The sequence below is a fragment of the Microbulbifer donghaiensis genome, from assembly GCF_900129095.1.
GTDB lineage: Bacteria > Pseudomonadota > Gammaproteobacteria > Pseudomonadales > Cellvibrionaceae > Microbulbifer > Microbulbifer donghaiensis.
Window position 1 is genome coordinate 1,036,857 of record NZ_FQVA01000001.1, and the last position, 57,671, is coordinate 1,094,527.

The window sequence follows — 57,671 nt, forward strand, 5'->3', positions numbered from 1 at the left end:
TCCGCGCTACTTGCGCGAATCAGTATGCCGCTGCGCCCACTGGCCAGCGTCAGCGGGAATAGATAGCCGATTCCCGGCGCCGCCTGCGCGGCGCCATCGCCAGATTCATCGCCAGAGCCATCGGTCGACCAGCGGCGTACGACGCGATCGCCGCGCACCAGATAGACATTCAGTTGGTCGATCCAGGGCTTCCCCACCGCCAGGTTTACCGACTTCTGTGTGGGCGAGGTATTGCTCAGCGGCAGGTAGATCCACACCGGCCGCGCGCCAATGCCAAAGCTCGGCACCGCGCGACTGTCAGCGTTAAACAGGTCTCTTTGCAGGGCGGAAATCGCCTCTTCCGGCGACAGTCGCGCGTCCTGCTCCTGCAGATAGCGGGCGCGGACAGTGAAATCATCGCCGCGCTGCTCGCCGGTTTTCTGGGGCTCCGCCAGAAGCGGGCCACTGACGAGCCAAAGTGCGCACAGCAGTATTTTCAGCCGAGCCGATGTTGGTATGACTGCCGCGACGACATCGGCGGACAGCCTGTGGAGATAGCCGGTGACAGTCGGTGCTCGCAAGCTAACCTCACCTGTTATTGGCCTGCCGGTATTTGTAGCTACCTGCCAACAATTGATGGTGCAGGCAGAAGCGGCAGAAGTTTTTATTCGGGAAAAGTCTAGATGCTGGCGGAGACGGCGACGTTGAAATGCGCGCGCAATTGCCGACGGGGACGCTTGGCCGGGCAGCGCAGGAGTGGAGTGCAGGAGTGGAGTGCACGCGGGCCTGCGGCAACAATCAACAAGCGGCGGGGTGATCACACGGCGTAATCGAAATCCCCGCAAGGCGCGACCCGGTTGCGCCCCTGCTGCTTTGCCTCATAGAGCTTTTGATCGGCATCGCACAACAGTGCGTCTAGCGATGCCTGGCTATTGCGCTGCGCCGCACCAAGGCTGATCGACAGCCTGATGGTCGCCGTGCCCGCCGCCAGCCGGCAATTAGCAACCGCCCTGCGCAGGCGCTCCGCGACCTGGCAGGCCTGCACCAGATTGGTCTCCGGCAACAGCAGAACGAATTCCTCGCCGCCCCAGCGCGCGACTCTGTCGCCCTTGCGGCAGAAACCGGCAAGCAGTTCGCTCACCGCCAGCAGCGCCTGATCGCCGAACTGGTGACCATGCAGGTCGTTGACCGACTTAAAGTGGTCAATATCCAGCACGATGACACTGAGGGGACGACCGTGGCGGACCGCCGTGCCCCAGATCCCGCTCGCATCCTCCCGGAATGCGCGCCTGTTCGGCAGCCCGGTCAGCGGGTCGATCCGCGACAGTCGCTGTGCGTGCAGCAGCGCATTTTTCTGCGCCCGCATCTGTCGGGCCAGCGCCAATGACAGCAGCGTAGCCTCAAGCATCATGCCGAATTCAACGCCGTGAAAAGTCAGCGTCGACATGGGAATCACCCCCCGCACAGACAGCGTCGTGGCAGCGACCCCGAGCATGCTGCAGAGCGCGGCGCCGAGGAAGTAGCGCCCCTCGCGCTGCCCGTGCCTGATCGACAGAACGCCGAGTAACACCATGGCAACGGAAAAGAATGTGACGAAGTTGAATGCCAGCAAAGCGGCATCCCACTGACTGCCCCGCCCGACAAAATAAGTCATCAGCATCAGTGCCGCCGCGCAGGTGGCGATCACCCACCGCCGGACTTGTGGCGCATGCTCTCCAAGCTTCAGGAAACAGCAGGCAAACAGGAAGCCACAACACCCGTACACCACCATCAGGACGAGAATGACAAATCGCTGAAATCCAACTTCGAGAGGCCACCACCAGGCGAAGCCATGGCCACTGTAGGCGATGCACATCGCGATAAAGCTCACCAGGTAGAGGGCATAGTAAAGGTAACTGCGGGAGCGAAAGCCGAGGTACAGCATCAGGTTGTAGCAGATCAGCGCTACCAGGAAACCGAAAAGCACGCTGTAGCCATACTGGACTCCGCGCGCTGCGGCCGCCGTATCCCGCGCCGAACGCAGGGACACGGACAGCACAAAGGGGTCCGCCGTCTGCGCGCGGATAAAGATCTGGCTGTGCCCCGGGGGCACCTGCAGAGGCAACCGGTAACCCATCCCGGGCACCAGATCCGCGGTGGCCGCGTGCGCGTCGCCGGATTTCCAGGCGTGAAGTACACGGCCGTCCTGCAACAGATATACATGCAGGTGATCCATCCAGGTTTTGCCGAGCGTGAGAATGCGCGGCGCACTTTCAGAAGTGTCATTGTGCAGCGCAAGCTGCATCCACACCGGCCGCGATCCTATGCCGAAGCTGGCAATCGGGTGACTTCCCGGCGCAAACCAGCCGTTTTGCCAGGCCTGATAAGCCTGGGAGAGGCGCAGCGGACCATCGCGCTCGACGAGAAAGCCGGCATGCTTACCCAGTGGGCCGCCGTATTGCTCAGTGATATGGAGGGGCTGCGCACAGGCGATACCGCCGACAAACAGACTCAAGCACAGGACTGGCAAAATGGCAGCGACGACACGGTGGCAGGCGGTACCCAGGCCGCTGCAAAGCTTCAACAACCCGAGCGGCGGCGCAGTGCCGTGATGTGAATTGTTATTTTCTAATGCCATCGGGAACATTCGCCATCGAAGTCTGGACGCTTACGCCGATACCGGTTCGAGCACCGGAGGCACTATCTGATTCCGGCCACCGCGCTTGGCTTCGTACAATCTGCCATCGGCGGCACAGACCAGATCGCTCAGGGAATTTTCAGCCTGAAGCTGTGCGGCACCGAGACTGACCGTCAGCGGCATGCCCAACCAGTCGGCCAGAATCCGCCGCCCTTCCACATCGCGGCGAATCCGTTCGCCAAGGGCAGTGGCCTGCCCGAGACCGGTTTCCGGAAGCAGCAACACGAATTCCTCCCCACCCCAGCGCGCCAGAATATCGCCCTCGCGACAATTTCCAAGCAACAACTTGGCCATATCCTGCAGGATGCGATCGCCACTGTCGTGCCCGAACTGGTCGTTGACCTGTTTGAAAAAATCGATATCCAGTAACAAAACACTCATCGGCCGACCGTGGCGCACCGCTGTGCTCCATAGTGGCGCGGCATCGGCCAGAAAGGCCCGTCGATTCAACAGGCCGGTCAGGCTATCGATTCGCGCCAAATGCTCCGCCTTCTGGCGCGCCCTGGACTGGTTGCGCATATGGTTACCCAGTGCAAGGGACAGCAGCACCGCTTCGAGAATCAGCCCGATCTCCACGGCGCTGGTGGTCCACACATTCGAGGCCAGGAGCCCGAAAGCGGTTAACAGCCCGATACCCAGGCCAAGCATGCTGCACAGGACTGCCGGCAGAAAATAGATACCCCTGGAACGAGCGCGCCGGTAGGCGAATACCCCGAGCACCACCATTGCCAATGTGAATACGGTGAACAGGCCATAAGCCAGATAGACGGCGGCATACAGCTGCCGCGCCGTGATGAACAGCGCCATGGCGGCCAGGGCCAGCAAAGACAGCCGCCTTATCGACATGCTGACTCGCGGTGTGAGTTGGTCGAGCTGCAGGAACCGCACTGCGAACAGCAGGCCCGCGCAGGCGTACAACACCATCGCGGCAAACAGCGCATACTGCTGAAAGCCGACCTGCCCCGACCACCACCAACGGAACCCGTGACCGGTATAGACCAAACTCAGCGCCATAAAACTCAGCACATACAGCGCGTAGTACAGATGGCTGCGCTCCCACAAACCGGCGAACAGTATCAGGTTGTAGAAAATAAAGGCGAGCAGAAAGCCGTAGAAAACTCCGTAGCGGTAGCGAAAGCCCCGGCTCGTGCGCTCAAAATCCTCCGCTGTCAGCAGTGACACCGGTAACAGAAATGATTCGGCAGTCTGCGCGCGCACAAAGAGCTCAGTGCGCCCCGGCATCAGTTCGACGGGAAACACATAGCCCATCGCCGGGAGCAGGAACTGCGCCCCGGGTACCATGTCTCCACTTCGCCAGTGCTGCTTGAGCTGTCCCGCGCGAACCAGGCGCACGTCCAGCTGGTCCAGCCAGGGCTGGCCCAGGAGCAGTTGATAGGTCAGGGGGCGGTCACTGGGATTGACCAGGGCCAGGTGCATCCACACCGGCGGTGACGCGATTCCAAAGCCGGCCGCGGTGCGCTCCTGCCGCTGAAATGCGCCCTGCTTCAGGGCTCGCTGCGCGGCAGCAAGGTCCTGTGGTGTGCCCTGCTCCAGCAGGTAACCGGCGCGCTCACCGAGTGGCCCGCTGCTGGCGCCCTGCAAAATCACCTCGGGCGCAGGAGCCTCCCCAGATCCGCGCCCCGGATTCCCGGCTGCGGAACTACAGAACAGCAGCGCCAGTAACGTCAAACTAAGGAATCCCAACCCCCTTCGCGACCACGGCTGGGAAGAGACGGAAAAAACGCTGCGACCTCCATTCGCTGCTGGCGCTGACAATTCTGTAAGCCTCTCGGTCCGGTCGTGTTCGGGAAGGGCTGTGCGGCCCCGCTATACGGTTGCGACAAAGCACTGTTCACTCAGGTAGTTTTGTGGTGGTGACACGGCGCCTGTCCATGGGTAATCGCCGTCACCCGCTAGCGAGCAAACCTCGAGTCTAATTCCCTATCACGGATCGGAATAGAAGCCTGGCGCCAGATTCCACGCTTTAGCCGTATAGCGCGAAAATTCGCGGAATTTCTCCGCAGGATTTAACCGGTCGGCTGAAGGCAGTTCGTTAAGCGGGTCCGGCAAGCTTCTGCCCGGCCGCAAAACCGCGCCCTATCCGCACTTCATTTCCCCGGGCCGGCTGGCCCGGGATATTCTGCGCCAGCAGCAGGGAGACAAGGGCCATGGCCGCACCACACCAGAAAACCGCCGCCGGCGATACCAGCCACAGCAGGCCAAAGAGCACCGGAATCGCCACCGCGGCGATATGGTTGATGGTAAAACTCACCGCGGCCGACGCGGCGATATCCCGCTCGTCGACGATTTTCTGGAAGTAGGATTTGATCGCAATCGCCATCGAGAAAAACAGGTGGTCGACAATATAGAGCAGCGCCGCGGCCGTGGCGCTCTCGGCCAGCGCATAGCCGCCGAATACCAGCGCCAGGCCGATATATTCGATGGTCAGCGCACTGCGCTCGCCAAAGCGCACGATAAATTTCCCCACGCGCGGGGCCACGTACAGATTGAGCAGGTGATTGAGAATAAACAGCAACGCAATATCGGCGACGCTGTAGCCGAATTTTTCCACCATCAGGAAGCCGGCAAACACCACAAAGATCTGCCGGCGCGCACCACTCATAAAAGTCAGCGCATAGTAGAGCCAGTAGCGCCGGCGCAGTATCAGTTTCTTGTGCTGACTGTGGGGCTGAGGGAAGCTCGGGAACAACAGCCAGATCAGCGCCACTATCACAATCGTCATACCGCCGCCGAGCATATAGATCCAGCGATAGTCCAGTTCCCACTGATCGGACGTGAGCCACACCAGTCCATAGGCCGCCAGCGAGGCCAGCGAACCGGCCGCGAGCATGCGCCCGAACCAGATCGCCGAGGTCTCTTTCGGCAGCCACTGCAGCGCCAGCGACGACTGCAGTGATTCATAGTAGTGAAAACCGGTGGACATGATCAGCGTGGTCAGCAGCAATCCCGCCGTGGTCGGAAACCACCCGGTGAGCGCGACACCGAGACCAGTGGCGATCAGGGCCAGAAAAGCCAGCCGCTGCTCGCGCACCAGCAGCAGTACAAAAATTACCGTAAAGGCGAGAAATCCCGGAATCTCCCGCACGCTCTGCAGCAGTCCGATATCCGCCCCGCTGAAGCCCGCCCGCTCAATCACAAAATTGTTCAGCAGTGCCTGCCAGACGCCAAATGACAGCGGCATGGCAGTGGCCAACAGCAGCAACATGATTTCAGCGCGGCGCCAGTTGTGAAATAAATGCATTAATCGTCCCCGATTCAATCGAACTGCCAAATGTATTGCCGCACAGTCACGGAGCATGTTCGGCGAAAAAGTGAATCACTCTTCGCCGTCGGTTATCGTCACCTCACGCAACGCGCCGCTGAACGCGACCAGAATAAATGCCAACAGGCTCAACATGCCCGCCCACATGAGTGTCGTCAGCGGCGCGGCATACTCGCTGAGCACACCTGCAGCCAGGGCACCCAGTGCGGCGGACCCAAACAACGCCAGCTGGTAAATGGAGATGATACGGCTGCGGTACTCCGCCGGCGCAAACAGCTGCACTATTGCCCGGCCCAGCGCCGCCGACGCTGCGGCCACGCCACCCCAACAGGCACACAGCAGAACCAGGCCGAGCGGAGTTGGGCCGTAACTGATCGCCACCAGCAGGGCAGCGCTATACAGCAAACACATAAGGATGCCGCGCCCCGGGCGCCTGCCCTGCCCGCGACGCAACATGGTGACCGTGGCGGCGACGGTCCCGGCAACGAAGGCCAGCTGCAGGGTGGCGTAGTAGCTGGCTCCGCGATCGTAATCTGCCGCCAGTAGCGGCAGCACCACGAGGAAAATGCCGATATGCACGAAGCCATTGAATGCCATCAGGGCGATAAGCTCTCGCAGAGCCGGCCGGCGCCACGCCTGCGACAATCCATCGAGAATCAAAGTGTGCGGTGACTTATCCTCCTTCGCGATGTGCTCGCCCCGCTCCCGCAACGTCAACATAAAGGCTGCAGCCAATAACAACACCACTATCTGAATACCCAGCAACAGTTGCGGCCCCCACTGATCGAAGCGACTCGCCAGCAGCATCCCGATTGCCTGGCCACCGTATTGCGCCAGCATCATCCAGGTAACGGTTTTCTGTACGCGGCTCTCCGTGGTGAGCCCCTGTCGGTCGCGGGCGCTGCGCTGCACCAGGTTGTCGCGCGCGGGTTGCAGAAACGCGGTACAGATACCGAGGCAGGCACCGTACAGCAGCAACAGCAACAAGTTGGGAATGCGATAGGAGAAATACAGCAGCAGCCCGCCGTGGCACAACGCCAGCCCGAGGCAGGCCAGCGCGGCCACCGCGGCGGAATCGCGCCTGTCCGCCAGCGCGCCACCGAACAGCAGGAAGACCAGGTTCGGCAGCAGTACCGAGGCCTGCACCCAGCCCAGGTGCAACGCCGGCAGTCCCACCACGGCTACCGCGATCCACGGCAGCAGCACCACCTGCAGGCCGGTAGCCAGCGATGTGCCGCTGTAGCCGAACAGGAATTTTTGCAGTCTTGCGGGCATGTTCACTGAGTGATTGATCTGAAACTACTCACCGGTGGCGATTCGGCCGGCGCCAACCGTTTTCAAAAACATAAAGTTCGCCCCCGGTGACCACTGTCGCAGCAACCGACGCAGCTGTTTTTGCGCCGCCGGATCCTCGCCGTAGGCGGCCTTTTCAAATGCGGCGGTAATCAGCTCGACCATCGGCGCCAGTGCGGGCTTTTCCACGCGTACGCGACGGGCAAAATCCCGGGGGGCTTCGCCTGGGCGGCGTGCGATACCGGCGCGGGCCATACGCCGGCAGAACTTCTGGTACAGCCGGCTCGCCGGCGGCAGGCGACGGCCGCGGCCGCTGAACCAGAGCCACAGCAGTATGCCGATCAGGGCGAGTGCCACCGGTACGGCAATGAACGCGGCCAGGCGCAGGGGGGATACTTCACCGAGTAGTTTCTTTAGCAGGTTCTGCTGTTTGTCGCTGTCGAAACTGACCACCGCCTGGTACCAGCGGTAATTGACCATGTCCCACTCGAGTCGCAGCCGGTTGAGAATACCGATGCGGTGTAACGGCAACAGCGAATCCGCCATGAACTCTTCGGCCGCGGCATTCTGCAAGCCATCGCGGATGCGTTCCGGCGACACCGCTGCGGTGGGATCCACCCGCTGCCAACCGCGTCCGGCAATCCAGATTTCCGCCCAGGCGTGGGCGTCGTACTCGCGCACCAGCAGGTACTCTTCCTGATCGACCCACTCACCGCCCTGATAGCCCGCCACCACCCGCGCCGGCACCCCGGCGGCGCGCATGGTAAATACATAGCTGCCGGCAAAGTGTTCGCAAAATCCCTGCTGGCTGCCAAACAGAAACTCGTCGATCGAATCCACCCCCAACGCCGGCGGTTTCAGCGTATACGTAAAGCTGCGATTGAAAAACTTCAACACGCGCGCGGAGATTTCCTCCGCGTCCAGGCCCGACGCGCGGAACTCGTCTGCCCAGGCACGCGTACGCGGATTGCCGCCCCGCGGTAACTGCAGGTTGCGACGGTGCTGGAAATCGTCCAATTCGCGAACATCGGTAAGGGTTTCGCGGGGCCAGGAGCGCACCTCGTAGGCAAAACGGCTGTAAACCGGCCCCCGCTTTATAATGCGGTCGTCGCTGGTTTCGCCGACACCGCGGGTGTCGGAGATGGGCCGCGCCATGGCAAACAGCCAGGGATTGTTGGTGCTCTCCTGGATCACCCGATAGCGATAGCGCGGCCCGACTTCGGGCAGGCTCTGCTCGCGGCCACTCCAGCGCACAACCCCACCTTCGCGCGGATCCACGCCGAAACCCTGGCTCCAGCGCCGGCCATCGAAATCGGAGTAGACCAGACCGCGCCAATAACGCTGTTCCGGCGCCGGTACCGGGCCGTCGAAGGCGATGCGCAACACCGGCTTGTCGGACTTGGAGAGACGGGTGAAGTCGCCGGGGGTCATGGAATCGCTGACACCGGTACTGGCACCGGATTTGTTCTGCGGTACGGCCCACAGGGGTCCCAGCCGCGGCATCACGATAAACAACAGCAGCATCAGCGGAACCGCCTGGGCCAGCAGGCGCAGGGACAATCCCAACGCCCGACGCGGGCGCGCACTGAAGTGGCCCAGTTGCGCGGCCAGTGCCGCGGTGATGACCACGACACAGATGGTGCCGTACAGTGCGTAGGGAATGGTCTGCTCGTAAACAAACAGGGTCGCCGCAACAAAATAGGCCAGTAGCAGGCTGAGGAAGGCATCGCGGCGGCTGACCAGCTCGAGATTCTTGAGCGTGAAGGAGACCGCCAGCAGCGCCACCATCGGTTCCAGCGCAAACCAGCGCCCATAGGACAGCGCCAGACCGCCCACCGTCAGGGCCACTACCAGTAGTTTGACCGCGCGTCCGGGCAGGTCGCGGCGGCCGCGAAAGACCTCGAGGCGCCAGTAGACGGCAAAGGCCCAGGCGCAGACGATCCACAGCGGCAGCAGCGCAAACTGCGGCAACAGCGCGGCAAACTGGGCGGCGAAAATCCACAGCAGGCTCTCGCGGGGCAACAGCTCACTTTGATTGGCCACTGACCCCTCCCCTCACCGGAAACAGCGCCAGCGCAGTCAACACGCGCTGCAGGTGTCCTGGACCACTCGACGGCGCCATCTCGATACCGGGGATCCGCAATCCGTAAGCGGTCTGTTCCCGCTCCGCCTGCAGCGCCCAGTGACACAGGTTACTGAGGCGGGTTTCCACATCGCGCCCGCCGAGCAGGTCCCAGTCCAACCACAGGCGCGCGTCGACATGGCTTTCGTACTCCTTGTTGTAGAGGTCGCGGCCACCGGCATACTGTTTCCAGGCCAGGTGGCGCAGCGAGTCTCCCGGTTGGTAGGGCTTGAGGCCGGCAAAGTCGTCGCCGCCGTGCAGCGCCCGCGGCTCCGCGGCAAGGTCGCTGCTTTCGCTGTCGCTCAGTGTCGCGCCGAGCGGCAGGGGCCCGGCCGCTATCGGCCGCGGATAGACCAGAAACTCGATATCCAGGTCGACCCAGCTCCAGCAGCGGAACAACCCCAGCGGGAAGCGGCTCTCTATGCGCAGCCGCGGCGCGCGGACTTTGCCGCGCTTAACCACCGGCAGCGCGACGCAGATCTCGGCGGTGCTGCGCTCAAACAGATCCAGCGAGGCCCCCTCTTCCGCGGACCAATACACCTGTATCCACTCCCGCGCGCGGCCGCCGCTGCGACTGACGGCGATCTCCGCCTCGGCATAGTCGCCGGCGAAGGCGGGGCGCGCCGCTAGCAGCTGCAGCTGCAGGCCGGACAGGTTGGCGAAGGTATGCACCGGCAATACGGCAAACAAACTGACCAACAGAAACGTCAGGGCGAAAACCAGGTTGTTTTCGTAATTGGTGCCCAGCAGCCACAACAGGACGACCACCAGCAGAAAACCCATCCCTGCGCGCGAAGGCACGATGAAGAGCTTGCCGTGGTCCAGGGTGACGCTGCGCGACGGCGGTGAGCGGCGACTCAGCCACCGCTGCACCAGTTCGCGCCAGCGGTCGGCGACGGGGCGGGCCATTTCGCTCAGCAAACTCATCGCATCAGGCCGCGATAATGTCGACCTGGCGCATCAGCCGCTCCACCAACTGGATGCCGTCACCGCTTTCACCTTGCAGGCGATGTCCGGCCACCGATGGCAGCACGGCCTGGAGATCTTCCGGCAGCAAGTGGCCGCGGCCGTGTATCAGCGCCCAGGCGCGGGCAGCGTGCAACAGTGCCAGGGCGCCGCGGGGAGAGAGCCCCACCGCGCACTCCGGGCTCTGGCGGGTGTGCAGGACCAGCCGCTCCAGATAGTCGAGCAGGCTTTCGGAGGCTTTTACCTGTCCCACCAGGCTCTGCATTTTCTTCAGCGCGGCGACATCGATACGCGGCTTCAGCTGTTGCAGCTGTGCGCGCGGATCCACACCGAGAAACAGTGCCCGCTCCGCCTCGCGGGTGGGATAACCGAGACTGATCCGCATCAGGAAGCGGTCCAGCTGGGATTCCGGCAGGGAAAAAGTGCCCGATTGATGCAGCGGGTTCTGCGTGGCGATAACGAAAAAAGGCTCCGGCAGTTGGCGCGTCTCGCCATCGACGCTGACCTGGCGCTCCTCCATCGCCTCGAGCAGCGCGCTCTGGGTTTTCGGTGAGGAACGATTGATCTCATCTGCCAGCAATAGCTGGCTGAACACCGGTCCCTCGTGAAAGCGAAACTGGCCGGAATCGCGCTCGAAGATGGAAACACCGAGGATATCGGCCGGCAACATGTCGCTGGTGAACTGCACCCGCTTGTAGGACAGACCCAGTACCTGCGCCAGCGCGTGGGCCAGTGTCGTCTTGCCCATGCCGGGCAGGTCTTCAATCAGCAGGTGACCGCGGGACAACAGGCAGGCCAGTGCCAGCTTGACCTGGTGTTCCTTGCCCAACAAGACCTTGCCGATATCGGCGACGATGGCGGAAATTAATTTTTGCACGGCAAATCCATTACTGCTCGGTTTTTCTTGTGGCCCGTTGTTGCGGGCTCAGGGCGGCGCTGATACCGGTAGCGATTTGCGGGACACGGGCTAGGCGCCCCCCCTAATACATCCCTGTAGGCTTGTCGGCGAGGTCCCTCGCCGACAGTCCCGCAAATCACTACCGGCACCAACGCCTTCGCATCGACGCCGATGCTCTACGACTATTAATCATAGGTGTTTGGCAAAAGGGCTCTGCCCGTGCCGTCACAAACTGCGCCAGTTACAGCTGCGCAAGTCCCCGCATCAGATCCCGCTGCAGGTCTTCAACATCTTCCAGCCCCACCGAGATACGAATCAGATTCTCGGTAATACCGGCGCGGGCCTTGTCCTCTTCGCTGAGGCGCCCGTGCGTGGTGGTGGCCGGGTGCACAATGGTGCTCTTGGCGTCGCCGAGGTTGGCGGTACAGGACAGGATTTTGCAACTGTCGATCACCTGCCACGCCGCCTCGCGGCCGCCGCGCACGGTGAAACTGAGCACGCCGCCGAACGCCGACTGCTGCTTGGCGGCGAGGAGGTGGCCGGCGTGTTTGGGCAGGCCGGTGTAGTTGACCTTCTCCACCGCTTCCTGCTCGTCCAGCCACCAGGCCAGCGCCAGCGCATTGCGCGAGTGCGCCTGCATACGCAGATTGAGAGTCTCCAGGCCCTTCAGAAAGACCCAGGCGTTGAACGGACTCATGCTCGGGCCGGCGGTGCGCAGGAACACCACCAGCTCGTCCATGATTTCCTGTTTGCCCACGGCGACACCGCCGACGCAGCGGCCCTGGCCATCCAGGTATTTGGTCGCGGAGTGCACGACAATATCCGCCCCCAGCGCCAGCGGGCGCTGCAGTGCGGGCGTGCAGAAACAGTTGTCCACCACCAGCAGCGCGCCGGCGCTGTGGGCCAGCTCGGCGAGCGCGGCGATATCGGCGACTTCGCACAGCGGGTTGGACGGCGTCTCCATAAACAGCAGTTTGGTGGATCCGTCCACGGCACCCTTCCAGGCGTCCATATCGGTGAGATCCACATAGCTCACACGCACGCCGAATTTTTCCATATAGCGGCCGAACAGTGCGGTGGTGGTGCCGAAGACACTGCGCGAGCAGATGACGCGATCGCCGCTTTTCAGCAGCGCCATACACAGGCTGAGAATGGCGGCCATGCCGCTGGAGGTGGCCACCGCCGCCTCACCGCCCTCGAGCGCCGCGATACGCTGCTCGAACATGCGCACGGTTGGATTGGTATAGCGGGAGTAGACGTTGCCCGGGCTCTCGCCGGTAAAACGCGCCGCGGCTTCGGCGGCGGAGGGGAAAACGTAACTGGAAGTGAGGAACATCGCCTCGGAGTGCTCGCCTTCCGGCGAGCGGATCTGGCCGGCGCGAACCGCCAGGGTATCCAGTGAATAACCGTCGTCTTCGAACATAAACCGTCCCGGGTTTCTGCGGTTGCGGAAGGCGGTCATGTTACCCGAAATGGCGGGGGATGGCGCCCTCTTCCGTTAGTGGACGAGGGCGCCGGAAGGTCTGCAGGTTACAGTGAGCCCTGGCTGCCCTTGCCCTGCTTGGCCTCATCGTTGCGCGCGGCGTGCAGCTGCTCGAGATACTGCTCGTCAACGTCGCCGGTGATGTACTTGCCGTCAAATACCGAACAGTCGAACTGCTCGATGGTTTCGTTGCCTTCGGCGGAACTGGCGACCAGGTCTTCCAGGTCCTGGTAGATCAGCCAATCGGCGCCGATCTCCTCGCACACCTCTTCGGTGGTGCGACCGTGGGCCACCAGCTCTTCCGCGGACGGCATATCGATTCCGTAGACGTTGGGGTATTTGACCGCCGGCGCCGCGGAAGCGAAGTACACCTTGGCGGCACCCGCCTCGCGGGCCATCTGGATGATCTGCTTACAGGTGGTGCCGCGCACGATGGAATCATCCACCAGCAGCACGTTCTTGCCACGGAATTCCAGCTCGATGGCGTTCAGTTTCTGGCGGACGGATTTCTTGCGCTGCTTCTGGCCCGGCATGATGAAGGTGCGGCCGATATAGCGGTTCTTCACCATACCCTCGCGGAACTTCACGCCCAGGCGGTAGGCCACCGTCTGGCCGGCGGTGCGAGCGGAATCCGGGATTGGGATCACCACGTCGATATCGTGATCGGGACGCTCGCGCAGAATTTTCTCCGCCAGGTGCTCGCCCTGGCGCAGGCGCGCCTTGTGCACGGACACACCGTCCATGATGGAGTCGGGACGCGCAAAATAGACGTGCTCGAAGATACACGGCGCCAGCGACGGATTCTCCGCACACTGCTCCGCATGCACGGTGCCGTCCAGCTCGATGTAAATCGCCTCGCCCGGCGCCACGTCGCGCACCAGGGTGTAGCCCAGCACGTCCAGCGCCACTGATTCAGAGGCCACCATGTATTCGGTGCCCTTGTCGGTCTCGCGCTTGCCGTATACCAGTGGGCGGATACCGTGCGGGTCACGGAAGGCGACGATACCGTAGCCGACGATCAGCGCCACACAGGCGTAGCCGCCGCGCACGCGCTTGTGCACCGCGCGCATCGCGGTGAAGATGTCCTCGGCTTTCGGCTGCAATTTGTGCTGTACCAGCAACTCGTGCGCAAAGACGTTCAGCAACACTTCGGAATCGGAGTCGGTGCTGATGTGGCGCAAGTCCTGCTGATAGATCTCCTCCATCACCTGATCTTTATTGGTGAGGTTGCCATTGTGGGCCATGGCAATACCGTAGGGAGAGTTGACGTAGAAGGGCTGCGCCAGGGCCGGGCCGGAGCCGCCGGCGGTGGGATAGCGCACATGGCCGATACCGAAGTTGCCCTTGAGGCGCTCCATATGGCGCGCGCGGAATACGTCGCGCACCAGGCCGTTGGCCTTCTGCTGGTTGAGGCGGTCGCCGTCACAGGTGACGATGCCGGCGGCGTCCTGTCCGCGGTGCTGCAACAGGGTGAGCGCATCGTACAACTGCAGATTGACGTCACTCTTACCGACGATACCGACAATACCACACATAGTCTTGGCCCTACTGGTCGAGAAGGGGCGATGAAATCGCCCCGTTTATTGATTCGTCGATCAAATAGATTCCCTATCTATTTGATCGGTCGCCCGCGATATTCTGGCGCAGATGCGTGGATCTGCTGGAATTTCGCGGGCTCGCGCCGGCCTGCGGCCGTCGGCGGCACATCCCTGTGCCGCAGTAACCCGTTACCGGGTTACTAAAACAATTCTACAAAAAAGCCCTTGATGGTCGCGGCCAGATCCCGCGCGCTGTCCTCGAATGCGAGGAAATGCGGAATCAGCGCCGACTCCTGCCACCAGCTGTCCTGCTCCACCGGCACCAGTGCCGGCGCCAGTATCAGCAGCGCCACTACGATAATCGCGCCGCGCAGTAGACCAAAGACCATCCCCAATACCCGGTCGGTACCGGACAGGCCGGTGGCCTCGACGAACGCGGACAGGGTCATATTCAGGCCGGCACCAGCCAGCAGTGTGAAGATAAACAGGATGGCGAAAGCGGCAATTGCCTGCAGCGATGGCGTATCCACCAGGTTGGAAAGCAGCGGCGCCAGTTGATCGCGGAACATCATCGCAACCACAAAGGCGGCAACCCAGGTAAGTAGGGACAGGGTTTCGCGCACGAAGCCGCGACTGAGACCGATCAGCGTGGAAATGGCCACGATTGCCAGAATGGTCCAGTCAGCCCAGTTCATTCAGTCCTACCTGCGTGGCGGCTGCTGCCGCGAAGAGCGCGCATTCTAACTGAAGCGCCTCTGCGCGTGAAGCTGTACGCAAAACCGTTCGGAATTAGGAGCCGGAATGTCCGAATAGGCCGAATGCAATGCTGCACGGCCCGGCATCAGGCCTTGAAGCGCAACACCAGGGTCTGGGCCTTGAGCAGTTGATCCAGCTCGCGCTTGACGGCCTGGGCATCCGCCTTGCTGACATTGGGACCGACAAAGACCCGCACAAACTGGCCTTTACTGGTGGTCACCGAACGGGTGTAGGCCTTGTAGCCCTTGTCCATCAGGCGGGCGCGGAGCTGGTTGGCCCGCGCCTCGTCGCGGTAGGACGCGACCTGCACAACCCAGGCGATCGGCAGCCCCTGGGCATCGAGCACGGGGGCGGACTCCGGCTTTTCGGTTTGCGGCTGCTCCACGGCTGCAGGCTCCGCCTCTACCGGGGCTTCCGCAACGGTGTCCACGTTTTCCGCTTTGGGATTGGAAAATTGTTCCGGCACTTCGGGCTGGAACGCATCGCCGGGTGCGGGGGCCGGTGCCACTCCGGCCACCGGCTCGGGTGCGGCGATCTCGATCGGCTGAATATCCGGGGCCGGCGGGATCTGGCTGGTCACATCGATATAGCGCGCGCCCTCGCGATCGAACAGGCTCGGCAGAAAAATAACGGCAAGCGCGGCCAGCACCAGCGCACCCACAATGCGCTGCTTGAAGCCGTCATTCAGTCGCCCGCCGCGCGGCGGATTATACTCGCGACTCGCCATCGCCCTCTTCTCGAATCTTTTGTAAAACTTCCGCAACAGTAAAGAAGGATCCAAAGACAAGCAACCTGTCTTGCGGACCGCTAGTCAACAACAGCAATTCCAGCCCCTCGGCCACGGTCGGACAGCGGTCATCCACCCGGATGTCCGGCACCCCGGCATCCCGCAATCCGCCCAGCAGCGCCGCGCAGTCCGCCGCGCGCGGATTGTCGGGCAGCAGTGCCGGGCGCCAGTTGTCGACCAGCTCGCGCAACGGCGCAAACAGCCCCGGCAGGTCCTTGTCCGCCATGACCGCGACCAGCGCATGGGTCTGCCCGGATACCGGATTGGCAGCCAGCCAGCGCGCCAGGTATTCCGCCGCGGCGGGGTTGTGTCCCACATCCAGCAACAGTGCACGGTCTTGCCAGCGTACCTGCTGGCAGCGCCCCGCCAGTCTGATATCGGCCAGCGCCTGCTCCACTCCCTGCGGCGGCAGTGCGCCCAGCACGGCCAGCGCGGTGATCGCAGCGGCGATACTGGGGCGCGGCAGGCTGATCGCGGGTATGGCCACGGCGAGGTCACCAAAGCGATAGCGGTCGCCGCCGGCGGAGCCGTCGACGGTGAAATCCCGACCGATAAAGTAACTGGGCGCCACCAGGCCGGCGGCGGCGGATACGACGGACAGCGGCGGCGCCGGATCGGCACAGATAAAAGGGCTGCCCGGGCGCAAGATGCCGGCCTTCTCGCGGCCGATTACCTCGCGGTCACTGCCGAGCCAGGCTTCGTGATCGATAGCGACGCTGGTGATGATCGCCAGATCCGCATCCACCAGGTTGACCGCATCCAGGCGCCCACCGAGCCCCACTTCCAGCAGTGCGAATTCGACACCGGCACGCTGGAACAGCCACAGGGCCGCAAGGGTAGTGAACTCGAAATAAGTCAGGCTGGTCTGCCCGCGGGCGGCTTCGACCGCCTCGAAGGCCCGGATCAGATCGGCATCGCCCACTTCACTGCCGTTGATTCGCACACGCTCATTGAAACGCAGCAGATGTGGCGAACTGTAGGCCCCAACCGAGTGCCCACCGGCCCGCAACAGCGCTTCCATGGTCGCCACGCAAGAGCCCTTGCCGTTGGTACCGGCCACGGTGATGACCTTGGGCGCCGGCTTTTCGACTGCCAGGGCGCGCGCGACCGCAGCCACGCGCTCCAGGCCCAATTCAATTTCGGTGGGATGTAGCCGCTCGAGGCGGGCGAGCCAGTCTTGCAAGGTGGACATAAATTGCTTCGCGTTAAGCAGCAGCGGCGACCGCCAGGGACGGCGGAAATGCAGATATTACAGGAGCAAAAACCTGCCCCGGGCCGCGATCGGCGTCCACATATACAGGGGAGCCGCATCGCGGGCCGGGGCCGCCTGCGCAGAGGTTACGCCGGGACTAAACGCCGCCCAGTTTGCCGAGCAGGCGTGAAACCGTCGAGCGCATTTCAGTGCGCGGGATAATCATATCGATAGCGCCGTGGTCGAGCAGGAATTCACTGCGCTGGAAGCCCTTGGGCAGCTTCTGGCGAATGGTCTGCTCGATAATATTCGGGCCGGCAAAACCGGCGCGGGCGCCCGGCTCGGCCGCGTTGATGTCACCCAACAGCGCCAGGGAAGCGGATACGCCACCGTACACCGGATCGGTCATGATGGAGATATAGGGCACGCCGGCCATCTTCATCTTTTCCAGCACCGCCGAGGTCTTCGCCATCTGCATCAGCGAGATCAACGCCTCCTGCATACGCGCACCGCCCGTGGCGGAAAAGCACACCAGCGGGATACCCTCTTCCAGTGCGCGCTGGGCGGCGCGGGTAAAGCGCTCACCCACCACATAGCCCATGGAGCCGCCGTGGAAGGCAAATTCGAAGGCTACGGCTACCAGCGGCCGGCCTTCGAGGGTGCCGCGCATGGCCACCAGGGCGTCCTGCTCACCAGTCACCTTCTGTGCCTGGGTGAGGCGGTCCTTGTACTTTTTCACATCCTTGAACTTGAGGCGATCCACCGGCACCACGTCGGTAGCCAGCTCTTCGCGCCCCACTTCGTCGAGGAAAATGTCCAGCCGGCGGCGCGCGCCGATCCGCAAGTGGTGATCGCACTTGGGACACACATCCAAGTTGCGCTCCAGCTCCGGGCGGTACAGCATGGCGTCGCACTTGACGCACTTCTTCCAGACGCCCTCGGGAACCTTGCTAGCGCCGGCACGGCGCTCGGTGCGAATGACCGCGGGAACAATCTTTTCTAACCAGCTCATCTTTCTTCCAAATCCCGATGCTTTTTATGGACCGGTCGCATTGTACCGGCCGGTGGCTTTCAGGCTGCGAATTAAAACACTAAGCAAACTATCTAACCCGGCCAGATCAGCCGCTGTTTTTGGCTTTCTGGCCAGCCGGTCAGCGGTCCAGCGCGGTGCGGATTTCACCGACCAGGGCCGCGACACTGTCCTTGGCCGCCGCGGCGTCGGCTGCCTCGCCAATTGCGGATACCAGCACACTGCCAACCACGGCGCCGTCGCCGTGCTCGCTGACCAATCTGGCGGAGGCACCGTCCTTGATACCGAAACCGACACACAGTGGCAGTTCGGTAAAGCGGCGGATACGGGCCAGGTTGGTGCGCACGGATTCCGGGTCGAGATGCCCGGCGCCCGTCACCCCTTTCAGGGAGACATAATAGACAAAGCCACTGGCGAGACGCGCGATTGACTCGATGCGCTCGTCACTGGTAGTCGGCGTCAGCAGGAAAATATTGCGCAGATCGCGCTCGCCGAGCAGTTTGTTCAACGGTCCGGCTTCCTCCGCCGGCAGATCCACGGTCAGGGCGCCATCGACACCGGCATCGGCGGCCGCATCGGCAAACTGTTCCGCACCCATTTTCTCGATGGGGTTGGCGTACCCCATCAGGATCACCGGCGTGTCCGCATCCCGCTGGCGGAACTCCTTCACCAGCTCCAGGCACTTGCGCAGCGAGGCCTTGTGTTCCAGTGCGCGCTCGTGCCCCTTCTGGATGACCGGCCCCTCGGCCATCGGGTCGGAAAAAGGCACGCCCAGCTCGATCAGGTCGGAACCACTGGCCACCAGCTGATGCATCAGTGGCACGGTGCTTTCCAGGCCACCGTCGCCGGCGACGATATAGGTCACCAGGGCCTTGCGGCCATCTGCGCGCAGTCTGGCGAAACGGCGGTCGATTCTGTTTTTCTGCTTTTCGCTCACGGTGCCGCTCCTATACCTCGATGCCGTCGATGGCGGCAACGGTGAAAATATCCTTGTCGCCGCGACCGGACAGGTTCACGACAATGTTCTGCGACCGTTTCATGGTCGCCGCCAGCTTCAGCGCGTAAGCGACCGCATGGCTGGACTCCAGCGCCGGCAGGATTCCCTCAGTGCGGGTCAGCCTGCGGAAAGCGTCGAGCGCCTCCTCGTCATCGGCGGTGACGTATTCCACCCGGCCGATATCCTTCAGCCACGCGTGTTCCGGACCCACACCCGGGTAATCCAGGCCGGCGGATACCGAGTGGGTCTCGATGATCTGTCCGTCCTCATCTTCCATCAGGTAGGTGCGGTTGCCGTGCAGGATACCCGGTACGCCGTCGTTCAGCGGCGCCGCGTGGTGACCGGTTGCCAAACCCTCGCCGCCGGCCTCGACACCGTACATTTTCACCCCGGCATCGTTCAGGAACGGGTGGAACAACCCGATCGCGTTGGAGCCGCCACCCACACAGGCCACCAGAGCGTCCGGCAGCTGACCGAACTCTTCCAGGCTCTGCCGGCGCGCCTCGCGGCCGATCACCGAGTTGAAATCCCGCACCAGCTGCGGATAGGGGTGCGGGCCGGCGACGGTGCCGATGATATAGAAGGTGTCGTCCACGTTGGTGACCCAGTCGCGCATGGCTTCGTTCATCGCGTCCTTCAGGGTCTTGGAGCCGGATTGCACCGGGATCACCTCGGCGCCCAGCAGCTTCATGCGGTAGACATTGGGGGACTGGCGCTTGACGTCCTCGGCCCCCATATAAACCGCGCATTTCAGCCCCAGGCGCGCGGCGACGGTCGCCGTAGCCACGCCGTGCTGGCCGGCGCCGGTCTCGGCGATCACGCGGCTCTTGCCGCTGTGCTTGGCCAGCAGTGCCTGACCGACAGTATTGTTCACCTTGTGCGCACCGGTGTGATTCAGGTCTTCGCGTTTCAGCCAGATGCGCGCACCGCCGGCGGCCTCCGTCAGTCGCTCGGCCAGGTACAGCGGCGACGGCCGGCCGACATAGTGGGCCAGGTCGTAATCGAAGGCGGCGATGAATTCCGGGTCGTCCTTCAGGCGCGCATACATCGCCTGCAGCTCATCCAGCGCATTGATCAGCGTCTCCGATACAAAGCGGCCGCCATAGGGTCCGAAGTGCCCACTGGCATCCGGGAAGGCGGAAAAATCTATCGCACCTTGATCACTCACTTGCACACTCCATCGATCACAGAAATTTCTACTGACTCTTCGCCGCACGGATAAAGGCGGCGACCTTTTGCGGATCTTTCTTGCCCGGCGCGGCCTCGACGCCGCCACTGACATCCACGGCCTGCGGGCGCGCCGCTGCAATGGCCTGGACGACATTGTCCGGGTGCAGGCCGCCGGCCAGCACGATCGGGCGGCCACTTAGTTGCGGCACCCGCTGCCAGTCAAAGGTCTCGCCGGTGCCACCGGGCACCCCGGGCCGATAGGCGTCGAGCAGGAAGCCCCGCGCGCGCGGGTGAGCATCCATCGCCGCGAGCACATCGAGGCCGTCCTTCATACGCAGCGCCTTGATATACGGGCGCCGGAACTGCTCACAGTAATCGGCGCTTTCACTGCCGTGAAACTGCAACAGGTTGAGCGGCACCTGTTCCAGCACGGCTTGCACTTCGGCCGCCTCGGCATCGACAAACAGGCCGGTCAGGGTAACGAAAGGCGGTACCGCCGCAGCAATGGTTGCGGCGGTCTCGGCATCGATATGGCGCGGGCTGGCCGAATAAAACACCAACCCCAAAGCATCGGCACCGGCGGCGACTGCCGCGACCGCGTCTTCGATACTGGTGATGCCGCAGATTTTTACTTGCATTGCGTCACTCGGCCTAAAGCCGACCGGCCGTTCAAAAATGAGGGAGCCCGCGATACTAGCAGATTGGCACCGGGCGCGAAATGCGCGATTCCCGTCAACTCCCCTGCGGTTGCTGCCCCGACAAGCCCCCCAGAGCCAGGGGCACCAGCAACGGCCCCGGCTCTGACTCTGGCAGCGCAAACTCTTGCGGATACTGCACATCCACCAGGTAGAGCCCGAAAGGCGGCGCGGTGACGCCGCCAGCCGTGCGATCGCGACTGTCCAGCACCTCCTTGACCCAATGCGGCGGGCGCTCGCCGCGACCGACCGCCATCAGCACGCCGGTGATATTGCGCACCATATGGTGAAGGAAAGCGTTGGCGCTGACCTCCAGCACGATCAGCTGCCCCACCCGCGCGACATCCAGCCTGGTCAGCTCGCGCACGGGGCTCTTTGCCTGGCACTGGGTCGCGCGGAAACTGGTGAAATCGTGTTGTCCCAATAAGTATTGCGCACCTTCACGCATCGCCTGCAGATCCAATGGGTGCTTGGTCCAGGTCACTTCCGCCGCGGCCTGCGCCGAGCGGGTCGGCGAGCTGTGGATCAGGTATCGGTAACTGCGTGCCCGCGCGGAAAAACGCGCGTGGAACTGCGCCGGTACTGCCTTCGCCCAGTGCACCCGCACCTCGTCGGGCAGCTGCGTATTCACACCCTGTACCCAGGCGCGCAGCGGCCGCACCGCGCGGGTGTCGAAGTGAATGACCTGACCCGTTGCGTGCACACCGGCATCGGTGCGGCCGGCACACACCAGTGTCACCGGCTCCGCGGCAATACTTGACAGGGCCTGCTCCAGATAGGCCTGCACCGTCTGCGCGGCGGACTTCTGCTTCTGAAAACCGCGCAAGCGGGCACCGCAGTACTCCACTCCCAGCGCGACGCGCCGCACCCCGTCCGGCAACTGCTCGCCCGGCGGCACTTCGCCATTCGGTTTGTAGATGTATTCGCGCTGCATTGTCTTGGACCAACCACCGGCGGCAAGCGACCGCCAACTTAACGAAAAAAAGTTACCCGGAGCACGGGCGCATCAACGGCCTGCAAAAAAAAACCCCGCAGCCAGTGCGAGGTTTTTCCCGGGTGAGGAGCGGGCTTTACGCCATGCGCTCCAGCATTTCCTCGGCGCGCGCCTTGTGCTCGCCGGCACCCTCCTGCATCACCTCGTTGAGGATATCCTTGGCTCCGTCCTTGTCACCCATATCCAGGTAGGCCTGGGCCAGCTCCAATTTGGTGCTGATTTCGTCGCTGCCTTCCAGCAGGTTCAGCTCGGAGTCCAGGTCGCTCTCCAGATTGAAGCTCAGATCACCGAAATCTGCCTCGCCATCCTCCGCGGCGGACGATGGGGTCACTTCAGCAGATTGCGGCGCCGACTCTTCGGCCATGGCGAAATCGCTCTCCAGCGACAATTCAGTCTCCGCAGACAGCTCGCCGGCGATGTCATCCAGATCGATGGAGTCGAGATCCAGGCTGTCGTCCAGCTCTCCGCCGATCGACTCCAGATCGTCATCGGCGAACTCATCCAGCGACAGCTCAGCGGTCTCCTCGGGCGCCTCTACAGACGCTGCCGCACCCGTATCTTCAGTGAGCCCCTCGGCATCGAGTTGCAGTTCACCGCTGTCTTCCATCGGTGATAGGTCCAGATCAAAATCCAAACCGTCGAGGTCGTCATCGCTGTCCGCCTCGGCCTTTTCAGCGACAGCACTGTCGAGTTCCGCGCCGTCGAAATCACCCGTCTCGAGACCGGCAGACTCGAACTCAATCGGGCCCAGTTCCTGGCTGTCACCGCCGTCGTCCAGACGGCCGGCAGAATCCAGTTCCAGATCACCGAGATCCAGGTCGTCGAGATTGAAATCGTCCGCGCTGCCTTCCCCGGCGGCGCCCTGCTCCACCGGCATTTCGCTGTCGAAGCCGCTGTCCAGATCGAGATCCAGGGAGAAGTCGTCCTCCGCGGATTCGCCCACGGCACTGCTGCTGTCACTGGACAGATCCATCGTCAGGTCGTCCAGCAGCGAGGTGTCGCCTTCCAGCTCATCGCCGAAGCCACTGTCGGAATCTCCCGCTGCACCTTCGCCGCCAAAAGATTCACTGGCAAAGTCATCCTCGAAAGACGCGCTGATGTCATCCAGTTGCGCAGCTTCCAGTGACTCGCTGGAAAATTCCATGGATGGCGCCTCGAAAGGTCCGGCTCCGGCAATCGTCTCGCGCAGGCGCGCCGCGCGATCGGCCGCCGGGCCATCGCTGATACTCAGCAGCTGGCGGTAGTGCTCGTCGAACTTCCCGGCATCCTGCTGATGTGCGTAGACCTCCAGCAGCATCAAGCGCGCGTCGACGTTCTGACCATCCTGATCGAGGCCCAGCAACAGCTTGTTCTCGGCCTCGGCATATTGCCCCAGTGACAGGTGAATTTCCGCTTCAGAGATGGGGTCGTCGGTACCAACATCGTCGAGCTCGCCGAGGTCGAAACTGCCTTCGGCCTCCATGCTCTCCAAGGCGGCGAGGCCCTCGTCCTGCTCACCCAGCTCCGGCGCCCCGGCCAGTTCGCGCTCGGCCAGCATCTCGCGCTCGACCTGCAGCATGGCCTCCTCTTCTTCCTTGCGACGACGCCAGGTGAAGAATCCGAACACACCAACCAACAGGGCACCCGCACCGATACCGATCAGCTGAATGTTGTCCATCAGCTGTTCCATCAGAGTCGGTTCGGACTTGGTCTGCACCGCCACAACGCGATTGCGGCTGTCATTATTTTCCTCTGCAGGCTCTTCTGCCGCCACCGGCTCTTCCACCGCTTCGGCAACAGGCTCTTCACCTACAGCAGCTTCGCCCTCGCCGGCTTCCAGCGGATTCGCGGACGGTTCCGACTGCTCGGCAGCAGCCTGCACTGCACGCATTTCCTCGTTGGAGACCTCGACCATGCGCTCCATGGTGTCGATCTGCTCGTCCAACTCGGCGAGGCGCTCCTGCAGTTCCTCGTTCTCGAGGCGCGACTTGTCCAGCTCTTCCTCGGCCACGGTCAGCTCGCCGGCCAGCGCTTCGCTGTCTTCAGCGCCGCTGCCGGATCCAGACATTACGGATTCATTGTCGCCCGGCGCGGCGAGGCTTACCCGCCCCTCGACGGCTTCGCCGGCGGCGGTGTCTTCAGCAACCGCGCGCGCATCCAGAGGTGCGCCGGTGGCCGCATCGCCGCCGATGCGCTCACGCCAGGAATCGTTCTGCGTGGCCACCTCGGAGATGGCCTCGGACAGGGTGAGCGAGCGCACATCCTCCGCGTTCGGCAGGCGCAACACGGCGCCCTTCTTCAGCAGGTTGATGTTGTTATTGATAAAGGCCTCGGGGTTGAGGCGCTGAATTGCCAGCATCGTCTGCTGGACAGAGAATTCACGGCTGACGCGGTTCTGCAGTGCGATTTCCCACAGCGTCTGATTCGCGGATACGGGACCGTACACACGGCTGCCCCCACTGACCGCGCTCTCGGAAGCCGCGGCCGGTGCCTGCGAACGAAACTCTACCGGCTCGACGGCTTGCTCCGACGCCGGCTGCTGCTCGCGCATTTCTTCCCGCTGCGGCTCGGCCACGGGTGCCGGCTCTACCGGCCGCACCGCCGGACGCTGGACCGGTCTCTGCACCGGGGTCTCCCGGAGCACTTGCTGGCGCTCGCGCTCTGCGGCCCGCACCGGCGCCTGGGCAGTACTGGTGGAGAACGCAGGCAGATCCATCAACAGGGTGTATTCCCGCAACAGGCGGCCACTCGGCCAGCGAGTCTCCAGCAGGAAATTCAGGAAGGGTTCGCGAATCGGCTCACGACTGGAGACGCGTACAACCGGCTGCGGGCCGGAATAGTCCACTTCGAAGCGCAGCTCGGTGAGCAAATAGGAGCGGTCGACGCCGGCGCGCTCAAAATCCTCCGGGCTCGCGAGTCGCACTTTGATTTCGTTGTCGCCGAGTCCGCGAGTTTGCAGCAAATTAATTTCTGCATTGAGAGGCTGATTGAGAGTCGAGTTCAGTTTGATCTCACCCAGCCCGAGCGCCAGAGCCGCGTTGCCACCCAGTGCGCTGACCAGACCTACCGCAAGTGCCAGCTTTCGCACACGCATATCCGATTCCCTTTATTGTTAGAATCACCGGGCATTCCGAACATCGCGCCTTTTCTCCGCGAAGCTCACTTTCGAAATCCCCATCACTGTACAGTAAACGTTCAAGCAAGAATTTGCCGCAATGGCAGACGTTTCATCTTTGGCGAAATTTTCGCCACCCCCAAGCCGAACGAAAGTTAAGAATACACCTTCACTATGTTCGCTAAGTATTAAATATCAATAGTTTTTTAGCAACAAGTGCACAATCTGTACGCAATTCATGGCCAGATCTTTACGCAAATTGTCCGACACTGCACAAAAATTAACCTGATGGCTATTCAACAGGCTCTGTCGCAGGCGGCCAATTATAGTGGCTTCGCTGCCGACGGCATCCTCCGCCGACGGCTGTTCGGCCAATTGCAGGCGCGCGCCGTTTCCGAGTAGTGCACGCACTTTTTCCAGATCGACGTCTTCGTGCAGCGCCACGCGCAGGTTGGCCAGCTGGCCGTGGAATACCGAAACGGTATTGATGCAGGCATCCACCGCCACGCTCTCGCCGAGCAGACGGCGCAAGTCGTGCACCAGCGCCAACTCGCTCAGGGTGTGGCCACTGGCCAGCAGCGCTTCGCCGGCACTCAGCTGATTGAATGCGAGACGGTGGCCGATCGCGGGATCGACTTCCGCGTCCTGACCGCTGAACATGCGCGCCGTCTGCGCGGCCATGGAATCGATCGCCACCTTGCCGAGCGCCGACACCGGCTGGTTCAGCTGAATATCCACCGCCTGCAGGCTTTCCGCCAGCGGCGCAACCGCCTCGGCCACCATGGCCGCGCCGGCACTCGGCAGCGCCAGCACGTGGCGCTCCGCATGGGCAATTTCCGCACTGTTCAGCAGCGGGTGGATAAGTGTGGCGGTCTCATCGCCGCGGGTATTGCCGGCGGCATCCAGTACCCAGGCACCCGCCGCCTCGGCTGCGGCCAGGGCAGCCTGCGCCACCTCACCAGTGCGCAGCAATACCACGACCTGCTCCGGCGCAAAAGTGAACTTCTCCAGCTCCTGTACGGGGATGTTGCGATTGGCGAATACCTGCGGCTCCACCTCGCTGTCCTCCAGCTCCAACAACCGCAGCTGATTGGCACTGATGGTGTCGCGCTCCTCGAGGATCTCCAGCAGGGGGCTGAGGGCGGCGTTATCGATACCGACGATAACCAGTTCGCGGGCGGCTTCGGACATGGCAGGTCACTTCATAGATTGGGGAGGCAAATTCGAGGGGCGATTATACCCGTGGAGCGGAATCACAAAAGCGCCGGGAGCGCTTTTGGCCAGCTTTAGCTGGCCCGAAGGGTGAAGTACCGGGATGTACTTCACAAAAAAGCCGCTGCGGGATCCCGCAGCGGCTTTTATTGCGAAAGGCATCACAGGCTGGCGAGACAGACGCCAGCCGCCTCGGTCCCTACAGTTTGCCGAGCAGAATCAGCAGCACCCGTCGCAGCGGTTCCGCGGCGCCCCACAACAGCTGGTCACCCACGGTAAAGGCATTGAGATACTCGGGCCCCATGCTCAGCTTGCGCAGGCGACCGACCGGGATATCCAGCTTGCCCGTGACCGCAGTCGGGGTCAGCTGCTGCAGCGTGGCTTCGCGCTCATTGGGCACGACTCTGACCCAGTCATTGGCAGTGCCGATGAGCTGCTCGATGTCCGCCAGCGGCAGGTTCTTGTTCAGCTTCACGGTGAACGCCTGGCTGTGACAGCGCATGGCGCCGATACGCACGCAGGTGCCATCCACCGGAACTGCAATATCGGTACCCAGTATCTTGTTGGCCTCGACCTGCGCCTTCCACTCCTCGCGACTCTGGCCGCTCTCCAGCTGGGTATCGATCCACGGCAACAGGCTGCCGGCCAGCGGCGCGCCAAATTCTGCGGTTGGGAACTCCGCCGAGCGCATATTGGCAGCCACTTTGCGGTCGATTTCCAGAATCGCACTGGCCGGGTCGGCCAGCTCGCCGGCGACGCCGTCGCGGACCGCACCCATCTGGGAAATCAGCTCGCGCATGTTTTTCGCACCGGCGCCGCTGGCAGCCTGGTAGGTCATCGCGGAAACCCAGTCCACCAGCCCGGCCTTGAACAGGCCACCCAGCGCCATCAGCATCAGGCTCACGGTGCAGTTGCCACCGATAAAATTCTTCGTGCCGGCCGCGATACCGCGATCGATTACATCGCGGTTGACCGGGTCCAGTACGATGATGGCATCGTCCTGCATGCGCAGACTGGAAGCCGCGTCGATCCAGTAACCCTGCCAGCCGCGCTCACGGAGACGGGGGAAGACTTCTTTCGTGTAGTCACCGCCCTGACAGCTGACGATGGCATCCAGCTCGGCGAGCGCATCGATATCGAAGGCGTCGCCCAGCGGTGCCACACTCTTTTCACTGCCGGAGCGGCCGATGTCCGGCGCCTGGCCACCGGCGTTGGAGGTGGAAAAGAAAACCGGTTCGGCAATATGGGCGAAATCGTTTTCCGCCAGCATACGCTCCATCAGTACCGAGCCAACCATGCCGCGCCAGCCGACAAATCCTACTTTTTGCATTGCAGTATCCTGTTAATTCCGTGGTCTTCTGTGTTCCGGCCGATGCCGGGATGACAATAACAACTAGATCTGCACGATTAGAAAGCGGCCACCACTGCTGCACCCATCTCCGCGGTGGATACCTTTTTACAGCCTTCGGTATGGATATCCGCGGTGCGCAGTCCTTCGTCGAGCACCTTGCTTACGGCCTGTTCGATCGCGTCGGCCGCCTCGCCCATATCCAGCGAGTAACGCAGCATCATCGCCGCCGACAGAATAGTCGCCAGCGGGTTGGCGATACCCTGGCCGGCGATGTCCGGTGCCGAACCGTGGCACGGTTCATACAGACCGAAGCCGCTCTCATTCAGGGAGGCGGACGGCAGCATACCGATGGAACCGGTCAGCATCGCGGCGGCGTCGGACAGGATGTCGCCGAACATATTGCCGGTCACCATCACGTCGAACTGCTTGGGTGCGCGCACCAGCTGCATGGCCGCGTTGTCCACGTACATATGGGACAGCTCCACATCCGGGTATTCCGGGGCCAGGCGATCCAGCACTTCGCGCCACAGCACGGTCACTTCCAGCACGTTGGCCTTGTCCACCGAGCAGAGCTTGCCGCCCCGCTTCTGCGCCGCCTCGAAGGCGGTGCGCGCGATGCGTTCGATCTCCGACTCGCTGTATACGTAAGTATTGAAGCCCTGCTTCTCGCCGTTTTCCAGCATGCGGATACCGCGCGGCTCGCCAAAATAGATACCGCCGGTCAGCTCGCGCACGATCAGGATATCGAGGCCGGCAACCACTTCCGGCTTCAGCGAAGAGGCGTCGGCCAGCTGCGGATACAGGATGGCCGGGCGCAGGTTGGCGTAGAGGCCGAGCTTACTGCGGATTTTCAGCAGGCCCCTCTCCGGGCGGATGTCGCGCTCGAGGGTATCCCACTTGGGACCGCCGACGGCGCCGAGCAGTACCGCGTCGCACTCGCCGGCCGCGGCCAGCTGCGCGTCGGTCAGCGGCTCGCCGTGGGCGTCGATGGACGCCCCACCGATCAGCCCCTGCTCAAAGCTCAGGCCCAGGTTGAATTTCTTGTCCGCGGCTTCCAGTACTGCCACCGCCTGCTCGACAATCTCCGGGCCAATACCGTCGCCCGGCAGGATCATGATTTTTTTGCTCACAAATCTTCCCTTACGTTTAATCGTTTCAGAAGTACGCTGTAGGATGGGCAAAGCGCAGCGTGCCCATCTCCAGGCCGACGATGGGCACGTCGCTTCGCTCCTTTGCCCATCCTACGCATTCGCCACCAACCTTATTTCACTGCGTCGAACAACCACGGCGCCTGTTCGCGACGCTTGGCCTCGTAGGTGCGGATATCGTCCGCATCTTCCAGGGTCAGGCCGATATCGTCGAGGCCGTTCAGCAGGCAGTGCTTGCGGAACGCATCCACTTCGAAATCGATGGTTTCGCCGTTCGGTTTGACCACCTGCTGTTTTTCCAGGTCGATGGTCAGCTCGTAACCTTCCTGCGCGTGCATTTCCTCGAATAGCTGATCCACGATCGCCTCGTCCAGCACGATCGGCAGCAAGCCGTTCTTGAAGCAGTTGTTGAAGAAGATATCGGCAAAGCTCGGCGCGATGATCGCGCGGAAACCGTGATCATCCAGCGCCCAGGGCGCGTGCTCGCGGCTGGAGCCACAGCCGAAATTCTTGCGCGCCAGTAACACCGAAGCGCCCTGGTAACGCGGGAAATTCAGCGGGAACTCCGGGTTCAGCGGACGCTGGGAGCAATCCTGCCCCGGCTGGCCTTCGTCCAGGTAGCGCAGCTCGTCAAACAGGTTGGGGCCGAATCCGGTGCGCTTGATAGATTTCAGAAATTGCTTCGGAATAATCAGGTCGGTATCCACATTGGCGCGATCCATCGGCGCCGCCAGACCCTTGTGCTGAGTAAAAGCCTTCATTTACGCAATCTCCAGTTGAGTTGCAAATTCGCGCACATCGACAAAATGGCCGGCAATCGCCGCCGCTGCCGCCATACCCGGGCTCACCAGGTGGGTGCGTCCGCCGTAGCCCTGGCGCCCCTCGAAGTTGCGGTTGGAAGTGGAAGCACAGTGTTCGCCCGCTCCCAACTTGTCCGCGTTCATTGCCAAACACATGGAACAGGACGGCTCGCGCCATTCGAATCCGGCGTCAATAAAGATCTGGTCCAGACCTTCTTTTTCCGCCTGCGCTTTTACCGCCTGCGAACCCGGCACGATCAACACCTGCTTGACGCTGTCGGCCTTTTTCTGGCCCTTGGCCACCGCGGCCGCCGCGCGCAGGTCCTCGATACGGGAGTTGGTACAGGAACCGATAAATACGCGGTCCAGCTTGATGTCGGTAATTTTCTGGCCGGCTGTCAGGCCCATGTATTCCAGCGCGCGCTCGACACCGGCGCGCTTGGTCGCATCGGCTTCCGCCGCCGGATCCGGCACTTGTGCGCTCACCGCAACCACCATTTCCGGGGAAGTACCCCAGCTCACCTGCGGCTCGATTTCCTCGCCGCGCAGCTCGATCACCGCGTCGAACTCGGCATCGTCGTCGGAGTGCAGCTGGCTCCAGGCCGCTACGGCGCGATCCCAGTCCGCGCCTTTCGGTGCATAGGGCTTGTCTTTGACGTAGTCCAGGGTGATCTGGTCCACCGCCACCATACCGGCGCGCGCGCCCGCCTCGATGGCCATGTTGCACACGGTCATGCGGCCTTCCATCGACATGTTGCGCATCACTTCGCCGCCGAACTCGATCGCATAGCCGGTACCGCCGGCCGTGCCGATCTTGCCGATAATCGCCAGCACCACGTCTTTCGCGGTGACACCCCGGCCCAACACGCCGTCCACGCGCACCAGCATGTTCTTCATCTTTTTCTGGATCAGGCACTGGGTCGCCATCACGTGCTCGACTTCGGAGGTGCCGATGCCGTGCGCCAGCGCACCCAGGGCGCCGTGGGTGGAGGTGTGGGAATCACCGCAGACCACGGTCATGCCCGGCAGGGTCGCACCGGTCTCGGGACCGATCACGTGGACGATACCCTGCCCCGGCTCGTTGATGCCGAACTGCACCACATCGAAATCGCGGCAGTTCTCGTCGAGGGTCTGCACCTGAATGCGCGATACCTCATCGCGAATGCCCGCCACACCGCCGGCCCGCTCGGATGCCTCGGACGGCACATTGTGGTCCGGCGTCGCCACCAGCGAGTCCTTGCGCCAGGGCTTGCGACCAGCCAGTCGCAAACCTTCGAACGCCTGCGGCGAGGTCACCTCGTGAATCAGGTGACGATCGATATAAATCAGTGCGGTGCCGTCTTCGCGGCTCTTTACCAGGTGGTCCTGCCAGAGTTTGTCGTAGAGCGTCTGCCCGGCCATGGCCGTTTCTCCTCGTTTTTTGATTGGCGCAGTCTAGCCCCGGGTATTGAATAACATCAATTTATATTTATTATAAGAACTAGTCGAATATGGAATATATTGTATTCCACGACAGATTGACGATGGACAACACCTCGAAGCGAAGGCGCCGCCGCCGGGGGCCATTTGCGAAACGATTGCCGATCAGGCTATAGAGGGAATGGCCACCGGCAGCGGCGCCGCCACCTCACTCGGTGACAGGCACACCGTGACTGACACCCCGAACAAGGGCCCCGACAATGGAAATCCAGTGGCTAAAAGCCTTCCTCGCCACCGCCGAACAGGGCTCGGTATCGGAAGCGGCCGAGCACCTGCACCTGACCCAGCCCGCGGTCAGCAAGCGCCTGGCGGCGCTGGAACAGCAGCTTGGTACAGCGCTGTTCGACCGCATCGGCCGGCGCCTGCAGCTCACCGACGCCGGCCGCGCGCTGTTGCCGCGGGCGCGCCATATCCTCAATGAAGTGAGCGACGCCGAGCGCGAACTGCGCTCACTGGGTGGGCAGGTCACCGGCAGCCTGCGCATCGCCACCAGTCACCACGTGGGGCTGCATCACCTGCCGCCGGTGCTCAAGGAATTCAGTCTCCGCTATCCCGAGGTGGCGCTGGATATCGACTTTGTCGACTCGGAGCAGGCTTACGAAGCACTGATGGCCGGTGAATACGAACTGGCAGTGGTCACCCTGGCCCTGAAGGAATACCCGAGCCTGGACGCACACGTTATCTGGCCGGATCCCTGTGTGGTGGTCGCGGCGCCGGATCACCCACTCGCCAGGAAGAAAACCCTGGATCTCACCGACCTGGCCCACTACCCGGCCATACTGCCGGACCTGAACACCTACACCGGCCGCCTGATCAAGCGCGAATTCGACGCACAGGGATTGCGACTGACCGCCAAGCTCGCCACCAACTTTCTCGAGACCATCAAGATGATGGCCGGTGTCGGACTCGGCTGGAGCGTATTGCCGCGCACACTGGTCGATGACAGCCTCGCCGTACTGCCGGTGGAAAAACTGCATGTCGTGCGCAACCTCGGTGTTATCAGTCACCGCGCTCGCACACTCAGCAACGCGGCGAGTGCACTGCAGCAGCTGCTTTTTGCCGCAGCGGATAAAAATCCACCAGAAAAAACCTGATCGCAATCACACTTTCTACGGAAAGCGTGCGGTTGACATCAGTATGTCAGGATAAAAAAGGTAAACTCCGCCACAACGATAAGACGGAGAACCCCAATGAAAAGAACAGCACTCGCCCTGTGCGCCGCCCTCGCCAGCGGCGCCGCCAGCGCAGACACCATTCTCGGCTTTGACGCCAGCGCCGGAATCTGGCAACCGAGCTACAGCGGCGGTATCGGCGTCGACAATTTCAATATGGATGAGTTTTCCCTGGCGGAAGACAACATCACTTTCCTGCAGGCGGCACTGGAACACCCGGTACCGCTGGTCCCGAACATCATGCTGTCCCACAGCAGCATCCAGACCGACGGCGCCGCCGAACTGAGCCAGTTCGTGCAGTTTGGCGATGAAACTTTCCTGATCGGCAGCGATGTCAGCGCGGATCTGGATCTGAGCCATACCGATGCCACCCTGTATTACGAAATTCTCGACAACTGGGTGAATCTGGACATCGGCCTGACTGCCCGCCAGTACAAGGGCGAGCTGTCTGTAGCGAGTGCATTCCAGTCCGAGACTGTCGAGCTGAATGGCTATCTGCCGATGGTCTATGGCATGGCCCGTTTCGACCTGCCGTTTACCGGCTGGTCCGTGATTGCCCAGGGCAACGGCACCGGCTACAAAGGCGATACCCACACCGACCTGACCGCCAAAGTGCGCTGGGACTTCGCCCCCGCCCTCGACTTCGCTATCGAGGCCGGCTACCGGGTAATGAGCCTGGAAGTGCAGGAACTGGACGATCTGCAGACCGATATCGAAATCAAGGGCCCCTACCTGGGCCTGAACCTGCACCTGTAATCGGGATTGCGGAACACAAAAAAGGGCGGCAATTTGCCGCCCTTTTTTATTGCGAAAATTATTTACCGACCGACACCACGCCCGATATCACATCACCGTTCTGTCCGCGCTGGCGCAGCGCGTGATCGATGAGTACCAGCGCCATCATCGCCTCGGCGATCGGCGTCGCGCGAATGCCGACGCAGGGATCGTGGCGCCCTTTGGTGATTACCTCGATCGGGTTGCCGTGGGTATCGATGCTGCGCCCGGGAATGCGCAGGCTCGAAGTGGGTTTCAGCGCAATATGCGCGATGACGTCCTGGCCACTGGAGATACCGCCGAGCACACCGCCGGCATTGTTGGAAAGGAAGCCTTCCGGAGTGATCTCATCGCGGTGCTCGGTACCCTTCTGCTCGACACAGGCAAAGCCGGCGCCGATTTCCACGCCCTTGACCGCGTTGATACTCATCAGCGCATGGGCGAGATCCGCATCCAGGCGATCGAAGATCGGTTCGCCCAGCCCGGCCGGCACGCCACTGGCGTGCACCGAGATGCGTGCGCCGATAGAGTTGCCCTCCTTGATCAGCGCCTGCATATAGGCTTCCATCTCCGGCACCTTGTCGGCGTCCGGGCAGAAAAACGGATTCTGCCCCACCTGCTCCCAATCCAGCTTTTCAACCTTGATCGGCCCCAGCTGCGACAGGTAGCCGCGCACTTCGATACCGTACTTCTGCCGCAGCCATTTCTTGGCGATGGCACCGGCGGCGACGCGCATGGCCGTCTCGCGCGCGGAGGAGCGGCCACCGCCGCGGTAATCGCGCAGGCCGTATTTCTGCCAGTAGGTGTAATCCGCGTGGGCCGGGCGCACCTGTTCGGCGATATTCGCGTAGTCCTTGGAACGCTGGTCGGTATTCTCGATCAGCAGGCCGATCGGCGTGCCTGTGGTCTTGCCCTCGAACACGCCGGATAGGATCTTGACCTGGTCCGCCTCGCGGCGCTGGGTGGTGTAGCGGGAGGTACCGGGCTTGCGCCGATCCAGTTCCAGCTGGATCTCCTCTTCGCTGATCTCCAGCCCGGGCGGGCAACCGTCGACGATACAGCCCAGCGCCGGGCCATGGCTCTCGCCGAAAGTGGTGACGCAAAACAGCTTGCCAAAGGTGTTGCCCGACATAAGCGACTGTCCCTGCCTCTCAGTAATTGATGCGGTGATTCTTGAACGGGAAGCGGGGCATTATAGAGGATTCGCCCTGCCGGGTGCGCCGCTCACGCCAAAAAGCACAATTGGTGCGCGCGACGCCCCCTGCGTAAGAGGAATTATTCGGCGTCGAAAAAGGATTGGTAGGCGAGCAGCTCCTCGCGACTGATGACGAAGACCCCGTGGCCGCCATCCTCGAACTCGGGCCACAGGAAAGGCACTTCCGGGAAGGCCTTTTCCAGTGCCTCCCAACTGTTGCCCACCTCGCACACCAGCAGACCGTCCGGCTGCAGGTGATTGGCGGCTTCGCGCAGCAGGCGGCGGGTGAAGTCGAGGCCATCTTCACCGGACCCCAGCGCGATCTCGGGCTCGGCCCGGTACTCGTCCGGCATTTCCGCCAGGTCGCGCGCATCGACGTAGGGCGGGTTGCACACGATCAACTCGTAGCTGAAACCGTCGAGGCCGGCGAACAGGTCCGACTGCACCGCGCGCACCCGCTCGTTCAGTTGGTGGCGATTGATATTGATCTGCGCCACTTCGATGGCGCCGTCGGAAATATCGCTGAGATCGACACGCGCCTCGGGAAACGCCTCGGCACAGGCGATGCCGATACAGCCACTGCCACAGCACAGGTCCAGGATCGCCAGCGGCTCCACCTTGAGCCAGGGCTGGAATTCGCCGCGAATCAACTCCCCGATCGGTGAGCGCGGCACCAGGACCCGCTCATCCACATAAAAGGACATGCCGCAGAAATGCGCCTCATTGGTCAGGTAGGACGCCGGCAGCCGCTCCTCGACGCGCCGCTCCAGAATGCCCAGCACCTCGCGGCGCTCCTCCATGGTCAGGCGCGCCTGCAGGACTTCCGGCTTGCTCTCCAGCGGCAGGTGCAGGGTGTGCATGACCAGCAAAACGGCCTCATCCCAGGCGCTGTCGGTGCCGTGGCCAAACCACAGGCCGGCCTCATTGAAACGGCTGGCACCCCAGCGGATATAGTCCAGCACCGTCGCCAGTTCGTGGAGGCTGGATTCACGCCTTTCTATCATGGAATCTATCCTTAAATGCTATGGATCTCTGGTTGGATCAGTGCGGATCTTTACTCTCAGGTGACAAAAGCTTAGGGTAGCGCACCCGCCCGAGGCAGCCCGCCGAGCCTAGCTCTGCGACAAACGCCTAAGCCTGCCGGGCTGAGATATTGGAAAAGAGCAGCATGAACGAACACTACGCGCGAATTATCGAAGCAATTGGCGAGAATCCGCAACGCCCCGGGCTAAAAGACACCCCGAAGCGCGCCGCCAAGGCCATGCAATACCTGACCCGCGGCTACCAGCAGACCGTCGAAGAAATCGTCAATGACGCCCTCTTCCCATCCGACTGCAGCGAGATGGTACTGGTCAAGGATATCGAGCTCTACTCCCTGTGTGAGCACCACCTGTTGCCATTTATCGGCAAGGCACACGTCGCCTATATTCCCGACGGCAAAGTCGTGGGCCTGTCCAAGGTCGCGCGTATTGTCGATATGTTCGCGCGCCGCCTGCAGATCCAGGAACAGCTGACCGTGGAAATCGCCGAGACGCTGCAGCGTGTCACCAACGCCGCCGGCGTCGGCGTTATCATCGAGGCCAAGCACATGTGCATGATGATGCGCGGCGTGGAGAAGCAGAATTCGGTCATGAAGACCTCGGCGATGCTCGGCACCTTCCGCAGCAACCAGGCCACCCGCAACGAATTCCTGTCTCTGATCCGGTAGGATGGGTAAAGACCGCGCAGCGGTCGTGCCCATCGGCAGCGCCGGGGTGATGGGCAGGTCGCTGCACACCTTTGCCCATCCTACTAACTAATCTAAAGGAACACCGCCCTCACGGAGAGAGATTCATGCCCCACCTGGTCATCGAGTACGCGAAAAAGCTCGAGGAAAAGATCTCCATCGCTGCCCTGGTCAGCTCTGCCCAGGAGGCGATGCACCGGTCCGGGCTTTTCGCCCCCCACACCATCAAGACCCGCGCCCTCGCCTACGAACAGTTTATTGCCGGTGAAAAGGGCGGCAGCTTTATCCATGCGGAAATACGCCTGCTCGAGGGCCGCAGCGACCGCGAACGCGAAGCGCTGAGTTCCTCGGTGTTCAACTGCCTATGCCAGTTCGCCGACGGAGTGCCGGCAGTGACGGTGGAGGTAAGGGAAATGGATTCCAGCTGTTATTCGAAGCGGCTGCCTTTCTAGCCCGGATATTGCACCAGGCCGCTCGATATTTAGGTTAACCGATTGGTTTTACTTCAGTTTCTTGAGTTAGCCGCAGGGTACAAAGTGTCACCGGCCCCCGCTGGCCGCGCCCTCGCTTGATCTCTGCACGCTCAGTACATTTTTGCGGCTAATACGTGCAATAAGCATGCATATACGCCGAAAAAATGTACTGAACGCACAGATCTCGGCGCGATCATCGCGGCCCCTGGTGCAATATCCGGACTAGGGCCTCTCCAACGATTTTCGGGTGGCTCGATGCAAGGCCCTGCCGTCGGTGGCCACCCGGGAAATATTTACCGATCAGGTTTTTTGCCGGGTGGCCACCGGCGGCGGGGCCGACCGGAGCCCGCGACTTGGCGGCGGCAATCGCGACCAGGTCCCCATCCCGCTAACCTTCACCGCGCAGGAAAGGCCCAAACCACTCCGCAATAGCCTCGGCGCCCTCCTCCATATGCAGGTGGTGACCGCCGGGCAGCTCCTTCACCTCGATGTTCCCGTGTTCGGCCAGTGCCGGGCGCAGCCGCTTGATCATATCCACAATCCCGTCCTCGGCCAGTACCAGCCGAATCGGCATGGTCGCCCGACCCAGGAACGCCTTTACCTGCGCGCCGTTCAGTTTGGCGGTGGAAGTGGCCATCAGGCGCGGATCGTTGCTCCAGGTGACGCCGTCACCGGTGCTGACGGTGCCGCGCTCGGTCAGTGCGCGAGCGGCGCTGTCGGACAGCGGAAACATGCCGTTCTTGCGCGCCTCTACGGCCTCTTCAAACGAGGCGAAATGGCGTGGCTTGCGCGCGCCGTAGCGGGCACGCTGGGCGATCGCGCGGGCGAGTATTTCCGGCGCCTCGGCATCCTCCGCCGGCGGCGGCACCAGACCGTCGATCAGCGCCAGGCGCTCGATACGATCGGGAAATGCACCGGCGGTAATCATCGCCGCCACCGCACCGCGGGAATGGGCGAGCAGCGAGAACTTGCGCCAGCCCAGTGCGTGGGCCACCCCCAGCACGTCCTCCGCCTCTTCCCAGATGTTGTAGTTGGCATCGTGGGAGCGGTGATAGCTGCGGCCGTGGCCGGCCATATCCACCGCAACCAGGTTCAGCCCGCCGAGCAGCGGCGCCAGTCGATCGAAGCTGGCGCAGTTGTCCAGCCAGCCGTGCAGGGCCAGCACCGGCACTCCGTCGGCGCTACCCCACTGGCGCGCGGCGACAGTCTTGCCATCGAACTCGAGGGAAATGTCCATAAATGCGGAATTCGGAATGATGAATGCGGAATGACAGATCGTGCCGAAATGTACGGGTGGGCACAATGACCGGAAATTTCAGGGCGGATGGTAAAGTCCGTAGGGTGGGCAAAGGAGCGCAGCGGGCAGAAAATTGCTCCATGCATTTTCTGCATCCCCGCCATCCATGGCGGGTTCGTGCCCATCATCTGGTGGCCTGATGGGCACGCTGCGCTTTGCCCATCCTACATCGCTTGCAGCCCCCGGCCACAACCATTATTCGGCGTGCTGCAGCCAATCCAGATTGGCGCAACCGCTGGCCCAGACCTCAGCACTGAGACAGGCGAGGCTCGAGGTGCCCATCGGATGCTCGCCGTCACTGCCGCAGAGCCCGTTGACCAGGCTGCCAACCAGCGGCTGGTGGCTGACCAGTAACAGTGGCCAATTCCCCGACTCCCGCTCCGCCTGTTGCAGCGCATCCAGCACCTGCTGCGGCGGCGTGTCGCCGATCAGCAGGCGCTGAGTGATCACCGGCAGCCCCAGCCGCTCGGCGACAATCTGTGCAGTCTGCTGGGTGCGCACGAAGGGGCTGGCCCAGATGGCGCGCACCTGTGCCAGCTCGTCGGCGCGCATGTCGCAGACCTGCGCCACCTGCGCGCGCCCGCGCTCGGTCAGCTGCCGGGCGGCGTCGTCGCCGATCATCGGCTCGGCTTGGGCGTGGCGCAGTATCAGCAGTTGCACATCGGGCCTCCGCGAATTACGAAACAGTTACTCTTTGTCGCCGCTGTCTTCGGCTTCTTCCCCTGTCTTCGCCTTTTTGGTCGCAGTGGATTTCCTCGAGGCAGTAGATTTTTTCTTCGCCGCGGGTTTTTCAGCGGCTTCCTCTTTCGGCGCAGCGCTTTCCCGCTCACCCTCGTCACTGCCGAGTACGATGGTCTCTTCGGCCTCCTCCTCTTCGGAGACCACTTCCGCATCCACTTCCTCGGCGCTCTCGTAACCGGACAGGTCTTCCACGTCCGATTCAGGCCACTCGGCGAAGGGGAAAGGTTTTTCCTCGGTGTTGTAAACCAGGAACTGCAGCGTCTGGTAGTAATAGGAGGCAATCTGATCGCCGAGGCGACGCAGGTTGTCGTTGGCGCTGCCGGTAATAATCGAGAACAGGAATTGCAGTATCACAACCGCCAGCATCACCAAGCCGGCAATTTCCAGCAGGAAGGCGAACAGCACCATATAGACGAGGCGCAGCCACTGGTTACCGGAAGTCAGGTTGTGTTTCAGGTCTTCATTATCCATAAAAATATTTCCGTCAGGATTTGGCTCTAATTACCGAGCTTTTCGGCTTCGCTCACTTTACCTCTGCCTACGGCTTCGCCGAGTAGGCCACATCAAATGTTTGCGCGCCCGACATCAGATCGCGAATCACCTCCGGGATCGGCCGCTCTTCAAATAATATGGCGTGAATTGCGGAAACCAAGGGCATGTAGACGCCCATTTCATCCGCTTTGTGCTTTATCAGGCGAACCGTGTTAACGCCTTCGGCGACCTGACCGATTTCTGCGACAGCCTCCTCCAGCGGGCGGCCCCTGCCCACCAGATAGCCGACGCGATAGTTGCGGCTCAGATCGGACGAACAGGTCAGGATCAGGTCGCCGACCCCGGCGAGGCCGATAAACGTCATCGGATCCGCCCCCATGGCTTCGGCAAAGCGCATCATCTCCGCCAGCGCGCGGGTGATCAAAAGGCTGATGGTGTTCTGCCCGCGGTCGAGCGCCGCGGCCATACCGGTCACAATGGCGTAGATATTTTTCAGCGCCCCGGCCAGCTCCACCCCGAACACATCCTTGCTCGAATAGATGCGGAAGGTCTCCGAATGCAGCACTTTCTGGATGCTGCTGCACAGCGCCTCGTCTTCACTGGCGATCACCGTCGCCGTGTAATGGCCGGCGACAATCTCCTTGGCGAAGTTCGGGCCGCTCAGCACGCCGACGCGCATGTCGGTGGTTTCCTCGCGCAGGATATCGCTCATCAGGTGGAAGCTGTCGTGCTCGATTCCTTTAGTCGTGGAGATCAGCATGGTGCCGGGCGCCAGCAGCGGCGCTACCTTCTGCACCACTTCACGGAAAGACTTACTGGGAATCGCCACGAAGACGATCGCACAGCCGTTCACCGCTTCCCGCAGGTCACTGGTGATCCTCAATTCCGGGTGCAGCGGCACGCCGGGCAGGTAGTAGTGGTTCTCGCGCATCTTGCGGCAGTCCGCCGCGCGCGCTTCGTCGCGCATCCACTGGCGCGTGTCGTGGCCATTGCCGGCCACGATATTGGCAATCGCAGTCCCGAAACTGCCGCCGCCCAATACGGCTATAGAGAGGGGCTTGGAAGTTTCCGTTGGTGTCGTCATACCGGTAAAGCTTTTGTTCGAGTTTCGCGGATTATAGAGGGCGCGGGTTTCGAGCCCAACGACAGCGGGAAAAAAATGTGAATGACGGTCAGATCGCGATCAGTCGGTGCCAATTACCGGCAGATCGAGCAAAAATCCGACAGCCAGAAACAGCAGGGGCGGCCACTGGCCGCCCCTTCAAGTCGCCTATCGCTTAGCCGTTCAGCTCCAGCAGCAGCGTATTCAGGCGGCGCACATAGTCCGCCGGGTCTGCCAGCTGGTTGCCGGCCGCCAGGTTGGCCTGATCCATCAGGATGTTGGTCAGATCCGCGAAGCGGTCTTCATCCTGCTCCTGATCGAGGCGCTGCACCAGCGGGTGGGACGGGTTCAGCTCGAAGATCGGCTTGGCCTCGGGCAGGGCCTGACCGGCCTGCTCGAGGATACGGCGCATCTGCGGGCCCATATCCTGCTCGCTGACCACCAGGCAGGCCGGCGAATCCACCAGGCGGGTGGTCGCGCGCACTTCCTCGACGCGGCCCTCCAGCACCTCCTTGACCCGCTCCACCAGCGCGCCGGATTCCTTCTCGACCTTCTCGCGCTCGGCCTTGTCCTCGTCGGTCTCGGTTTCACCCAGGTCCAGCGCACCCTTGGCCACGTCCTGGAACTGCTTGCCGTCGAACTCGTGCATATGGCCGACGAACCACTCATCCACCTGGTCGGTCAGCAGCAGCACCTCGATGCCCTTCTTGCGGAAGACTTCCAGATAGGGGCTGGACTTGGCGGTGGCGAAGTTGTCGGCGCAGACGTAGTAGATGTGCTTCTGCCCGCCCTGCATGCGGCCGACATAGTCCTCCAGGGACTGATCCTGTTTGGCGTCGTCGGTGTGCGTGGTGGAGAAGCGCAGCAGCTTGGCCACCTTGTCCTTGTTGGCGAAGTCCTCGGCAGGGCCCTCTTTCATGACATTGCCGAACAGGTCCCAGAACTTCTGGTACTGGTCCGCGTCCTTCTTCGCCAGCTTGTCGAGCATATCCAGCACGCGCTTGGTCAGCGCGCTCTTGATCGCGTCGGTGTTGCGGTCCTTCTGCAGGATCTCGCGGGAGACGTTCAGCGGCAGGTCGTTGGAATCCAGCACGCCCTTGACGAAGCGCAGGTACAGCGGCAGGAACTGCTCGGCGTCGTCCATGATAAAGGTGCGCTGCACGTACAGCTTCAGGCCGCGGGCGGCATCGCGCTGGTACAGGTCGAACGGCGCGCGGGCGGGGATGTACAGCAGGCTGGTGTAATCCAGTTTGCCTTCCACCCGGTTGTGACTCCAGGTCAGCGGTTCGTCGAAGTCGTGGGAGATGTGCTTGTAGAACTCCTTGTACTCCTCGGACTTGATGTCGCTGCGCGGGCGGGTCCACAGGGCCTGGGCGGCGTTGACCGCCTCGAATTCCGGCGCCTTTTGATCTTCGCCTTCCTTCTCCTCACCCTCTGCCGCCGGAGCCTGCTCTTTCAGCATTTCTACCGGGATAGCGATATGGTCGGAATACTTCTTGATGATGGAGCGCAGGCGCCAGCCGTCGGCAAACTCTTTCGCTTCCTCGTTCAGGTGCAGCACCACGCGGGTACCGCGTTGCGGCCACTCGACATTTTCCACCGAGTATTCGGCCTCGCCGTGACACTCCCAGTGCACGCCCTGATCGGCACCCAGGCCCGCGCGGCGGGTGAATACATCCACCTTGTCGGCGACAATAAAGGCCGAGTAGAAGCCCACGCCGAACTGGCCGATCAGGTGCGCGTCCTTTTTCTGGTCGCCGGTCAGCTGCTGCATAAAGGCCGCAGTGCCGGAACGGGCGATGGTACCGAGGTTCTCGATCACCTCGTCGCGGCTCATACCAATGCCGTTATCGGTGATGGTCAGGGTGCCCTCTTCCCGGTCAAACTCGATACGGATACGCAGCTCGGGGTCTTCTGCGAGCAATTCCGGCTTCGACAGCGCCTCGAAACGCAGTTTGTCGGCGGCATCGGAGGCGTTGGATACCAGCTCGCGCAGGAAGATCTCCTTGTTGGAGTAGAGCGAGTGGATCATCAGGTGCAAAAGTTGCTTGGCTTCCGTCTGGAAACCGTGGCTCTCTTTATGGGCCTCAACGGTCATGGATTGGTCTCCCCGTACACTTCATTCGGATCAGGGAGCAGATATAGGGGTGGCTGGCGAGGTTTCAAGGGGGGCGCCGCCTGGAATACTGTCGCCGGTTCGGTGGCGGCCCTGCCGGCGGCGGCTATTGGCGGGACCCGGGCTAGGCGCCCCCCCTAAATACTTCCATGTACGCTCGGCGTCGGCATCCATGCCTCCGACGGTCCCGCAAATAACCGCCGCCACCAGGACCTTCGCATCAACCTCCATCGGCCAGACAGCGGGGGGATGCAAAGGACCTGATGCCGGGGGCCGTCCGGAAAACGATTGCCGATAAGGCTGTTTACCGGGCGGCCACCGGCAGCAGGGCCGCCGCGATACAGGCTACAGGGTGAAAATCCGCCAGAACTCGGCAGAAAAGTGCCTATCCGTAGGAATTCGCCCTACACGGATGAGGAGGGCTTACCTACTTGTTGGCCATGGCAGTGGCGAGCTTGCCATTGCCGGTGAGATCGATGACGAAATTGGCGGTCAGGTCGGCGATGACGGTGGATTCGGCATTCAACAGTATCGCGATACCGACCTTCTGCTTCTCGGAGTAGGCCACCGCGGCGCGGAAGCCGGCGACCCAGCCGCCGTGGTAGATGATGCGGTCATCGCCAATGGTGTAGAGGCGCCAGCCGAGACCGTAACCGGCGTGGGAGAGGTAGTCACGCCAGATACGATGGCGCATATGGCGCTGGGTGGCGACCCGCTCGGTGGTCATATCCTCAATCACCGACGGGGACAGCACCTTCGGGTAGTAGCCCATCTGCGCCTTCAGCCACTGGGCCATGTCGGCGATGCTCGCGTTGACGCCGGCTGCCGGGGCGGCGAAGTAATACTCCTTCTCCACCCTTACCGGGCGCCAGCCCTTGCCGGTCTGCACATGGGGCGCGGCGCGGTTGTCGGAGGCCATAAAGCTCTCCCAGCCGACGGAGGCATTTTGCATCTTCAGCGGATTAAAGAAGCGCTCCTTCAACTGCCGTTCATAGGTGACGCCGGTGGCCTCGTAGATCACGTCCTCGATCAGACTGAAAAGCACATTCTGGTAGCCGTAACACTTACCCGGCGTACAGCGGGGGTCGATATTGGCGAACTTGGGCAATATCTTGCTGAGCGGCTTGTTGTCTTCCAGGTAGTTGTCGTAGGCGTTGGGGGTCAGCCCGGAGGAGTGGCTGAGGAGGTGTTCCACCTCCAATTGGCGGGACAGGGACGGCGTCTTGAAACTGAGCTCCGGCACATAACGCACCACCTTGTCCGTCCAGCTGAATTTCTTCTCGTGCTCCAGCACCGTGGCCATGCTGGCGGCGAAGGTCTTCGACACCGACGCCAGGCGGAACACGGTATCGAGATCCACCTTGCCCTTCTTGCCCTTGACCCGAACACCGTAGGTGTCCATCGCCACGACCTTGTTGCCATCGACGATTACATAGGCGCCGCCGGGGATCTCCTTTGCCTTCATCTGCAGGCGGAAGTAGCGGTCGAACTCCTTCGCACTGCTATCGATATCCACCGCGCGCGCGGGCAGCCCCAGGCTGCAGAGCATCAGCGCCAGGTAGAAGTGCAGTGCGCCGCGCTGGCGCAGATAACTGATCAGGATGAATACGTATGTAGGTCTCATGCCGTACTTCGAGCCGCCGCGGCAAATGGTCTGGTACTTGCTGTAAGACTAGCAGTGAGCGGGAAAATTCTCTCTTCACCCCCGCCCGGGCGAAGCCTCACATTCTAATAGCAAACCAGACGCCACGCACAGGCGCTTTGGTGACTAGCCCGAAAATAGCATGGGATAACGCTGTCATCCCGTGATCAGCAGCAGCGAAAGCGAGACATGGCGAAATTTGGGCACACAAAACGACGAGGGATGTCGCTTTGCACCCCCGGAGACTATCGTTGGGCGACGTGGACGGGCTCTCCGGCCACGGATGACCGGCATAAAAAAACCGCCTTGCGGCGGTTCTTATTGCGGCGGGGAGTGCATCGGCACTCCCCTGCGGGAACGACGACTTACAGCTTGTCGGCGTTCTCGCTCAGGTAAGCCGCTACACCTTCCGGAGAAGCGTTCATACCCTTGTCGCCTTCCTGCCAGCCGGCCGGGCAGACTTCGCCGTGCTCCTGGTGGAACGCCAGCGCGTCAACCATGCGCAGCATCTCGTCGACGTTGCGGCCCAGCGGCAGGTCGTTGACGACCTGGTGACGTACCACGCCCTCTTCGTCGATCAGGAAGGAGCCGCGGAAAGCAACACCGCCCTCGGCTTCTACGTCGTAGGCCTGGCAGATTTCGTGCTTAACGTCGGCAACCAGGGTGTACTTAACCGGGCCGATGCCGCCGTCGTTAACCGGGGTGTTACGCCAGGCGTTGTGAGAGAACTGGGAATCGATGGACACACCGATGACTTCCACGCCGCGCTTCTGGAACTCGGCGAAGCGGTGATCGAAAGCGATCAGCTCGGACGGGCACACGAAGGTGAAGTCCAGCGGGTAGAAGAACACAACGGCTTTCTTGCCCTTGATGGTTTCTTTCAGGTTGTAGGAATCAACGATCTCGCCGTTGCCCAGTACCGCTGCAGCGGTGAAATCCGGAGCTGGTTTGCCTACCAGAACTGCCATGAGAACCTCCTCAATCCAATGATGGGTTATTGATAACAGGGAAAATGATCAATTTATATGCAGTCGCTATAAATTGAATAAGAATTGATAGTGGGCAGCTATGATACACACCCACATATTTCAGTCCCATAAAATTTTTATATGGCGTCGATAGGTGCGCTACCCATCTGCCCGCGCCTTACCTGACCCTGTTGCCCAACCCAGTCGCACACCGTCCATACGGTCACAAAACATACAGCTAGACTGAGAATCAAGCGTCACAGAATCTTATTGACACTCATTCTCACTTGCAATACGATCTGCGCACTAACTGAGATTGAGCGTTCTTGCGCCAGGGTTCCCGCAACAATGTACGTATGTATCTGCAAAGGCATTACCGACCGCCAGATCAAGGAAGCGGTTTACGATGGCTCCACTTCGGTAAAAGCCCTGCGCCGCCAACTCGGCGTCTCCTCCCAGTGCGGCCGCTGCGCCGAACTGACCCAGGAGATCATTGACGAGACCATGGCCGGTGGCGTGATTGCCGCCGCCAACAGCGGCCTCTTCTACTCCGCCGGCTAAGGCCCCCTATCCGGCTGGTCGCCGCCCGGCGATCAGCGCCTGCCCTGCTCTCCTCCGTCCAGACTTCTTCTCTTTATACCCGTCGACACTGCTGGTCTAAGCTGACTGCACTCACGTGTCTCTCAATTTCTCAATTTCTCAGTCTCTCGGCCCCTCGCGCCAGCGAATGCATGAAAAAGTATCTCGTCCACCTGAGTGAAAAAATGCGCTCCAGTTTCTGGAGTGTGCCGCTGTTGATGATTGCGTCGGCAATTGTGCTGGCTTTCGTACTGCGGTTGCTGGACACCGCGATCGATCCCGCCAGCATCACCGGCCTGGACTGGTTGCGCCTGCGCGACGCCGACAGCGCCCGCGCCCTGCTGCAAGTCATCGCCGGCTCGACGATCACCGTCGCCGGCACCGTGTTTTCCATTACCGTGGTGGCCCTGACGCTCGCCTCCAACCAGTTCGGCCCGCGCCTGGTGCGCAACTTTATCCGCGACCGCGGCACGCAGGTTTCCCTGGGGATTTTCCTTTCCACTTTTGTCTATGCGCTGGTGACCATGCGCAGTATCGGCACCCTGGGCGACACCACCAGCAAATACGATCTCGCCGTACAGGCCGCCCTGCTGCTGGCGCTGATCAGTATCTGTTACCTGATCTATTTCATTCACAACGTCGCCCAGTCCATCCAGGTCGACAATATCGCGCACCAGATCAACCTGGAATTCCACCGGGCAATAGAACGCGAATATCCCCATGCGACGGAAGATACCCGCGGCGAAAAGTTCGATATCGAACGGCTGGAACTCGGCACCGGCTGGATCAATATTCCCGCGGATCGCGGTGGCTATGTGCAGTTTGTCGATCGCCAGCGTTTGATCGCCGTGGCGGAGGATTGCGACTGCTGCCTGTTTATCAGCTGCCACGCCGGCGGCTACATGCATCACTGGGGCAGTATCGGCCGCATCTACCAGGCGCGGGAAAATGCCGACGCTCTGATTTCGCGGGTGCAGGCGGCGGTGGAAATCGGCTCGCTGCCCACCGCCGAGCAGGATATCGTTTTCTCGATACGCCAGCTGGCGCAGATTGCCGAGCGCGCCCTGTCACCCGGCATCAACGATCCCTTTACCGCCTACGCCTGTATCGACCGCCTGATCGAAGGTCTCGGCACCGTGCTGCAGCGACCCGAGCCGCCCAACTGTTTCAAGGACGAAGATGGAAGACTGCGCCTGGTCAGCTGCGAGCTGGAATTTTCCCAGCTGCTCGACGCCGCCCTGGATGAGATCTATGAGCACAGCCGCGGCAATGGTGTGGTTATGCGCCACCTGCTCAATGCCCTCGCCGATCTCGCCGCTGTGTGCGCGCGCGAGCACGACCGCAAGGCGCTGTACGATTACCTGCAACGCATGGCCGACGACAACAGTGCCTATATAAAAAGCCGCTCCGATCAGAAAGTCATACAGGAAAAAATTGCCGCGATTCAAAATGAACTGACAAGCTGACAGCGCCTATCTGAAAAGGAATCATTTTCGTTGCGGTTTTCGGCCGAATTTGCGTTAAACCCCTTGTTTTTCCCGCTTTGCGCAACGGTTATCGCGCGCTTGACTTGCCGGTAACGGCAACGCAAACTCATCCCGCATAGCGGCTGTGACCCTACAATAATTTCAGGGCATTCGATCAGCGGCGAAATTTAGCGACTAACAATCAGGAATTCTCTGCAGCGCTATCCGAGCTTGCAGGGCCACAGGAGCAAAAAGCTATGAAAGGCGATCCCAAGGTTATCGAACATCTGAACAAGATACTGGGCAATGAGCTGGTAGCGATTAACCAGTATTTTCTGCACGCCCGTATGTACGACAACTGGGGTCTGAAAGAGCTGGGCAAGCACGAGTACCACGAATCCATCGATGAAATGAAACACGCCGACTGGCTGATCGAGCGCATTCTTTTCCTCGAGGGCATTCCCAACCTGCAGCACCTGGGCAAACTGCTGATCGGTGAAGACACCGTGGAAATGCTCAAGTGCGACCTGAAGCTGGAAAACAAGGCGATCCCCGATCTGCGCGACGCCATCGCCTACTGTGAATCCGTGCGCGACTACGGCAGCCGCGAACTGCTGGAGAAAATCCTCGATTCCGAAGAGGAACACGTGGACTGGCTGGAAACCCAGCTGGAGCTGATCGACAAAGTCGGCATCCAGAATTACCTGCAGTCGCAGATGGAAAAGGCCTCGGAATAAGAATTTATACTAGCCCCCAACCATGTAGGAGCCTGCTTGCAGGCGAAAAGACCGGTGCTCCGCAGCTGTTCGCCTGCAAGCAGGCTCCTACGAGGAAAGCGCGCGGGTACTCCCATAAAAAAACCGCGGTCATTGCCGCGGTTTTTTCGTTCTGCAGGGAGGCGGAATTTACTCGCCGCCTTCGCTCTCGGCAGCGGCTTCGTCAACGAGCGTTTTCAGTTCGCCGTTTTCATACATCTCCATGATGATGTCGCAACCGCCTACCAGCTCGCCCTTCACCCACAGCTGCGGGAAAGTCGGCCAGTTGGCGTACTTGGGCAGCTCGGCGCGGATATCCGGGTTGGCCAGAATATCCACGTAGGCGAAACGCTTGCCACAGGCCATCAGCGCCTGGGAGGCACGCATGGAAAAACCGCACTGGGGTGCGTTGGGGCTGCCTTTCATATAGAGCAGGATGGCGTTGTCGGCGATCTGCTGCTTGATGTTCTCCAGTGTATCCATAGGGATGACTAACCTCGGGTAGTAGAGCCTTTAGACGATTCGGGGCGCAGGCCAACGCTGGGCGGTCGCGCGCTGGCCGGCATTGTACCCTAGTGTGGTGTCGCATACTAAAGGCCGAACGAGCACCGCCGGACGCCGCGAGGCGCACGCGCAGTAGTTTTTCAGAGGTTCCCTAGCGCGACACAGTGCTTGTGCTAATATTGCCGGCTTTCCCGGGGAAACTGCGGACAAGCGACACCCGTGCCGAATTTTCTGCGGCAACCCGGTTTTTCAGGCCCGCCACCAGAGGAGAATGTACCGTGGCCACTCCCGCACTGATGCAGAACTATGGAAACAGAGCCCTGACCCTGGTCAGGGGTGAAGGCAACTACGTGTGGGACGACGCCGGCCGACGATATCTCGACGCCATCTCCGGCATCGCCGTCTGCGGTCTCGGCCATTGCCATCCGGCGGTCACCGAGGCGCTGCAGGACCAGGCGCAGACACTGCTGCACGTCTCCAACCTGTACAACATCCCGGCGCAGGAACAGCTGGCGGACCGGCTCGTGTTCCTGTCCGGCATGGACAACGTGTTCTTCTCCAACTCCGGCGCCGAGGCCAACGAGGCGGCGATCAAGCTGGCGCGCAAGCTCGGCAACGAGCGCGGCCACGCGGTGCCGCGCATCGTGGTGATGGAGGGCGCCTTCCACGGCCGCACCCTCGCCACCCTGACCGCCACCGGCAATGAAAAGGTGCAGCAGGGTTTCGCGCCGCTGCCCGAGGGTTTCCTGCGCGTGCCGTTCAACGACGTCGAGGCGATCGAGAAGCTCGCCGCCAGCCACGACGATATCGTCGCGATACTGGTGGAGCCGGTGCAGGGCGAAGGCGGCATCCGCGTGCCCGCCCCCGACTACCTGAACAAACTGCGCGAACTGTGCGATCGACACGACTGGCTACTGATGCTGGACGAGATCCAGACCGCCAACGGCCGCAGCGGCAAGTTGTTTGCGTACCAGCACGCCGGCATACTGCCGGACGTGGTCACCACCGCGAAGGGTCTCGGCAACGGCGTACCCATCGGCGCCTGCCTGGCGCGCGGTGCGGCGGCAAGTTTGTTTACCGCCGGCAGCCACGGCTCCACCTTCGGTGGCAACCCGCTGGCCTGCCGCGCCGGCCTCGCCGTGCTGGAGACCCTGGAAAGCTCGTGGCTGATCGAGCGCGCCGAGCAGCTGGGCACGCGCCTGCTGCAACAGCTGCGCCTGCAGCTGGCCGACTGCGCCGCGGTTAAAGACATCCGCGGCCTCGGCCTGCTGATCGGTATCGAACTCGACCGCCCCTGCGCCGAGCTGGTAGAACTGGCCCGCGCACAGGAGCTGCTGATTAATGTCACCGCCGGCAATGTGGTGCGCCTGCTGCCACCGCTGACCCTCAGCGACGAGGAGTGCGGCCTGCTCGCCAGTACCGTCAGCGAGCTGATTCAACAATTTGCCCGGCAAGCGGCCTGATATAAAAGGGGGAACCTATGGCCACCAGACACTTTCTCACCCTGCTGGACCTGTCCAAGGACGAGCTGAAGAGCGTCATCGAGCGCGCCATCGAACTGAAGGCGCTGCGCGCCCAGGGCATCGCCACCGAGCCCTTCCGCGACAAGGTGCTCGGCATGATTTTCGAGAAGTCCTCCACCCGCACCCGCGTGTCCTTCGAGGCGGGCATGGCGCAGATGGGCGGCAGCGCGTTGTTCCTGTCCCCGCGCGACACCCAGCTGGGCCGCGGCGAACCGATCGAGGACAGCGCCCGGGTCATCTCGCGCATGGTCGACATGGTGATGATCCGCACCTTCGGCCACAACGTGCTGGAGCGTTTCGCCGAGCACTCGCGCGTGCCGGTGATCAACGCCCTGTCCGACAGCTATCACCCGTGCCAGCTGCTGGCCGATATCCAGACCTACGTCGAGCACCGCGGCAGCCCCGCGGGCAAGGTGGTGGCCTGGGTCGGTGACGGCAACAACATGTGCAACTCCTATATCAATGCCGCGCGCCAGTGCGACTTCGAGCTGCGCATCGCCTGTCCCGAGGGCTACGAGCCGGACGCGGCCATTCTCGCCGCCGCCGGCAACCGGGTGACCATCGTGCGCAAGCCGGTGGACGCCGTGCGCGGCGCCGACTGGGTCGCCACCGATGTGTGGGCCTCGATGGGCCAGGAGACGGAACAGCAGATCCGCATGAAGGCGTTCGAGGGCTTCCTCGTCGATCACGAACTGATGAGCCACGCCAACCAGGACGCCATCTTTATGCACTGCCTGCCGGCGCACCGCGGCGAGGAAGTGAGCGGCGAGCTGCTGGAGGATGAAAAAATTTCCGTTGTCTGGGACGAGGCGGAAAACCGCCTGCACGCGCAGAAGGCCCTGATGGAATTCCTGCAGGAAAACAGCAAGTAACTGCTCACATTTCCGGCAGCGATTTTCTTCCCGCCCGGGAATCGAATCGCCGCCGGTCGCCGCACCCGGAAATTGTTGAAAAATTCACCACCCGGACGCGGCGACAGCCCAAGCCTGGCACCTGATCAAACATTCACCAACGATTAAAAATCCGCCGCCGGAACTGGACGTTCGAGTACCACTTTGCACAAGGACTAAACAAACCGAAATCGTTATTGCCGTGGTTAATTTAGAAGGCATTTACTATTAAAAAAAATTCTTAAAATCCGCACTGTGCAAAATCCCCCTGTACAGCGTTTAACCACCCCTAGTAACGGCGGGCCCTGGCGCGAAAGTGGCCACTGACGTTCACCGCCTACCCACAATTTATCCACAAATAAACACAAAGTTATTCGCCTTGAATTGGCCCTGCTACCGCATTATCTTGTAGCGCAGTCGAGGCACTACCCCTATATATTGGGTTACGGAGCCAAAAGAACCCCTAGCCGACGGGGTGAATAACGACGCATTGCCGCCATCGCGGCACACAAGTCAGGCACAGCTTTTCAAAGCGAATCAGAGGTAACAGGCGGAATGGATTTCCGCCGCAGGCACACGCCGGCAGACCTTCGGGGGGAAACCGGCGATCAAGCGGCCTGTTTCAGTGGCCGCCGCAATATTGTGGCGCCGCTGGCAAGTAAAACGATGGACCCGTTCCGCGCCTTCCCAAATTGGGAGCCACGCGATCGTGTGGTTGCTGTTCAGGCGGACAGAAGCGGTAAGAAAAACACTGTTCAAAAATTTGTTCTTTGCGGAGATCTTCATGCACACAGAGACAGGGCGCTCTCAAACCGTGCCTACGGAAAATTCGGGCACTACCAAGGATCAGGCCAACGGCGGCACCACTCTCACCGCCACCGCGCCGGGACAAATTCGCGTTATCAAGCGCAATGGCACCGTAGTGCCCTATGACGACAGCAAGATCTCCGTCGCTGTCACCAAGGCATTCCTCGCCGTTGAGGGCGGCACCGCCGCGGCCTCCAGCCGCATCCACGAGAAAGTGGCCGACCTGGTGAGCCAGATCAGCGGCACCTTCAAGCGCCGCATGCCCTCCGGTGGCACCATCCACATCGAGGAAATCCAGGACCAGGTGGAACTGGCGCTGATGCGCGCCGGCGAACAGAAGATCGCCCGCGACTACGTACTCTACCGCGAAGAGCACGCCCGCCTGCGCGCCGAAAAGGAACAACAGCAGAAAGAAGCCGTTGCCGATGCCCACCCGAGCATCCGCGTCAAGCAGGAAGACGGCACCCTGATCCCGCTGGATATGGAGCGTCTGCGCACCATCGTCAGCGAGGCCTGCGAGGGCCTGAAGGATGTGGACGGCCAGGCCATCCTCAACGAAGCGCTGAAAAACCTCTACGACGGTGTTTCCGAAAACGACATCAACACCGCGCTGGTAATCACCGCGCGCACCATGGTCGAGCAGGAACCCAACTACACCTTCGCCACCGCCAGCCTACTGTTAGACAAGCTGCGCTCTGAAGCCCTGCGCTTCCTCGGCGTGGCCGAGCGCGCGACCGCCCACGAGATGGAAGACCTGTATGCGGCCGCCCTGCCCGCCTACGTGGAAAAAGGTATCGAGCTGGAACTGCTGGATCCGGCCCTGGCTACTTTCGACCTGGAAAAACTGGGTTACGCCATCAAGGGCGAGCGCGATCACCAGTTCTCCTACCTGGGCCTGCAGACCCTGTACGACCGCTACTTCCTGCACAGCGACGACACCCGTTTCGAGCTGCCGCAGATCTTCTTCATGCGCGTCGCCATGGGCCTCGCCATCAACGAAGAAAACAAGAACGAGCGCGCGATCGAGTTCTACAGCCTGCTGAGCTCCTTCGACTACATGAGCTCCACGCCGACCCTGTTCAATGCCGGCACCCTGCGCCCGCAGCTGTCCTCCTGCTACCTGACCACGATTCCGGACGACCTGCACGGCATTTACGGCGCTATCCAGGACAACGCCATGCTGTCCAAGTGGGCCGGCGGCCTGGGTAACGACTGGACGCCGGTGCGCAGCCTCGGTTCCTACATCAAGGGCACCAACGGCAAGTCCCAGGGCGTCGTGCCCTTCCTGAAAGTGGCCAACGACACCGCGGTAGCGGTGAACCAGGGCGGCAAGCGCAAGGGCGCCGTCTGCGCCTACCTGGAAACCTGGCACCTGGATATCGAGGAATTCCTCGAGCTGCGCAAGAACACCGGTGACGACCGCCGCCGCACCCACGACATGAACACCGCCAACTGGGTACCGGACCTGTTCATGAAGCGCGTGTTCGAGGACAAGGAGTGGACCCTGTTCTCGCCGGCGGACTGCCCGGACCTGCACGACCTGTTCGGCGCCGCGTTCGAAGAGCGCTACGAGCACTACGAACAGCTCGCCGCCGCCGGCAAGCTGAAGCTGCACAAGAAAATCCGCGCGCTGGACCTGTGGCGCAAGATGCTGGGCATGCTGTTCGAAACCGGCCACCCGTGGATCACCTTCAAGGACAGCTGCAACCTGCGCAGTCCGCAGCAGCACGCCGGTGTCGTACACAGCTCCAACCTGTGCACCGAGATCACGCTGAACACCAAGGCGAACGACGAGATCGCGGTATGTAACCTGGGTTCCGTGAACCTGGCGCAGCACATCGGTGAAGACGGCAAGCTGGACCAGGAAAAACTGGCCCGCACCGTGAAGACCGCCGTGCGCATGCTCGATAACGTGATCGACATCAACTACTACTCCGTGGAAACCGCGCGCCAGTCCAACATGCGCCATCGCCCGGTGGGCCTGGGCCTGATGGGCTTCCAGGACGCGCTGTACAAGGCCGGTATCTCCTACGCCAGCGACGAGGCCGTCGCCTTCGCCGACACCACCATGGAGGCGATCAGCTACCAGGCCATCTCCGCATCCAGCGACCTGGCAGCAGAGCGCGGCAAGTACCAGAGCTACGACGGCTCCCTGTGGAGCAAGGGCGTGCTGCCGCTGGATTCCATCCAGATCCTGACGGAGCAGCGCGGCGAGCAGTTTATCGAGCAGGACACCAGCTCCACACAGGACTGGGACAGCCTGCGCGACAAGGTCAAAGCCCAGGGCATGCGCAACTCCAACGTGATGGCGATCGCACCGACCGCGACCATCGCCAACATCACCGGTGTTTCCCAGTCCATCGAGCCGACGTACCAGAACCTGTACGTGAAATCGAACCTGTCCGGCGAATTCACTGTCGTGAACCCCTACCTGGTGCACGACCTGAAAGAGCGCGGCCTGTGGGACAAGGTCATGGTCAACGACCTGAAGTACTACGAAGGTTCCGTGCAGAAAATCGACCGCATCCCGGCCGACCTGAAGGCCAAGTACGCCACCGCGTTCGAAGTCGAACCGCGCTGGATCGTCGACGCCGCCAGCCGTCGCCAGAAGTGGATCGACCAGGCGCAGTCGCTGAACCTGTACATCGCCGGCGCCGATGGCAAGAAGCTGGACCTGACTTACCGCATGGCCTGGTACCGCGGTCTGAAGACCACCTACTACCTGCGCGCCCTGGCTGCCACCACCACGGAAAAATCCACCGTGAACAGCGGCACCCTGAACGCAGTGAGCTCCGGTGCCAGCGCACCGGTAGCGGCAGCTCCGCAAGCCTCGGTTCAACAAGAGCCCGCCCCGGCAGCAGTGCCCAAGGCCTGCTCCCTGGACGACCCGGACTGCGAAGCCTGCCAGTAAAAATCAGCGCGGGCCTGTGGGCCCGCCTGAACCACTGGCACAGATAATTAGTTAGCAATTTAAGAACTCTCGGGGGAGAGCGTCGCAACCGCACCAGCGGCCAAGACCATGCAGCGACCCCGGTCCGCCCTGACTTTCTTGGGGGAAAGACAGGAAAAACATTACCGGACCGGGTGTCGGCTGCGATCTCAAACGCTCCCTGGCGAGAAGTGAAAAAAGAAAAAGAAAAAAAGAAAAACAAAAAATTGATCTGGCGCAGGAGTCCCTGTGCCAACGCGGGGTAAAAATACCCGCATGACAATTTTGCAGCTGGCGCCGTCGCGCCGGCACACTGGGGCAAAAATTTTCAATCCTTTTTCCCCAGTCCCCCGAACTCCATTCGGGGCGCCGCGCGCCGAAATAGCGCCCGGCAAGCAAACTCGAACACCAACACGACAGAAAGAAAGACGAATTAAAAGGGCCGACTATGCTGAGCTGGGACGACTTCGACACACAGCCCCAACAAACCAAGAAAAGCGCCGAACCGCGACCGGCGCCGGAGACGCTGCAGAAAGAAGTAACCGAATCCGCGGCCTCTTACGAGGCGCACAGCGCTCCGGCGTCGCCCGCGGCCCAATCCAAAGCTGCTCCTGCGGAAGCCACTTCCGCGGTTGAAGCGGCGCGGGCCGCCGTAGCCGAGCTGGACCCGGCCCCGGGTCTGGAAGAACTGGAAATGGGCGCTGCCCGTATCCAGGTAGACGAAAAGCGTATCATCAATTGCCGCGCCGACCTGAACCAGCTGGTGCCCTTCAAGTACGACTGGGCCTGGCAGAAATACCTGGACGGCTGCGCCAACCACTGGATGCCGCAAGAAGTCAACATGAACAAAGACGTGTCCATGTGGAAAGACCCTGAGGGTCTGACCGAGGACGAGCGTCGCATCGTGGAATACTCCCTGGGTTACTTCTCCACCGCCGACTCGCTGGTGGCGAACAACCTGGTGCTGGCCATCTACCGCCACATCACCAACCCAGAGTGCCGCCAGTACATCCTGCGCCAGTCCTTCGAGGAAGCCATCCACACCCACGCCTACCAGTACTGTGTGGAGTCCCTGGGCATGGACGAAGGTGAAGTGTTCAACATGTACCGCGAAGTGCCAAGCGTGGCCAAGAAAGCCGCCTGGAGCCTGTCGCACACCCAGTCCATCGGCGACCCCACCTTCAAGACCGGCACCCCGGAAGCCGACCAGGAACTGCTGCGCAACCTGATCGCCTTCTACGCCGTGACCGAGGGCATCTTCTTCTACTGCGGCTTCAGCCAGATCCTGTCCATGGGCCGCCGCAACAAGATGACCGGCGTTGCCGAGCAGTTCCAGTACATCCTGCGCGACGAGTCCATGCACCTGAACTTCGGTATCGACGTCATCAACCAGATCAAACTGGAAAACCCGCACCTGTGGACCGAAGAGTTCAAGCAGGAAGTGACGCAGATGATCCTGGAAGGCATGGAACTGGAAGTGGCCTACGCCCGCGACACCATGCCGCGCGGCGTGCTCGGCATGAACGCGGCCATGATGGAGGAATACCTGCACTTCATCGCCAACCGCCGCCTCAGCCAGCTGGGCCTGAAAGAACAGTTCCCGGGCGCCCAGAACCCCTTCCCCTGGATGTCCGAGATCATGGACCTGCGCAAGGAGAAGAACTTCTTCGAAACGCGGGTTATCGAATACCAGACCGGTGGTGCGCTTCAATGGTAAGAACAACCAAGAAGCAATAAGCAGGGACAACTACAACAAGTAGTCGCTCACAGGAAGAGAGGTATTGAAAGCGGGCGTTATGCCCGCTTTTTTTATAGGAAAAAAAATTGGCATGAGAAAAACTTTATTTTTCTAAATAGATAAACGACGCCGAACTCAAGATAGAAGAAAACCGAAAGCTAAGGAGAAACTAATGGAAGGAATAGAACGAGGAAACCAGATCGAGTCGAAAAGTGAAACAACTCCGGTGAAGAAAAAGCGCCGTACGCGTAAAGTAAGGAAGTACCCGACATGTTCATTCGAAGATGCCCTGGCGCTTGCAAAGGCCATTCAGAAAAATTCGGGCAATCAAAAAATTCGGCGAATCACTTTATTCGACCTCATAAGTAAGGCCTCGGAAAGCGGACCTTCAAGAACCTGGGTAACTAATGCAGCGAAATACGGACTTATCAGCGGCAGCTCCAGCTCCGAGTTCTTACAGCTGACCGACCTCGGTCACAAAGTAACTTCTGATGACTTTAGCGAGTATGAGAAAGCTAAGGCGGCTATAAGCTTAGCAGTACTTGATGTTGAGACTTTCAACTATCTTTACGAGCATTTCAAAGGAAATAAGCTTCCCCAGCACGCCGTACTCATAGACGCTCTCGAAGATCAAGAAGTCGACAGTGAAGACAGAGCAGCCGTCGTAGATACATTTATAGTAAACATTGAACAAGTCGGTCTACTTAAAACTCTTTCTGGCGCCCAAAGATTAATAGAAGTCGACCATGCACTCGAAGGCTTAAGCACCGATGGCGCCATCCAGAGATCCACCTCGTTACCGGCTGCAACTGGGCAAGATTATTCTGGAATTATAACTTCCGGAAACTCTTATTATGACAGCGTCTGCTTCTACGTAACACCAATCGGAGAGGACGGATCTGAACAAAGAAAGCACTCCGACCTTTTTTTAGGATCAATTATAGAACCTGCCATTGAACAGCTTGGACTAAAAGTCGTTAGGGCAGATGGCATTGAAACACCTGGCCTGATTACCAACCAAGTGATTGAATATATATTAAACGCCAGACTGGTAGTAGTTGACCTATCATTTAGCAATCCGAATGTTTTCTACGAATTAGCCTTACGCCACGCAGCACGCCTACCTACAGTCCAGGTAATACGGAAGGGCGATAAAATCCCATTCGACATTAGCCAATTCAGAACTCTAGTTTTGGACTGCACAGACATTTACTCTTTGGTTCCAATGCTAGAAACATATAAAGCTGAAGTAGCGACTGCGGCAAGAAAATCCATAGAGGATTGCGACTCACTCGATAATCCCCTTACGTCAGTTTATCCAAACCTACGACTCACAAAGTAAGTATAAATATTGACGGAAATAATTTGGGCTACAGAACTCATTAATTGAGATCTAAATCTTGGCACTGAATCATTATATAAAACTTGCGTTAAAAGTTTGATCCGGCCCTATTCATTACCTGCAAGGAATTTAAATGAGGTCAACCATTCGCAACCAATCGAGCAATGTATACTGGCTGAGACCAAAGGAATTAGTCGATTTGGGAGTTCAGGTTAATAAAATGAATCGCAATAATTGCTATCAATTTTGCCCGACTCGCAACACTCTATCCAAAGAAGAAAGACAAAAAAAATACGATCAACTTTTAGAAAGTATTAAAAAACATGGCTTCTCTGAGAGCAATCCAATCCTATTGATGCTTAACCGAACTAGTGATGGGCAAGATAAAATTAGAGATGGCCATCATAGGCTATCTATAGCTTTAGACATTGATGCACCACTTGTTCCTGTAAGGTTTGTGTATTAAAGCTCTTGAAATAAATGGGGTCAGATCAAC

The 57,671-nt window shown here is 61.1% G+C and carries 47 protein-coding genes (1 of these 47 only partly in view); 13 read left to right on the top strand and 34 right to left on the bottom strand.

The window, feature by feature from the left end; genetic code table 11:
- The 24 genes from BUC36_RS04385 to leuC form a co-directional block, all read right to left on the bottom strand.
- A protein-coding gene (locus BUC36_RS04385) for a sensor domain-containing diguanylate cyclase (RefSeq protein WP_073271968.1) crosses the window boundary here: on the bottom strand, positions 1-560 show its 5' end (the start). The gene continues 1,222 nt to the left of window position 1, outside the view; the window shows 560 of its 1,782 coding nt (coding positions 1-560); it begins with the start codon at positions 558-560; the stop codon falls past the left edge of the window.
- A 236-nt stretch (positions 561-796) separates the two neighbouring features.
- Complete coding sequence (locus BUC36_RS04390) at positions 797-2,596, bottom strand: sensor domain-containing diguanylate cyclase (RefSeq protein WP_159435978.1); 1,800 nt, start codon at positions 2,594-2,596, stop codon at positions 797-799.
- 30 nt (positions 2,597-2,626) lie between these two features.
- A complete protein-coding gene (locus BUC36_RS04395) occupies positions 2,627-4,345 on the bottom strand; it encodes a sensor domain-containing diguanylate cyclase (RefSeq protein ID WP_159435979.1) in 1,719 nt (572 codons plus the stop codon).
- A 364-nt stretch (positions 4,346-4,709) separates the two neighbouring features.
- A complete protein-coding gene (locus tag BUC36_RS04400) occupies positions 4,710-5,918 on the bottom strand; it encodes an MFS transporter (RefSeq protein WP_073271974.1) in 1,209 nt (402 codons plus the stop codon).
- A 75-nt stretch (positions 5,919-5,993) separates the two neighbouring features.
- A complete protein-coding gene (locus BUC36_RS04405; protein WP_073271977.1) occupies positions 5,994-7,214 on the bottom strand; it encodes an MFS transporter in 1,221 nt (406 codons plus the stop codon).
- 24 nt (positions 7,215-7,238) lie between these two features.
- Positions 7,239-9,275 (bottom strand): transglutaminase TgpA family protein, encoded by a 2,037-nt coding sequence (locus BUC36_RS04410; protein ID WP_073271980.1) that lies wholly within the window; start codon positions 9,273-9,275, stop codon positions 7,239-7,241.
- Positions 9,259-10,281, bottom strand: a complete 1,023-nt coding sequence (locus BUC36_RS04415; protein ID WP_073271982.1) for a DUF58 domain-containing protein — start codon at positions 10,279-10,281, stop codon at positions 9,259-9,261. Before BUC36_RS04415 ends, BUC36_RS04410 begins: the two co-directional genes overlap by 17 nt.
- A 4-nt stretch (positions 10,282-10,285) precedes the next feature.
- Entirely contained in the window at positions 10,286-11,197 is a 912-nt protein-coding gene (locus BUC36_RS04420) for an AAA family ATPase (RefSeq protein ID WP_073271985.1), read from the bottom strand.
- Between the two features lie 262 nt (positions 11,198-11,459).
- Positions 11,460-12,641, bottom strand: a complete 1,182-nt coding sequence (locus BUC36_RS04425; RefSeq protein ID WP_073274556.1) for an O-succinylhomoserine sulfhydrylase — start codon at positions 12,639-12,641, stop codon at positions 11,460-11,462.
- 107 nt (positions 12,642-12,748) lie between these two features.
- Positions 12,749-14,236, bottom strand: coding sequence for an amidophosphoribosyltransferase (purF, locus tag BUC36_RS04430; RefSeq protein WP_073271988.1), 1,488 nt, complete (start codon positions 14,234-14,236; stop codon positions 12,749-12,751).
- 203 nt (positions 14,237-14,439) lie between these two features.
- Positions 14,440-14,934: a CvpA family protein gene (locus BUC36_RS04435; protein WP_073271990.1), complete on the bottom strand. Its 495-nt coding sequence runs from the start codon at positions 14,932-14,934 to the stop codon at positions 14,440-14,442.
- A 146-nt stretch (positions 14,935-15,080) separates the two neighbouring features.
- On the bottom strand, positions 15,081-15,722 hold the full coding sequence (locus tag BUC36_RS04440; RefSeq protein WP_084535604.1) for an SPOR domain-containing protein: 642 nt from the start codon (positions 15,720-15,722) through the stop codon (positions 15,081-15,083).
- Positions 15,703-16,974 carry a bifunctional tetrahydrofolate synthase/dihydrofolate synthase gene (gene folC, locus BUC36_RS04445; protein WP_073271993.1) on the bottom strand — a complete coding sequence of 424 codons (1,272 nt, stop codon included), beginning with the start codon at positions 16,972-16,974 and terminating at the stop codon, positions 15,703-15,705. Before folC ends, BUC36_RS04440 begins: the two co-directional genes overlap by 20 nt.
- A 157-nt stretch (positions 16,975-17,131) precedes the next feature.
- Complete coding sequence (gene accD / locus BUC36_RS04450; RefSeq protein WP_073271996.1) at positions 17,132-17,986, bottom strand: acetyl-CoA carboxylase, carboxyltransferase subunit beta; 855 nt, start codon at positions 17,984-17,986, stop codon at positions 17,132-17,134.
- Positions 17,987-18,125: 139 nt separating this feature from the next.
- On the bottom strand, positions 18,126-18,941 hold the full coding sequence (gene trpA, locus BUC36_RS04455; RefSeq protein WP_073271999.1) for a tryptophan synthase subunit alpha: 816 nt from the start codon (positions 18,939-18,941) through the stop codon (positions 18,126-18,128).
- A 10-nt stretch (positions 18,942-18,951) separates the two neighbouring features.
- Positions 18,952-20,169, bottom strand: coding sequence for a tryptophan synthase subunit beta (trpB, locus tag BUC36_RS04460; protein WP_073272002.1), 1,218 nt, complete (start codon positions 20,167-20,169; stop codon positions 18,952-18,954).
- 28 nt (positions 20,170-20,197) lie between these two features.
- Entirely contained in the window at positions 20,198-20,809 is a 612-nt protein-coding gene (locus BUC36_RS04465) for a phosphoribosylanthranilate isomerase (RefSeq protein WP_073272005.1), read from the bottom strand.
- A gap of 94 nt (positions 20,810-20,903) precedes the next feature.
- Positions 20,904-21,800 carry a tRNA pseudouridine(38-40) synthase TruA gene (gene truA / locus BUC36_RS04470; RefSeq protein ID WP_084535606.1) on the bottom strand — a complete coding sequence of 299 codons (897 nt, stop codon included), beginning with the start codon at positions 21,798-21,800 and terminating at the stop codon, positions 20,904-20,906.
- Positions 21,801-21,936: 136 nt separating this feature from the next.
- Entirely contained in the window at positions 21,937-24,933 is a 2,997-nt protein-coding gene (locus BUC36_RS04475; protein ID WP_073272008.1) for a motility hub landmark protein FimV, read from the bottom strand.
- A 216-nt stretch (positions 24,934-25,149) separates the two neighbouring features.
- Complete coding sequence (locus tag BUC36_RS04480; protein WP_073272011.1) at positions 25,150-26,145, bottom strand: Asd/ArgC dimerization domain-containing protein; 996 nt, start codon at positions 26,143-26,145, stop codon at positions 25,150-25,152.
- Positions 26,146-26,365: 220 nt separating this feature from the next.
- Complete coding sequence (gene asd / locus BUC36_RS04485; RefSeq protein ID WP_073272014.1) at positions 26,366-27,496, bottom strand: aspartate-semialdehyde dehydrogenase; 1,131 nt, start codon at positions 27,494-27,496, stop codon at positions 26,366-26,368.
- Positions 27,497-27,573: 77 nt separating this feature from the next.
- Positions 27,574-28,647 carry a 3-isopropylmalate dehydrogenase gene (gene leuB, locus BUC36_RS04490; RefSeq protein ID WP_073272017.1) on the bottom strand — a complete coding sequence of 358 codons (1,074 nt, stop codon included), beginning with the start codon at positions 28,645-28,647 and terminating at the stop codon, positions 27,574-27,576.
- A gap of 131 nt (positions 28,648-28,778) precedes the next feature.
- A complete protein-coding gene (gene leuD / locus BUC36_RS04495) occupies positions 28,779-29,426 on the bottom strand; it encodes a 3-isopropylmalate dehydratase small subunit (RefSeq protein WP_073272020.1) in 648 nt (215 codons plus the stop codon).
- Positions 29,427-30,866, bottom strand: coding sequence for a 3-isopropylmalate dehydratase large subunit (gene leuC, locus BUC36_RS04500; RefSeq protein WP_073272023.1), 1,440 nt, complete (start codon positions 30,864-30,866; stop codon positions 29,427-29,429).
- A 278-nt stretch (positions 30,867-31,144) separates the two neighbouring features.
- On the opposite strand from leuC, the gene BUC36_RS04505 reads away from it, so the two are divergent.
- Together BUC36_RS04505 and BUC36_RS04510 are read left to right on the top strand one after the other, a co-directional pair.
- Entirely contained in the window at positions 31,145-32,038 is an 894-nt protein-coding gene (locus tag BUC36_RS04505; protein ID WP_073272026.1) for a LysR family transcriptional regulator, read from the top strand.
- 96 nt (positions 32,039-32,134) lie between these two features.
- On the top strand, positions 32,135-32,872 hold the full coding sequence (locus tag BUC36_RS04510) for a TIGR04219 family outer membrane beta-barrel protein (RefSeq protein WP_073272029.1): 738 nt from the start codon (positions 32,135-32,137) through the stop codon (positions 32,870-32,872).
- 58 nt (positions 32,873-32,930) lie between these two features.
- On the opposite strand, the gene aroC is transcribed toward BUC36_RS04510, so the two are convergent.
- Both aroC and prmB read right to left on the bottom strand, forming a co-directional pair.
- Entirely contained in the window at positions 32,931-34,022 is a 1,092-nt protein-coding gene (gene aroC, locus BUC36_RS04515; RefSeq protein WP_073272032.1) for a chorismate synthase, read from the bottom strand.
- Positions 34,023-34,165: 143 nt separating this feature from the next.
- Positions 34,166-35,089 carry a 50S ribosomal protein L3 N(5)-glutamine methyltransferase gene (gene prmB, locus BUC36_RS04520; protein ID WP_073272035.1) on the bottom strand — a complete coding sequence of 308 codons (924 nt, stop codon included), beginning with the start codon at positions 35,087-35,089 and terminating at the stop codon, positions 34,166-34,168.
- Between the two features lie 164 nt (positions 35,090-35,253).
- Between prmB and folE the strand changes: the two genes are divergently transcribed.
- Together folE and BUC36_RS04530 are read left to right on the top strand one after the other, a co-directional pair.
- Positions 35,254-35,793 carry a GTP cyclohydrolase I FolE gene (folE, locus tag BUC36_RS04525; protein ID WP_073272038.1) on the top strand — a complete coding sequence of 180 codons (540 nt, stop codon included), beginning with the start codon at positions 35,254-35,256 and terminating at the stop codon, positions 35,791-35,793.
- Positions 35,794-35,918: 125 nt separating this feature from the next.
- Positions 35,919-36,263, top strand: a complete 345-nt coding sequence (locus tag BUC36_RS04530) for a 5-carboxymethyl-2-hydroxymuconate Delta-isomerase (protein WP_073272042.1) — start codon at positions 35,919-35,921, stop codon at positions 36,261-36,263.
- A gap of 409 nt (positions 36,264-36,672) precedes the next feature.
- Here the strand turns inward: BUC36_RS04530 and BUC36_RS04535 are convergent, their stop codons facing one another.
- The 7 genes from BUC36_RS04535 to BUC36_RS04565 all read right to left on the bottom strand — a co-directional run bounded on the left by BUC36_RS04535 (position 36,673) and on the right by BUC36_RS04565 (position 44,642).
- The gene (locus BUC36_RS04535) at positions 36,673-37,521 is read right to left on the bottom strand and encodes an alpha/beta fold hydrolase (RefSeq protein WP_073274565.1); all 849 of its coding nucleotides are present in this window, start codon (positions 37,519-37,521) and stop codon (positions 36,673-36,675) included.
- A 255-nt stretch (positions 37,522-37,776) separates the two neighbouring features.
- Positions 37,777-38,241, bottom strand: coding sequence for a phosphohistidine phosphatase SixA (gene sixA / locus BUC36_RS04540; RefSeq protein ID WP_073272044.1), 465 nt, complete (start codon positions 38,239-38,241; stop codon positions 37,777-37,779).
- A 27-nt stretch (positions 38,242-38,268) separates the two neighbouring features.
- The gene (locus BUC36_RS04545) at positions 38,269-38,793 is read right to left on the bottom strand and encodes a DUF4389 domain-containing protein (protein ID WP_073272047.1); all 525 of its coding nucleotides are present in this window, start codon (positions 38,791-38,793) and stop codon (positions 38,269-38,271) included.
- 67 nt (positions 38,794-38,860) lie between these two features.
- Positions 38,861-39,898, bottom strand: a complete 1,038-nt coding sequence (locus BUC36_RS04550; protein WP_073272050.1) for an NAD(P)H-dependent glycerol-3-phosphate dehydrogenase — start codon at positions 39,896-39,898, stop codon at positions 38,861-38,863.
- 193 nt (positions 39,899-40,091) lie between these two features.
- The gene (gene htpG, locus BUC36_RS04555) at positions 40,092-42,014 is read right to left on the bottom strand and encodes a molecular chaperone HtpG (protein WP_073272052.1); all 1,923 of its coding nucleotides are present in this window, start codon (positions 42,012-42,014) and stop codon (positions 40,092-40,094) included.
- A 445-nt stretch (positions 42,015-42,459) separates the two neighbouring features.
- Entirely contained in the window at positions 42,460-43,656 is a 1,197-nt protein-coding gene (locus tag BUC36_RS04560) for a serine hydrolase domain-containing protein (protein WP_073272055.1), read from the bottom strand.
- A 383-nt stretch (positions 43,657-44,039) separates the two neighbouring features.
- Complete coding sequence (locus tag BUC36_RS04565) at positions 44,040-44,642, bottom strand: peroxiredoxin (protein WP_073272058.1); 603 nt, start codon at positions 44,640-44,642, stop codon at positions 44,040-44,042.
- A gap of 348 nt (positions 44,643-44,990) precedes the next feature.
- Here BUC36_RS04565 and BUC36_RS04570 point away from each other — a divergent pair, with 348 nt between their 5' ends.
- From BUC36_RS04570 to bfr, 3 genes are all read left to right on the top strand, one after another.
- Positions 44,991-45,203 (top strand): bacterioferritin-associated ferredoxin, encoded by a 213-nt coding sequence (locus BUC36_RS04570; RefSeq protein WP_073272064.1) that lies wholly within the window; start codon positions 44,991-44,993, stop codon positions 45,201-45,203.
- A gap of 170 nt (positions 45,204-45,373) precedes the next feature.
- Positions 45,374-46,687 (top strand): DUF2254 domain-containing protein, encoded by a 1,314-nt coding sequence (locus BUC36_RS04575; RefSeq protein WP_073272067.1) that lies wholly within the window; start codon positions 45,374-45,376, stop codon positions 46,685-46,687.
- 257 nt (positions 46,688-46,944) lie between these two features.
- On the top strand, positions 46,945-47,424 hold the full coding sequence (gene bfr / locus BUC36_RS04580; protein WP_073272068.1) for a bacterioferritin: 480 nt from the start codon (positions 46,945-46,947) through the stop codon (positions 47,422-47,424).
- Positions 47,425-47,592: 168 nt separating this feature from the next.
- On the opposite strand, the gene grxD is transcribed toward bfr, so the two are convergent.
- Positions 47,593-47,925, bottom strand: a complete 333-nt coding sequence (gene grxD / locus BUC36_RS04585) for a Grx4 family monothiol glutaredoxin (RefSeq protein WP_073272070.1) — start codon at positions 47,923-47,925, stop codon at positions 47,593-47,595.
- A gap of 299 nt (positions 47,926-48,224) precedes the next feature.
- On the opposite strand from grxD, the gene BUC36_RS04590 reads away from it, so the two are divergent.
- From BUC36_RS04590 to BUC36_RS04615, 6 genes are all read left to right on the top strand, one after another.
- Positions 48,225-49,409 carry an aspartate aminotransferase family protein gene (locus tag BUC36_RS04590; RefSeq protein ID WP_200797180.1) on the top strand — a complete coding sequence of 395 codons (1,185 nt, stop codon included), beginning with the start codon at positions 48,225-48,227 and terminating at the stop codon, positions 49,407-49,409.
- 17 nt (positions 49,410-49,426) lie between these two features.
- Positions 49,427-50,341 (top strand): ornithine carbamoyltransferase, encoded by a 915-nt coding sequence (gene argF / locus BUC36_RS04595; RefSeq protein WP_073272079.1) that lies wholly within the window; start codon positions 49,427-49,429, stop codon positions 50,339-50,341.
- 802 nt (positions 50,342-51,143) lie between these two features.
- Positions 51,144-54,077 carry a ribonucleoside-diphosphate reductase subunit alpha gene (locus BUC36_RS04600; RefSeq protein WP_073274571.1) on the top strand — a complete coding sequence of 978 codons (2,934 nt, stop codon included), beginning with the start codon at positions 51,144-51,146 and terminating at the stop codon, positions 54,075-54,077.
- 466 nt (positions 54,078-54,543) lie between these two features.
- The gene (locus BUC36_RS04605) at positions 54,544-55,812 is read left to right on the top strand and encodes a ribonucleotide-diphosphate reductase subunit beta (protein ID WP_073272082.1); all 1,269 of its coding nucleotides are present in this window, start codon (positions 54,544-54,546) and stop codon (positions 55,810-55,812) included.
- A 193-nt stretch (positions 55,813-56,005) separates the two neighbouring features.
- A complete protein-coding gene (locus BUC36_RS04610; RefSeq protein ID WP_073272087.1) occupies positions 56,006-57,175 on the top strand; it encodes a hypothetical protein in 1,170 nt (389 codons plus the stop codon).
- Between the two features lie 133 nt (positions 57,176-57,308).
- Positions 57,309-57,641, top strand: coding sequence for a ParB N-terminal domain-containing protein (locus tag BUC36_RS04615; protein ID WP_073272089.1), 333 nt, complete (start codon positions 57,309-57,311; stop codon positions 57,639-57,641).
- Positions 57,642-57,671 lie beyond the last annotated feature (30 nt).

Excerpts from the sequence above, each read along its gene's own strand:
- BUC36_RS04530 (WP_073272042.1), top strand. The coding sequence starts at position 35,919 with ATGCCCCACCTGGTCATCGAGTACGCGAAAAAGCTCGAGGAAAAGATC.
- BUC36_RS04510 (WP_073272029.1), top strand. The coding sequence starts at position 32,135 with ATGAAAAGAACAGCACTCGCCCTGTGCGCCGCCCTCGCCAGCGGCGCC.
- BUC36_RS04610 (WP_073272087.1), top strand. The coding sequence starts at position 56,006 with ATGGAAGGAATAGAACGAGGAAACCAGATCGAGTCGAAAAGTGAAACA.
- BUC36_RS04600 (WP_073274571.1), top strand. The coding sequence starts at position 51,144 with ATGCACACAGAGACAGGGCGCTCTCAAACCGTGCCTACGGAAAATTCG.
- BUC36_RS04505 (WP_073272026.1), top strand. The coding sequence starts at position 31,145 with ATGGAAATCCAGTGGCTAAAAGCCTTCCTCGCCACCGCCGAACAGGGC.
- purF (WP_073271988.1), bottom strand. The coding sequence starts at position 14,236 with ATGTGTGGTATTGTCGGTATCGTCGGTAAGAGTGACGTCAATCTGCAG.
- argF (WP_073272079.1), top strand. The coding sequence starts at position 49,427 with ATGGCCACCAGACACTTTCTCACCCTGCTGGACCTGTCCAAGGACGAG.
- folE (WP_073272038.1), top strand. The coding sequence starts at position 35,254 with ATGAACGAACACTACGCGCGAATTATCGAAGCAATTGGCGAGAATCCG.
- BUC36_RS04475 (WP_073272008.1), bottom strand. The coding sequence starts at position 24,933 with ATGCGTGTGCGAAAGCTGGCACTTGCGGTAGGTCTGGTCAGCGCACTG.
- BUC36_RS04575 (WP_073272067.1), top strand. The coding sequence starts at position 45,374 with ATGAAAAAGTATCTCGTCCACCTGAGTGAAAAAATGCGCTCCAGTTTC.
- BUC36_RS04545 (WP_073272047.1), bottom strand. The coding sequence starts at position 38,793 with ATGGATAATGAAGACCTGAAACACAACCTGACTTCCGGTAACCAGTGG.
- BUC36_RS04425 (WP_073274556.1), bottom strand. The coding sequence starts at position 12,641 with ATGTTCGAAGACGACGGTTATTCACTGGATACCCTGGCGGTTCGCGCC.
- BUC36_RS04570 (WP_073272064.1), top strand. The coding sequence starts at position 44,991 with ATGTACGTATGTATCTGCAAAGGCATTACCGACCGCCAGATCAAGGAA.
- BUC36_RS04565 (WP_073272058.1), bottom strand. The coding sequence starts at position 44,642 with ATGGCAGTTCTGGTAGGCAAACCAGCTCCGGATTTCACCGCTGCAGCG.
- BUC36_RS04415 (WP_073271982.1), bottom strand. The coding sequence starts at position 10,281 with ATGAGTTTGCTGAGCGAAATGGCCCGCCCCGTCGCCGACCGCTGGCGC.
- BUC36_RS04440 (WP_084535604.1), bottom strand. The coding sequence starts at position 15,722 with ATGGCGAGTCGCGAGTATAATCCGCCGCGCGGCGGGCGACTGAATGAC.
- folC (WP_073271993.1), bottom strand. The coding sequence starts at position 16,974 with ATGTCCACCTTGCAAGACTGGCTCGCCCGCCTCGAGCGGCTACATCCC.
- BUC36_RS04400 (WP_073271974.1), bottom strand. The coding sequence starts at position 5,918 with ATGCATTTATTTCACAACTGGCGCCGCGCTGAAATCATGTTGCTGCTG.
- accD (WP_073271996.1), bottom strand. The coding sequence starts at position 17,986 with ATGAGCTGGTTAGAAAAGATTGTTCCCGCGGTCATTCGCACCGAGCGC.
- BUC36_RS04480 (WP_073272011.1), bottom strand. The coding sequence starts at position 26,145 with ATGTCCGAAGCCGCCCGCGAACTGGTTATCGTCGGTATCGATAACGCC.
- BUC36_RS04465 (WP_073272005.1), bottom strand. The coding sequence starts at position 20,809 with ATGCAAGTAAAAATCTGCGGCATCACCAGTATCGAAGACGCGGTCGCG.
- prmB (WP_073272035.1), bottom strand. The coding sequence starts at position 35,089 with ATGATAGAAAGGCGTGAATCCAGCCTCCACGAACTGGCGACGGTGCTG.
- BUC36_RS04435 (WP_073271990.1), bottom strand. The coding sequence starts at position 14,934 with ATGAACTGGGCTGACTGGACCATTCTGGCAATCGTGGCCATTTCCACG.
- BUC36_RS04560 (WP_073272055.1), bottom strand. The coding sequence starts at position 43,656 with ATGAGACCTACATACGTATTCATCCTGATCAGTTATCTGCGCCAGCGC.
- grxD (WP_073272070.1), bottom strand. The coding sequence starts at position 47,925 with ATGGATACACTGGAGAACATCAAGCAGCAGATCGCCGACAACGCCATC.
- leuD (WP_073272020.1), bottom strand. The coding sequence starts at position 29,426 with ATGAAGGCTTTTACTCAGCACAAGGGTCTGGCGGCGCCGATGGATCGC.
- BUC36_RS04390 (WP_159435978.1), bottom strand. The coding sequence starts at position 2,596 with ATGGCATTAGAAAATAACAATTCACATCACGGCACTGCGCCGCCGCTC.
- truA (WP_084535606.1), bottom strand. The coding sequence starts at position 21,800 with ATGCAGCGCGAATACATCTACAAACCGAATGGCGAAGTGCCGCCGGGC.
- asd (WP_073272014.1), bottom strand. The coding sequence starts at position 27,496 with ATGCAAAAAGTAGGATTTGTCGGCTGGCGCGGCATGGTTGGCTCGGTA.
- BUC36_RS04550 (WP_073272050.1), bottom strand. The coding sequence starts at position 39,898 with ATGACGACACCAACGGAAACTTCCAAGCCCCTCTCTATAGCCGTATTG.
- htpG (WP_073272052.1), bottom strand. The coding sequence starts at position 42,014 with ATGACCGTTGAGGCCCATAAAGAGAGCCACGGTTTCCAGACGGAAGCC.
- BUC36_RS04535 (WP_073274565.1), bottom strand. The coding sequence starts at position 37,521 with ATGGACATTTCCCTCGAGTTCGATGGCAAGACTGTCGCCGCGCGCCAG.
- BUC36_RS04405 (WP_073271977.1), bottom strand. The coding sequence starts at position 7,214 with ATGCCCGCAAGACTGCAAAAATTCCTGTTCGGCTACAGCGGCACATCG.
- leuC (WP_073272023.1), bottom strand. The coding sequence starts at position 30,866 with ATGGCCGGGCAGACGCTCTACGACAAACTCTGGCAGGACCACCTGGTA.
- BUC36_RS04605 (WP_073272082.1), top strand. The coding sequence starts at position 54,544 with ATGCTGAGCTGGGACGACTTCGACACACAGCCCCAACAAACCAAGAAA.
- aroC (WP_073272032.1), bottom strand. The coding sequence starts at position 34,022 with ATGTCGGGCAACACCTTTGGCAAGCTGTTTTGCGTCACCACTTTCGGC.
- BUC36_RS04615 (WP_073272089.1), top strand. The coding sequence starts at position 57,309 with ATGAGGTCAACCATTCGCAACCAATCGAGCAATGTATACTGGCTGAGA.
- bfr (WP_073272068.1), top strand. The coding sequence starts at position 46,945 with ATGAAAGGCGATCCCAAGGTTATCGAACATCTGAACAAGATACTGGGC.